52 protein-coding genes and 2 pseudogenes (1 of these 54 only partly in view) are annotated in these 55,839 nt (G+C 72.6%); 15 read left to right on the top strand and 39 right to left on the bottom strand.

Features of this window, described 5'->3' with window-relative positions; translation table 11 throughout:
• Positions 1–604 carry the 3' end of an NAD-binding protein gene (locus ACH4ZA_RS36010; protein ID WP_398433341.1) on the top strand. Its footprint begins 1,370 nt before the window's first position, so the window shows 604 of its 1,974 coding nt (coding positions 1,371–1,974); its start codon lies beyond the left edge, outside the window; it ends in the stop codon at positions 602–604.
• Between the two features lie 227 nt (positions 605–831).
• On the opposite strand, the gene ACH4ZA_RS36005 is transcribed toward ACH4ZA_RS36010, so the two are convergent.
• Positions 832–2,646, bottom strand: a complete 1,815-nt coding sequence (locus tag ACH4ZA_RS36005) for a prolyl oligopeptidase family serine peptidase (RefSeq protein WP_398433335.1) — start codon at positions 2,644–2,646, stop codon at positions 832–834.
• Positions 2,647–2,793: 147 nt separating this feature from the next.
• On the opposite strand from ACH4ZA_RS36005, the gene ACH4ZA_RS36000 reads away from it, so the two are divergent.
• Complete coding sequence (locus ACH4ZA_RS36000; RefSeq protein WP_398433334.1) at positions 2,794–3,603, top strand: SURF1 family protein; 810 nt, start codon at positions 2,794–2,796, stop codon at positions 3,601–3,603.
• Here the strand turns inward: ACH4ZA_RS36000 and ACH4ZA_RS35995 are convergent.
• From ACH4ZA_RS35995 to ACH4ZA_RS35980, 4 genes are all read right to left on the bottom strand, one after another.
• On the bottom strand, positions 3,573–4,610 hold the full coding sequence (locus ACH4ZA_RS35995) for a hypothetical protein (protein WP_398433333.1): 1,038 nt from the start codon (positions 4,608–4,610) through the stop codon (positions 3,573–3,575). The two genes, ACH4ZA_RS36000 and ACH4ZA_RS35995, sit on opposite strands and share 31 nt — an antisense overlap.
• Before the next feature lie 134 nt (positions 4,611–4,744).
• The gene (locus ACH4ZA_RS35990) at positions 4,745–5,428 is read right to left on the bottom strand and encodes a SigE family RNA polymerase sigma factor (RefSeq protein WP_398433332.1); all 684 of its coding nucleotides are present in this window, start codon (positions 5,426–5,428) and stop codon (positions 4,745–4,747) included.
• Between the two features lie 388 nt (positions 5,429–5,816).
• On the bottom strand, positions 5,817–6,875 hold the full coding sequence (locus ACH4ZA_RS35985; protein WP_319275990.1) for an aspartate-semialdehyde dehydrogenase: 1,059 nt from the start codon (positions 6,873–6,875) through the stop codon (positions 5,817–5,819).
• On the bottom strand, positions 6,875–8,152 hold the full coding sequence (locus tag ACH4ZA_RS35980) for an aspartate kinase (RefSeq protein WP_107442805.1): 1,278 nt from the start codon (positions 8,150–8,152) through the stop codon (positions 6,875–6,877). The genes ACH4ZA_RS35985 and ACH4ZA_RS35980 overlap by 1 nt, the downstream gene beginning before the upstream one ends.
• A 192-nt stretch (positions 8,153–8,344) precedes the next feature.
• On the opposite strand from ACH4ZA_RS35980, the gene ACH4ZA_RS35975 reads away from it, so the two are divergent.
• Positions 8,345–9,028, top strand: coding sequence for a response regulator transcription factor (locus ACH4ZA_RS35975; protein ID WP_319275730.1), 684 nt, complete (start codon positions 8,345–8,347; stop codon positions 9,026–9,028).
• Positions 9,025–10,377, top strand: coding sequence for a HAMP domain-containing sensor histidine kinase (locus ACH4ZA_RS35970; protein WP_319275732.1), 1,353 nt, complete (start codon positions 9,025–9,027; stop codon positions 10,375–10,377). The genes ACH4ZA_RS35975 and ACH4ZA_RS35970 overlap by 4 nt, the downstream gene beginning before the upstream one ends.
• A gap of 10 nt (positions 10,378–10,387) precedes the next feature.
• Here ACH4ZA_RS35970 and ACH4ZA_RS35965 read toward each other — a convergent pair whose 3' ends face one another.
• On the bottom strand, positions 10,388–10,885 hold the full coding sequence (locus ACH4ZA_RS35965) for an SgcJ/EcaC family oxidoreductase (protein WP_319275734.1): 498 nt from the start codon (positions 10,883–10,885) through the stop codon (positions 10,388–10,390).
• A 163-nt stretch (positions 10,886–11,048) separates the two neighbouring features.
• On the opposite strand from ACH4ZA_RS35965, the gene ACH4ZA_RS35960 reads away from it, so the two are divergent.
• On the top strand, positions 11,049–11,885 hold the full coding sequence (locus ACH4ZA_RS35960) for a PhzF family phenazine biosynthesis isomerase (RefSeq protein WP_319275735.1): 837 nt from the start codon (positions 11,049–11,051) through the stop codon (positions 11,883–11,885).
• Between the two features lie 39 nt (positions 11,886–11,924).
• On the opposite strand, the gene ACH4ZA_RS35955 is transcribed toward ACH4ZA_RS35960, so the two are convergent.
• The 3 genes from ACH4ZA_RS35955 to ACH4ZA_RS35945 all read right to left on the bottom strand — a co-directional run bounded on the left by ACH4ZA_RS35955 (position 11,925) and on the right by ACH4ZA_RS35945 (position 13,603).
• A complete protein-coding gene (locus ACH4ZA_RS35955) occupies positions 11,925–12,587 on the bottom strand; it encodes a DUF5063 domain-containing protein (protein ID WP_319275736.1) in 663 nt (220 codons plus the stop codon).
• The gene (gene recR / locus ACH4ZA_RS35950; RefSeq protein ID WP_319275738.1) at positions 12,580–13,179 is read right to left on the bottom strand and encodes a recombination mediator RecR; all 600 of its coding nucleotides are present in this window, start codon (positions 13,177–13,179) and stop codon (positions 12,580–12,582) included. Before recR ends, ACH4ZA_RS35955 begins: the two co-directional genes overlap by 8 nt.
• Positions 13,180–13,258: 79 nt before the next feature.
• Complete coding sequence (locus tag ACH4ZA_RS35945; RefSeq protein WP_319275991.1) at positions 13,259–13,603, bottom strand: YbaB/EbfC family nucleoid-associated protein; 345 nt, start codon at positions 13,601–13,603, stop codon at positions 13,259–13,261.
• A gap of 328 nt (positions 13,604–13,931) precedes the next feature.
• Between ACH4ZA_RS35945 and ACH4ZA_RS35940 the strand changes: the two genes are divergently transcribed.
• Positions 13,932–14,669 carry an SLATT domain-containing protein gene (locus ACH4ZA_RS35940; RefSeq protein WP_398433340.1) on the top strand — a complete coding sequence of 246 codons (738 nt, stop codon included), beginning with the start codon at positions 13,932–13,934 and terminating at the stop codon, positions 14,667–14,669.
• 72 nt (positions 14,670–14,741) lie between these two features.
• Here the strand turns inward: ACH4ZA_RS35940 and ACH4ZA_RS35935 are convergent, their stop codons facing one another.
• The 3 genes from ACH4ZA_RS35935 to ACH4ZA_RS35925 form a co-directional block, all read right to left on the bottom strand.
• The gene (locus ACH4ZA_RS35935; RefSeq protein ID WP_319275740.1) at positions 14,742–16,604 is read right to left on the bottom strand and encodes a protein kinase; all 1,863 of its coding nucleotides are present in this window, start codon (positions 16,602–16,604) and stop codon (positions 14,742–14,744) included.
• 93 nt (positions 16,605–16,697) lie between these two features.
• Complete coding sequence (locus ACH4ZA_RS35930; RefSeq protein WP_398433331.1) at positions 16,698–17,156, bottom strand: MarR family winged helix-turn-helix transcriptional regulator; 459 nt, start codon at positions 17,154–17,156, stop codon at positions 16,698–16,700.
• Entirely contained in the window at positions 17,153–17,764 is a 612-nt protein-coding gene (locus tag ACH4ZA_RS35925) for a DJ-1/PfpI family protein (RefSeq protein ID WP_319275744.1), read from the bottom strand. Before ACH4ZA_RS35925 ends, ACH4ZA_RS35930 begins: the two co-directional genes overlap by 4 nt.
• A 211-nt stretch (positions 17,765–17,975) precedes the next feature.
• Here ACH4ZA_RS35925 and ACH4ZA_RS35920 point away from each other — a divergent pair, with 211 nt between their 5' ends.
• The 4 genes from ACH4ZA_RS35920 to ACH4ZA_RS35905 all read left to right on the top strand — a co-directional run bounded on the left by ACH4ZA_RS35920 (position 17,976) and on the right by ACH4ZA_RS35905 (position 23,405).
• Entirely contained in the window at positions 17,976–19,331 is a 1,356-nt protein-coding gene (locus tag ACH4ZA_RS35920) for an aspartate aminotransferase family protein (protein WP_319275746.1), read from the top strand.
• A 188-nt stretch (positions 19,332–19,519) separates the two neighbouring features.
• Positions 19,520–20,221 (top strand): GntR family transcriptional regulator, encoded by a 702-nt coding sequence (locus ACH4ZA_RS35915; protein ID WP_319275748.1) that lies wholly within the window; start codon positions 19,520–19,522, stop codon positions 20,219–20,221.
• Positions 20,218–22,698, top strand: coding sequence for a glycosyltransferase (locus tag ACH4ZA_RS35910; protein ID WP_398433330.1), 2,481 nt, complete (start codon positions 20,218–20,220; stop codon positions 22,696–22,698). The genes ACH4ZA_RS35915 and ACH4ZA_RS35910 overlap by 4 nt, the downstream gene beginning before the upstream one ends.
• A gap of 56 nt (positions 22,699–22,754) precedes the next feature.
• On the top strand, positions 22,755–23,405 hold the full coding sequence (locus tag ACH4ZA_RS35905; protein WP_057577891.1) for a hypothetical protein: 651 nt from the start codon (positions 22,755–22,757) through the stop codon (positions 23,403–23,405).
• 13 nt (positions 23,406–23,418) lie between these two features.
• Here ACH4ZA_RS35905 and ACH4ZA_RS35900 read toward each other — a convergent pair whose 3' ends face one another.
• From ACH4ZA_RS35900 to ACH4ZA_RS35890, 3 genes are all read right to left on the bottom strand, one after another.
• Entirely contained in the window at positions 23,419–23,712 is a 294-nt protein-coding gene (locus ACH4ZA_RS35900) for a hypothetical protein (RefSeq protein ID WP_057577892.1), read from the bottom strand.
• A gap of 109 nt (positions 23,713–23,821) precedes the next feature.
• Positions 23,822–25,663 (bottom strand): 5'-nucleotidase C-terminal domain-containing protein, encoded by a 1,842-nt coding sequence (locus ACH4ZA_RS35895; RefSeq protein ID WP_319275752.1) that lies wholly within the window; start codon positions 25,661–25,663, stop codon positions 23,822–23,824.
• Between the two features lie 184 nt (positions 25,664–25,847).
• Positions 25,848–27,131, bottom strand: coding sequence for an adenylosuccinate synthase (locus ACH4ZA_RS35890; RefSeq protein WP_319275754.1), 1,284 nt, complete (start codon positions 27,129–27,131; stop codon positions 25,848–25,850).
• A 206-nt stretch (positions 27,132–27,337) separates the two neighbouring features.
• Here ACH4ZA_RS35890 and ACH4ZA_RS35885 point away from each other — a divergent pair, with 206 nt between their 5' ends.
• Complete coding sequence (locus ACH4ZA_RS35885; RefSeq protein WP_398433329.1) at positions 27,338–28,201, top strand: diacylglycerol kinase family protein; 864 nt, start codon at positions 27,338–27,340, stop codon at positions 28,199–28,201.
• Positions 28,202–28,371: 170 nt separating this feature from the next.
• Here the strand turns inward: ACH4ZA_RS35885 and ACH4ZA_RS35880 are convergent, their stop codons facing one another.
• A complete protein-coding gene (locus tag ACH4ZA_RS35880) occupies positions 28,372–28,869 on the bottom strand; it encodes a MarR family transcriptional regulator (RefSeq protein WP_319275758.1) in 498 nt (165 codons plus the stop codon).
• Positions 28,870–28,942: 73 nt separating this feature from the next.
• Here ACH4ZA_RS35880 and ACH4ZA_RS35875 point away from each other — a divergent pair, with 73 nt between their 5' ends.
• The 3 genes from ACH4ZA_RS35875 (at position 28,943) to ACH4ZA_RS35865 (ending at position 31,992) form a co-directional block, all read left to right on the top strand.
• Positions 28,943–29,836, top strand: coding sequence for an ATP-binding cassette domain-containing protein (locus ACH4ZA_RS35875; protein ID WP_398433328.1), 894 nt, complete (start codon positions 28,943–28,945; stop codon positions 29,834–29,836).
• Positions 29,833–31,416, top strand: a complete 1,584-nt coding sequence (locus ACH4ZA_RS35870; RefSeq protein WP_398433327.1) for an ABC transporter permease — start codon at positions 29,833–29,835, stop codon at positions 31,414–31,416. Before ACH4ZA_RS35875 ends, ACH4ZA_RS35870 begins: the two co-directional genes overlap by 4 nt.
• Positions 31,417–31,749: 333 nt before the next feature.
• Complete coding sequence (locus tag ACH4ZA_RS35865; RefSeq protein WP_398433326.1) at positions 31,750–31,992, top strand: hypothetical protein; 243 nt, start codon at positions 31,750–31,752, stop codon at positions 31,990–31,992.
• On the opposite strand, the gene ACH4ZA_RS35860 is transcribed toward ACH4ZA_RS35865, so the two are convergent.
• From ACH4ZA_RS35860 to ACH4ZA_RS35750, 23 genes and pseudogenes are all read right to left on the bottom strand, one after another.
• A complete protein-coding gene (locus ACH4ZA_RS35860) occupies positions 31,975–33,192 on the bottom strand; it encodes a cytochrome P450 (protein WP_398433325.1) in 1,218 nt (405 codons plus the stop codon). The genes ACH4ZA_RS35865 and ACH4ZA_RS35860 overlap by 18 nt on opposite strands.
• Before the next feature lie 111 nt (positions 33,193–33,303).
• Positions 33,304–33,972, bottom strand: coding sequence for a response regulator transcription factor (locus tag ACH4ZA_RS35855; protein ID WP_319275767.1), 669 nt, complete (start codon positions 33,970–33,972; stop codon positions 33,304–33,306).
• Positions 33,969–35,360, bottom strand: coding sequence for a sensor histidine kinase (locus ACH4ZA_RS35850; protein WP_398433324.1), 1,392 nt, complete (start codon positions 35,358–35,360; stop codon positions 33,969–33,971). Before ACH4ZA_RS35850 ends, ACH4ZA_RS35855 begins: the two co-directional genes overlap by 4 nt.
• 125 nt (positions 35,361–35,485) lie before the next feature.
• A pseudogene (locus ACH4ZA_RS35845) lies at positions 35,486–35,824 on the bottom strand (response regulator transcription factor); the annotation flags it as partial.
• A gap of 119 nt (positions 35,825–35,943) precedes the next feature.
• The gene (locus ACH4ZA_RS35840) at positions 35,944–37,161 is read right to left on the bottom strand and encodes an acyltransferase (RefSeq protein WP_398433323.1); all 1,218 of its coding nucleotides are present in this window, start codon (positions 37,159–37,161) and stop codon (positions 35,944–35,946) included.
• Positions 37,154–38,197 (bottom strand): alpha/beta hydrolase, encoded by a 1,044-nt coding sequence (locus ACH4ZA_RS35835; protein ID WP_398433322.1) that lies wholly within the window; start codon positions 38,195–38,197, stop codon positions 37,154–37,156. The genes ACH4ZA_RS35840 and ACH4ZA_RS35835 overlap by 8 nt, the downstream gene beginning before the upstream one ends.
• Before the next feature lie 280 nt (positions 38,198–38,477).
• Complete coding sequence (locus tag ACH4ZA_RS35830; RefSeq protein WP_398433321.1) at positions 38,478–39,386, bottom strand: alpha/beta hydrolase family protein; 909 nt, start codon at positions 39,384–39,386, stop codon at positions 38,478–38,480.
• Between the two features lie 238 nt (positions 39,387–39,624).
• Positions 39,625–40,809 carry a kynureninase gene (gene kynU, locus ACH4ZA_RS35825; RefSeq protein WP_319275776.1) on the bottom strand — a complete coding sequence of 395 codons (1,185 nt, stop codon included), beginning with the start codon at positions 40,807–40,809 and terminating at the stop codon, positions 39,625–39,627.
• The gene (locus ACH4ZA_RS35820) at positions 40,802–41,647 is read right to left on the bottom strand and encodes a tryptophan 2,3-dioxygenase family protein (protein WP_319275778.1); all 846 of its coding nucleotides are present in this window, start codon (positions 41,645–41,647) and stop codon (positions 40,802–40,804) included. Before ACH4ZA_RS35820 ends, kynU begins: the two co-directional genes overlap by 8 nt.
• Positions 41,648–41,818: 171 nt before the next feature.
• Entirely contained in the window at positions 41,819–42,232 is a 414-nt protein-coding gene (locus ACH4ZA_RS35815) for a DUF3151 domain-containing protein (protein ID WP_057577905.1), read from the bottom strand.
• A 176-nt stretch (positions 42,233–42,408) separates the two neighbouring features.
• Positions 42,409–43,890, bottom strand: coding sequence for an MFS transporter (locus tag ACH4ZA_RS35810; protein WP_319275780.1), 1,482 nt, complete (start codon positions 43,888–43,890; stop codon positions 42,409–42,411).
• Between the two features lie 100 nt (positions 43,891–43,990).
• A complete protein-coding gene (fbaA, locus tag ACH4ZA_RS35805) occupies positions 43,991–45,022 on the bottom strand; it encodes a class II fructose-bisphosphate aldolase (RefSeq protein ID WP_319275781.1) in 1,032 nt (343 codons plus the stop codon).
• A 150-nt stretch (positions 45,023–45,172) separates the two neighbouring features.
• A complete protein-coding gene (pyrE, locus tag ACH4ZA_RS35800) occupies positions 45,173–45,745 on the bottom strand; it encodes an orotate phosphoribosyltransferase (protein ID WP_319275783.1) in 573 nt (190 codons plus the stop codon).
• A gap of 10 nt (positions 45,746–45,755) precedes the next feature.
• Positions 45,756–46,553, bottom strand: coding sequence for an aldose 1-epimerase (locus ACH4ZA_RS35795; RefSeq protein WP_319275785.1), 798 nt, complete (start codon positions 46,551–46,553; stop codon positions 45,756–45,758).
• A gap of 92 nt (positions 46,554–46,645) precedes the next feature.
• Entirely contained in the window at positions 46,646–47,593 is a 948-nt protein-coding gene (locus tag ACH4ZA_RS35790) for an SRPBCC domain-containing protein (RefSeq protein WP_398433320.1), read from the bottom strand.
• A gap of 166 nt (positions 47,594–47,759) precedes the next feature.
• Positions 47,760–49,400 carry a polyamine aminopropyltransferase gene (locus ACH4ZA_RS35785; protein WP_398433319.1) on the bottom strand — a complete coding sequence of 547 codons (1,641 nt, stop codon included), beginning with the start codon at positions 49,398–49,400 and terminating at the stop codon, positions 47,760–47,762.
• 268 nt (positions 49,401–49,668) lie between these two features.
• Positions 49,669–50,205 carry a DUF2617 family protein gene (locus tag ACH4ZA_RS35780; protein ID WP_398433318.1) on the bottom strand — a complete coding sequence of 179 codons (537 nt, stop codon included), beginning with the start codon at positions 50,203–50,205 and terminating at the stop codon, positions 49,669–49,671.
• A gap of 376 nt (positions 50,206–50,581) precedes the next feature.
• A complete protein-coding gene (locus tag ACH4ZA_RS35775) occupies positions 50,582–50,908 on the bottom strand; it encodes a hypothetical protein (protein WP_398433317.1) in 327 nt (108 codons plus the stop codon).
• Between the two features lie 190 nt (positions 50,909–51,098).
• Positions 51,099–52,364, bottom strand: coding sequence for a tyrosine-type recombinase/integrase (locus ACH4ZA_RS35770; protein WP_398433316.1), 1,266 nt, complete (start codon positions 52,362–52,364; stop codon positions 51,099–51,101).
• On the bottom strand, positions 52,364–52,510 hold the full coding sequence (locus tag ACH4ZA_RS35765; RefSeq protein WP_398433339.1) for a helix-turn-helix transcriptional regulator: 147 nt from the start codon (positions 52,508–52,510) through the stop codon (positions 52,364–52,366). The genes ACH4ZA_RS35770 and ACH4ZA_RS35765 overlap by 1 nt, the downstream gene beginning before the upstream one ends.
• Positions 52,511–52,554: 44 nt before the next feature.
• Positions 52,555–53,952: pseudogene (gene repSA, locus ACH4ZA_RS35760) on the bottom strand (replication initiator protein RepSA).
• A gap of 26 nt (positions 53,953–53,978) precedes the next feature.
• The gene (locus ACH4ZA_RS35755) at positions 53,979–54,185 is read right to left on the bottom strand and encodes a hypothetical protein (RefSeq protein WP_398433315.1); all 207 of its coding nucleotides are present in this window, start codon (positions 54,183–54,185) and stop codon (positions 53,979–53,981) included.
• Positions 54,182–54,871 (bottom strand): helix-turn-helix domain-containing protein, encoded by a 690-nt coding sequence (locus ACH4ZA_RS35750; RefSeq protein ID WP_398433314.1) that lies wholly within the window; start codon positions 54,869–54,871, stop codon positions 54,182–54,184. Before ACH4ZA_RS35750 ends, ACH4ZA_RS35755 begins: the two co-directional genes overlap by 4 nt.
• Positions 54,872–55,119: 248 nt before the next feature.
• On the opposite strand from ACH4ZA_RS35750, the gene ACH4ZA_RS35745 reads away from it, so the two are divergent.
• Complete coding sequence (locus tag ACH4ZA_RS35745; protein WP_398433313.1) at positions 55,120–55,473, top strand: GntR family transcriptional regulator; 354 nt, start codon at positions 55,120–55,122, stop codon at positions 55,471–55,473.
• The last annotated feature ends 366 nt before the right edge of the window (positions 55,474–55,839 follow it).

Below are 55,839 nucleotides of genomic sequence, written 5' to 3'. Positions count from 1 at the left end.
GGACGTCACGCAGGAAGGGGTGCTGGAGGCGGCGAAGATCCACCGGGCGCACGCGCTGCTCGCGGTCACCAGCTCCGACACCACGAATCTGGAGGCGGCCCTGTACGCGCGGTCGTTGCGGCCCGAGCTGGGGGTGGTGCTGCGGCTGTACGACGACGACTTCGCGACCGCCGTGTACCGCACCCTGCGGGCCGCCCACCCGCAGGCGCTGACCCGCAGCCGGAGCGTGTCGCACCTCGCGGCGCCGTCGTTCGCGGGGGCCATGATGGGGCGGCAGATCCTGGGGGCGATCCCGGTGGAGCGGCGGGTGCTGCTGTTCGCCGCACTGGACGTGGCCGGACACGCGCAGCTGGAGGGCAGGACCGTCGGGGAGGCGTTCCGGCCGGGGTACTGGCGGGTGCTGGCGCTGGACTCCGGGCGGGGGCGGAGCGGGGCGGGCGTGGGTGAGGGCGGGGCCGGCGGCGGTGCGGGCGGGGCGTCGGGGCTGGTGTGGGATCTGCCGGACACGTATGTGCTGCGGGGGGTGGATCGGGTGGTGCTGGCTGCGACCCGGCGGGGGCTGGCGGAGTTGGTGCGGCGGCGGCGAGGGGGTTCGGGGGCGTAGGCCCACGGTCCCTTCTTCCTTCCGGTCGGCGGGGCCGGCTCCCCCCTGGGGGGTGTCGGCTCCGCCCGGGGTGTCGGCTCCGCCGACCGGGCTTCTCGCCCCCGCCGCCCCTTCCCGTCCCGTCCCGTCCCGTCCCGTCCTCGGGGGCTCCGCTCCCGGGCCCCCGCTCCTCAAACGCCGGAGGGGCTGAATTTCAGGCTCGGTTCAACGCCGGGGGCTGGGGGTGGTCAGCGTAGGTGTTTTTCGGCGAAATCCAGTTCCAGGCGTACCTGTTTGATGCGCTCGTCGACGACCAGGGAGCCGTGGCCGGCGTCGTAGCGGTACACCTCGTGCACCGCTCCGCGGGCCTTGAGGCGCTCGACGTAGTTGTCGATCTGGCGGATGGGGCAGCGGGGGTCGTTCACGCCGGCCGAGATGTAGACGGGGGCCCGCACCTTGTCGACGTACGTCAGCGGGGACGAGGCCTCGAAGCGTTCCGGGACCTCCTCCGGGGTGCCGCCGAGCAGCGTGCGGTCCATCGCCTTCAGGGCCTCCATCTCGTCGTGGTAGGCCGTGACGTAGTCGGCGACGGGGACGGCCGCGATGCCCACGGTCCACGCGTCCGGCTGGACGCCGAGACCCAGCAGGGTGAGGTAGCCGCCCCAGGACCCGCCGGTGAGGATCAGCCGGGAGGGGTCGGCCAGGCCCGAGCCCACCGCCCACTCCCGCACCGCCTCGATGTCCTCCAGCTCGATCAGGCCCACCCGGTGCTTCAGGGCGTCCGTCCAGGCCCGGCCGTATCCCGTGGAGCCGCGGTAGTTGATCCGCACGACCGCGTAGCCGTGGTCCACCCAGGCGGCCGGCGCGGCCGCGAAGGCGTCGCTGTCGTGCCAGGTCGGGCCGCCGTGGATGTCGAAGACGGTGGGCAGCGGGCCGTCGGCGCCCGCCGGCTGCTGCACCAGGGCGTGGATGCGGCCGCCGGGGCCCTCCACCCACACGTCTCGCACCGGGACCGAGCCCGGGGACTTCGTGCCGGGCGGGTCGAGGACCACGCCTCCGGCGGTCGAGCGGACGGCCGGCGGCTGCGCGGCCGACGACCACAGGTACTCCACGCTGCCGTCCGGCCGGGCGGTCGCCCCGGAGACGGTGCCGGGCGGGGTCGGGATCCGCTCCAGCCGCGCGCTCGCCAGGTCGTAGCGGAACAGCTCGCTGCGCGCCTCGAAGCTGTGGGCGACGAGCAGGCCCGACCCGTCGGGATACCACTCGGCGCTGACGTCACCCGGCAGGTCCAGGGCCAGGTCCGTCTGCGAACCGGTGGCCACGTCCCAGACCAGGGGCTCCCAGCGGCCGCGGCGCTGGTGGCCGATCAGCAGCCGGGTGTCGCCGTCGACCGGTGCGAAGCCCAGCACCTCCAGGCCCAGCTCCTCGGCGCCGCCCCGGGTGTCGTCCAGCTCGGCGACCGTGGTGCCGTCCGGGCGCAGGACGCGCAGCGCCGAGTGCATCGCGTCGCCGTGCTCGGTGTGCTCCAGGGCGATCAGCGAGCCGTCGTGGGAGAGGTCGCCCACGCCCGCCGACTCACGGTGGCGGTACAGCTCGAAGGGGGGCTCACCGACCCGTGCGACGTGGATCGTGGTGCCCTCCTCGTCCGTGGAGCGGCCGACGATCGCCGTGCGGCCGTCGCGGCCGAGGGCCAGGCCGGCCGGGTAGGAGGCGTCCAGGCCCGGTGCGGCCAGTTCGTCCTCGCCGCCCTCGAAGCGCTGACGGCGCCAGACGCCGAACTCGTCGCCGTCCTTGTCGTCGAACCACCAGATCCAGGCGCCGTCCGGGGAGAGCACGCCGTCCGTCGTGCCGTTGGCCCGGTTGGTCACCTGGCGCTGGTCGCCCGTGGCGCGGTCCCAGGCGTACAGCTCGTAGGTCCCGGTCGCGTTCGACACGAAAAGGGAGTGGTCGGGGGCGTCCTCGGCCCAGTCGGGCAGGGAGACGCGCGCGGCGCGGAACCGCTGCTCCCAGGCCGGCGTCTCCTCGTACGGCTCGGGTGCGTCGGACCCGTTGCTCTCAGTCATGGCCCCATATTGCCCCTCCGCGCAGGCAATGAGACGCCGCGGTCGTCACCGTGTGCACGACTTCCCACCGACTTCCCACCTGTTTTCCACCCCCGGGCCTCACCCCCGCCCGGCGGGGGGCCGCGTCCGCCCCGTACCGTGGACGGCGTGTACCGGTTCCTGCTGACGCCCCGCTGGTGGGGGATCAACCTCTTCGTGCTGCTGGCCATCCCCTTCTGCCTGTTCATGGGGTCGTGGCAGCTGAGCCGGTTCGAGTCGCGGGTGGACGGTCATCGCGAGGCGAAGGCGCAGGCCGCCTCGGCCCGTACGGAAGCGGCTCGTCCGCTGGCGGAGCTGCTTCCCGTGGACCAGGAGACCTCCGGCAGGCAGGTCACCGCCCGTGGACGCTACGGCGACCAGCTGCTCGTGCCGGGGCGGGAACTGGACGGCCGCGACGGCTTCTACGTGCTGACCCTGCTGCGCACGGACGCCGGAAAGGCGCTGCCCGTGGTGCGCGGCTGGCTGCCCGGCGCCGCCGACGCCGCGAAGGCCCCGGCCGCGCCCTCCGGCGAGGTCACCGTCACCGGCGCGCTGCAGGCCTCCGAGCAGCCCGGCGACAACGGGGTGAGCGCCCAAGGCGGCCTGCCGGCCGGGCAGACCGCCGCGATCAGCGCCGCGTCCCTGGTCAACCTGGTGCCGTACGACCTGTACGACGCCTGGATCACCCTCGACCGGGCCGACGCGCCGATGACGACGGTGCCGGTGGGCGCGGCCCCGAACAGCGGGCTCGACCTGAAGGCGTTCCAGAACCTGGGCTACACCGGCGAGTGGTTCGTCTTCGCCGGGTTCGTGGTCTTCATGTGGTTCCGGCTGCTGCGCCGCGAGGTGGAGTTCGCCCGGGACGCGGCTCTCGGGATCGTTGCCGAGGGCGTCGCCGCGCCGGCGGTTCAGGACGAGGCGAGCACGCCCGTCCGGTAGATCGTCCCGGTGCAGGCGTCCGGCACCGTCGCCTTGAGCGTCGGCGCACCGGCCCCGGTCGTGTAGGACACGACGACGCTGCCTTCGGCGGTGCCGGCCGTGCCGTCCTCGGAGAACAGCTGGGCCGAGGTGCCGGAGGTCGTCTCGCCGGGGGTGCCGGCCGGTTCGGAGGGGGTCGGCGACGGGGACGCCGTGCCGCCGCCGTCGCCGCCGCCGGAGCCGCCGGTGGTGGGGCAGGTCTCGGAGGGCGCCCAGGCGAACTTCACCTCGTAGGCGGAGCCGGGCGCGAGGGTGAGCTGCGGGACGTACAGGGAAGGGTCGGGCAGGGCGGCCGCCGCATCCCCCGAGGCGTGCTCCACCACGGAGATCTTCGCGGCGTCGGCGGCGCCCTGGACGTCGAACGACAGGGCGACGACGCCGCGGACGCTGCAGCCGGCGGCGGAGGAGTTCTGCACGCGGAAGGCGCCGTACACGATGCCCGCCGCGTCGGGGACGGCGACGGTGGGCGCGCCGCCCTCGAGCTGGGCCGGGGTGCAGGGGGGTGCGGTCACCGGGGCCGAGGAGGTGGGCCCTGCGCCGCTGGAGGCGGTTCCCGAGGACCCCTTGCCCTGGCCGGAGTCGGTGGCGCCGCCCTTGCCCTGTTCACCGGTGGCGCCGGAGGAGTCGCCGACCTTGCCCGAGGAGCCGCCGTCGGGGTTCTTCCCCTGATCGGCGCCCCCCTGCGCCTGTGAGGCCTGGCCGGCGATCGAAGGGTTGGCGTCGGAGCCGCCCGCGTTCGACACATGGAGCACGGCGGGGACGGCGGTGCCGAGGAAGAGGGCTGCGGCGGCCATGCCGACGGCCGCCTGGCGCTTGCGGGCCCGGCGGACGGGGACGGCTCGCCGCAGGTGGTCCAGGGCGCCGTCGCGCGGCTCCATCTCCTGGACGACGTCGTGGAGCATCCGGCGCAATGCCAGCTCGTCCGAGTCGAGCCCTTCGGGGCCCTGGTCGTCGAGGCGGTGGTTCACGGTTGAGTTCCCAGCGTGCGATGGCTTCGGCTCGTGTGTGCGCGGCGAGGTGGTCGGCTGCCGCCGCGCGGGGGGCTCGTCGCGCTCGTGACCGTCGTGGCCCCCGTGGGGTCCACGCTCTTCGGCTCCGCCGCTCACGCCGGCTCCTCCATGGCTATGCGCAGGGCGGCGATACCGCGCGAGCCGTACGCCTTGACCGAGCCGAGGGAGATGCCGAGGGTCTCGGCGACCTGCGCCTCCGTCATGTCGGCGAAGTAGCGCAGCACGAGGACCTCGCGCTGCCGGCGCTGCAGGCCCTTCATCGCCTTGATCAGCGAGTCGCGCTCCAGCTGGTCGTACGCGCCCTCCTCCGCGCTGGCCATGTCCGGCATCGGCTTGGACAGCAGCTTCAGGCCGAGGATGCGGCGGCGCAGCGCGGAGCGGGAGAGGTTGACGACGGTCTGGCGCAGGTAGGCGAGGGTCTTCTCGGGCTCGCGGACGCGTTTGCGTGCGGAGTGGACGCGGATGAAGGCCTCCTGGACGACGTCCTCGCAGGAGGCGGTGTCGTCGAGGAGGAGGGCGGCGAGACCGAGCAGCGAGCGGTAGTGCGCCCGGTAGGTCTCGGTGAGGTGGTCGACGGTGGTGCCGACGGCCGCCGCGCCTTCGGCCTCTTCCAGGCCGTCGCGCTGACCGGGGACGCGGGTGGGCCGCGCTGCGGGCATGGGCGCGATCACCGGCATGCCGCCGGCCGCGCCGGACGCACGCGGGCGGAGGACGCCGAGCGGCGGCCGCAGGGCCGCGGCGCGGGGCGCCACTGGGAGTTCGAGTACCTCTGCCACGCCAGTTGGACGCACGTCCCCCCTGAGGGGTTGTACGCGTTCGGCGTCACGTTCGCGTCGGCCAAGGTCACGCGTACCCGTCTCATGTGTCCCGCTCTTCCCCTGTGTCCCATAGGAACGGGCGTCCCCTCGCCCGGACCACGCGCCCCCGTGAGCGGCCACCGCGCCCGGGACGCTGTGATCGTTCACATGTCTGCGCACCCCTGAGGGTGACGGCAAAGACGCTCCCCGCCCTGCGCACGGTTGCGCAGAGCGGGGGGAAATCTTCGGATGCGCAAGGTGCCCGATACAAGTGGTTCGGACCGTCGACCGGCTCACATTGCTTGAAAGATCCTACAATTACGACCGGCTGCGATCGGCACCCGTGCCGCAGGCCGGCTCCGCCGCCTCAGGACAGCTCGGCCGCGAGCAGCTCCGCGATCTGGGCTGTGTTCAGCGCGGCCCCCTTGCGCAGGTTGTCGCCGCACACGAACAGCTCCAGCGCCGTCGGGTCGTCGAGGGCCCGCCGCACCCGGCCCACCCAGGTCGGGTCGGTGCCGACCACGTCGGCGGGGGTGGGGAACTCGCCCGCCGCCGGGTTGTCGAAGAGGACGACGCCGGGGGCCGTCGCGATGATCTCGCGGGCGCCCTCGACGGTGACCGCGTCCTGGAAGCGGGCGTGGACGGTGACGGAGTGCCCGGTGACGACCGGGACGCGGACGCAGGTCACGGCCACCGGCAGCTTGGGCAGGCCGAGGATCTTGCGGGTCTCGTCCCGCACCTTCATCTCCTCGGAGGACCAGCCGTCCGCGCGCAGCGACCCCGCCCACGGGACGACGTTCAGCGCCACCGGCTCCGGGAACGGCCCGGTGCGGTCGCCGACGGCCCGCCGCACGTCGCCGGGATGGGTTCCCAGCTCGGTGCCGGCGACCATGGCGATCTGCTCCCGCAGCGTCTCCACCCCGGCCCGGCCGGCCCCGCTGACCGCCTGGTACGAGGACACCACCAGCTCGCGCAGCCCGTACTCGGCGTGCAGCGCGCCCAGGGCGACGATCATCGACAGGGTGGTGCAGTTGGGGTTGGCGACGATCCCGCGCGGCCGGACCCGCACCGCGTGCGCGTTGACCTCGGGCACCACCAGCGGCACCTCCGGGTCCATGCGGAAGGCGCCGGAGTTGTCCACCACGACCGCGCCCCGGGCGGCGGCGACGGGCGCCCACTGCGCCGCGACGTCGTCGGGCACGTCGAACATGGCGACGTCGACCCCGTCGAAGACCTCCTCCGACAGGGCCAGCACCTCGACCTCCTCGCCGCGCACGGCCAGCTTGCGGCCGGCCGAGCGCGCCGAGGCGACGAGTCTGATCTCACCCCAGACGTCGGCCCGCTGGGACAGGATCCGCAGCATGACCGTGCCGACCGCCCCGGTCGCCCCCACGACCGCGAGCGTCGGTCGGCGCGTTGCCGAGATCAACGCCCGGTGCCCCCGTAGACGACGGCCTCGTCGCTGTCGGAGTCGAGCCCGAAGGCGCTGTGCACGGCGCGCACGGCCTCGTTGACGTCGTCGGCGCGGGTCACGACCGAGATGCGGATCTCGGACGTCGAGATGAGCTCGATGTTGACGCCCGCGTCGGACAGGGCCGTGAAGAAGTCCGCCGTGACACCCGGGTTGGTCTTCATGCCCGCGCCGACCAGGGAGATCTTGCCGATCTGGTCGTCGTAGCGCAGCGAGTCGAAGCCGATGCCGGACTTGTTCTTCTCCAGGGCGTCGATGGCCTTGCGGCCCTCGGCCTTGGGCAGCGTGAAGGAGATGTCCGTCAGCCCGGTGGAGGCCGCGGACACGTTCTGCACGATCATGTCGATGTTGATCTCGGCGTCGGAGATCGTGCGGAAGATCGCGGCGGCCTCGCCCGGCTTGTCCGGCACGCCGACGACCGTGACCTTGGCCTCGGAGGTGTCGTGCGCGACACCGGAGATGATGGCCTGCTCCACCGGCTTGTCCCCTTGCTCGATCGGTGCACTGCTGACCCACGTGCCCTCGTGCCCGCTGAAGGACGAGCGGACGTGGATCGGGATGTTGTAGCGGCGGGCGTACTCCACACAGCGGTGGAGCAGCACCTTGGAGCCGGAGGCCGCGAGCTCCAGCATGTCCTCGAAGGCGATCCAGTCGATCTTCCGCGCCTTCTTCACCACACGCGGGTCGGCGGTGAACACGCCGTCCACGTCGGTGTAGATCTCGCACACCTCGGCGTCGAGCGCGGCGGCGAGGGCGACGGCCGTGGTGTCGGACCCGCCGCGCCCGAGCGTGGTGATGTCCTTCTTGTCCTGGCTGACGCCCTGGAACCCGGCGACGATCGCGATGTTGCCCTCGTCCAGCGCGGTCCGGATACGGCCCGGCGTCACGTCGATGATCCGGGCCTTGTTGTGGACCGAGTCGGTGATGACGCCTGCCTGGCTGCCGGTGAACGACTGGGCGCTGTGCCCCAGGTTTTTGATCGCCATCGCCAGCAGGGCCATGGAGATCCGCTCTCCGGCGGTCAGCAGCATGTCGAATTCCCGGCCGCTGGGCATCGGTGACACCTGCTCGGCGAGATCGATCAGCTCGTCCGTCGTGTCGCCCATCGCGGAAACGACGACGACCACCTGGTGGCCGTTCTTCTTCGCTTCCACGATCCGCTTGGCGACGCGCTTGATGCCCTCGGCATCGGCTACGGAGGAGCCTCCGTACTTCTGCACGACAAGGCCCACGTGCGCTCCTCGCTCAGTTTGTCTCTTTCCGCACATACGCCCTTGTACTGCGGTCGGCTCAGTCTAACGAGCGCCCGAAATCCACCTCCGGGATACCGCATGGTGAGATGCCGGCCGGGCGCTGTGGAGGTCCCTGCCCACTCTCGCGCCGGTGATAGCTGTGAATTAAGTTTCAAGGACTAATGTGCGAGCGTGCACGTACTCCTGGTGGAAGACGACGAGCCGGTCGCCGAGTCGCTCCGACGCGGACTGAAGCGGTACGGCTTCGCGGTCGACTGGGTGAGCACCGGCGCCGCCGCCCTCGCCCACCCCGGTCCCTACGACGTGGTCCTGCTGGACCTGGGACTGCCCGACACCGACGGCCTCGACGTCTGCAAGGCGCTGCGCGAGCGCGGCGGAGTGCCGATCATCGTGATCAGCGCCCGCAGCGACGAGACGGACCGGGTGGTCGGCCTGGAGCTCGGCGCCGACGACTACGTGTCCAAGCCGTTCGGGGTGCGCGAGGTCATCGCCCGGATCCGCGCGGTGATGCGGCGCGTGCAGCCGCGCACCGCCGCCGGCGCCCCCGCCGACCGCTACGGTGGCCGCCTCACGATCGACCGCAAGGCGGCCCGCGTCCACGTGGACGGCGCGGAGATCCCGCTCGCGCCGAAGGAGTACGACCTGCTCGCCTTCCTCACCGAGGAGCCGGGCGCGCTGATGTCGCGGGAACAGATCATGGAAGCGGTCTGGGACGCGAACTGGTTCGGCCCGACGAAGACGCTGGACGTGCACGTGGCGGCGCTGCGGCGGAAGTTCGCCGGGGTGGTGGCCATCGCGGCGGTGCGCGGGGTCGGCTTCCGGCTGGAGATCGTCGAGGACGCCGAGTCCGCATGAACCGCCAGCTCATCCGCAGCTACATCCTGCTGGTCGCGGTCGCCATCCTGCTGTTCACGGTGCCGGTCGCCTTCACCCTCACCAAGCAGCTGCGCGACGACACCGAGCTGTCCGTCATGCGCGAGGCCAACACCATGGCGCTGCTGCTGGGCAACGGCGACCGCATCTCGTGCGGAGCGCTGACCGAGGTGGCCGAGGCGTACGGCGAGGGGACCCCCGGCGACGTCCAGGTGACCCCCACCCGCAGCTGCGCCCCGGACCTGCCGGCGCCCGCCCCGGGCGCGGCGCTGACCCGGGCCGTGCGGCACGACGAGCCGACGACCGACTGGGGCTCGGACTTCATCTGGGGCGACCGGCTGACGATCACCGTGCCCGCCCAGGGCGAGGCGGCCGTGCGGATCGTCTACTCCACCTCGGACATGACCCGGCGGCTGTGGAGCATCTGGGGCTTCCGCGCGGGGCTCGCCGTCCTCGTCCTCGGGGCGGCGGCCGCGATCGGCGCGTACGCCGCCCGCCGGATCACCGCACCGCTGCGCGCGCTCAACTCGATGGCGAGCAGGTTCAGCGACGGCGACCTCACCGCGCGCTCCCCGGTGACGGGACCGCCGGAGACCCAGACGCTGGCGCGCACCCTCAACCAGGGCGCGGAACGCCTGGACACCCTGGTCGCCTCGCAGCGCATCTTCGTCGCGGACGCCTCGCACCAGCTGCGGACCCCGCTCACGGCGCTGCGGCTGTCGCTGGACAACATCGCGGACGGGGTGGACGACGAGTTCGTCCGCGAGGACGTGGAGCAGGCCACGGCGGAGGTGGTCCGCATGAGCCGGCTGGTGAACGGCCTGCTGGTGCTGGCCCGCGCCGAGGCCAAGGTGACGGCGGCGGAGCCGCTGCCGTTGAAGGACATCGTGGCCGAACGGCTGACGGTGTGGAGACCGGCCGCCGACGAGCGCGGAGTGACCATCGCGCTCAGGGGGAGTGGTGTCGACGGCCGGCCGTCTGTGCTGGCCAGCCCCGGTCACCTGGACCAGGTGCTGGACAACGTGCTCTCGAACGCCCTGGAGGTGTCGCCGGACGGCGGGCGGATCACCGTCCGGCTGGAGTCCGTGGCGGGCGAAGTGGTCATGTCCGTGGAGGACGAGGGGCCCGGCATGTCGGACGTGGAGAAGTCCCGCGCCTTCGACCGCTTCTGGCGCGGTCAGGGCCTCACCGGGCGCTCCGGGTCGGGGCTCGGCCTCGCCGTCGTCAGACAGCTGGTGACGGACGACGGCGGGACGGTACGCCTCGAGGACGCTCCCGGGGGCGGTCTGCGGGTGTGCTTCACGCTCCGGGCGGCCCCGCGGGCGGGGTGATCCGGGGCGGTCAGCTCTCGGGCATCGCCGACGAGTGGTGGTTGACGATCAGCCACTTGCCGCCGCGCTTCTCGTACTCGTAGGTGTAGCGGGCCTCGACGACCTTCTTCTTGCCGGTGGCGGGGTCGGTGAGCGTGAACCGGTACACGCCGCTGTCGAGGGCGGAGTTGTTGTCGAGGACGTTGATGTGCGTCTCGATCTTCTTGCCGACCGGCTTGTTCCGGAGGAAGTGCTCCATGTAGTCCACGATGCCGGCGCGGTCCGTGCGGACCTTGTTGGAGAGGGTGGGCAGCAGGACCGCGTCCTTGGCGTAGCGGTCGGCCACGACCTCCGGGTCGCGGGTCTGCAGCGCGGCGTTCCAGCCGTCGAACAGGGCGGCGATCTGCTTCTTGCTGGGCTTCGAGGGCTTCCCGGGGCCGGCCGCACTGACGCCGACCGACACCGTGGCCGCGGTGACGACGGCGGTGGCGGTGACGAGGGCGGCGCGTATGCGGGTCTTGCGGGTCATCGCAACTCCTGTACGTCTTGCTGCTGTTGGGATGACTCAAGACTCGCGTCCGGCTGGTTAGGGCCCGTGCAGTCGCTGTACAGGGGACGTCCAAGACCCTCCCAATTCTCGGCCGGAGCCGGCGACCGGGACGGACCGTGGACGGCTGCGCTACGGTCCCCCCATGGAGGTTCTGCGCTATGTGGCGTTCAGCGCCGACCCGGCCGGGGGCAACCCCGCCGGCGTGGTGCTCGACGCCACCGGCATCGACGAGAAGACCATGCTGGCGACGGCGGCCGAAGTCGGCTACTCCGAGACGGCGTTCGCTGTGCCGTCCGACCAGGGCGGCCTGGCCGTGCGGTACTTCAGCCCGCTCGCCGAGGTGCCGTTCTGCGGCCACGCGACGATCGCCACGGCGGTCGCGCACGCCGAGCGGTACGGGACGGGCACGCTGGTCCTGCACACGGGCGTCGGGACGGTTCCCGTCACCACCGCCGTGGCCGACGACGGCAACACGGTGGCGACCCTCGTGAGCGTCACCCCGCACACCGAGCCCCTCGCCGACGACGACCTGACGGCACTGCTGTCGGCACTGCGCTGGTCCGCCGACGAGCTCGACCCGGCCCTGCCGCCCCGCGTGGCCTACGCCGGGGCCCGGCACCCCGTGGTCGCCGCGGCCGACCGCGGCCGGCTGGCCGACCTCGACTACGACATGCCCGCGCTGGCCGCCCTCATGGCCCGCCGGGACTGGACGACGGTCGACCTGGTGTGGCGGGAGTCCCCCACCGTGTTCCACGCCCGCAACCCGTTCCCGCCCGGCGGGGTCGTCGAGGACCCGGCAACGGGCGCGGCGGCCGCCGCCTTCGGCGGATACCTGCGGGAGCTCGGACTCGTCCCGCCGCCCGCGACGCTGACGATCCACCAGGGCGACGACATGGGCCGCCCGAGCACCCTCACGGTCTCCGTGCCCGCCGGACGGGACAGCGGGATCGGCGTCACGGGGACGGCCGTCCCCCTCTGACAGACCGTCCCGTCAGCCCCCGCGCGCTGGTGCCGGGGGCTACGGGCGGGGCCGCACGCCCAGCGGTCCGCCGATCTCCTGCGCCATCACACGGCCCGCCTCGAACTCCAGCGTCTCGTCGCCCAGCGGGGACTGGTCGGTGTCGAGGCCGTCCAGCTCCTCCAGGGGCTGGTCCAGCCGGATGTGGGCGAGGACCGAGTGCAGGGCGCGCAGCGTCGCCGACGCCGTGGAGCCCCAGTTGGAGAAGTAGGAGAACTGCCACCACCACAGGGCCTCGGTGACGCGGCCCGCGCGGTAGTGGACCATGCCGTGGCGCAGGTCTGCGATCACGTCGGCGAGGTCGTCGGAGATCCGGGCCGGCACGGGGGCCTTGCGGGGCTCGTAGGGGTCGAACACCTCGGAGTAGACGTCGACCGGGTCCAGCAGGCGGGCCAGGTTCTCACGGAGGTCGTCCACATCCGGCTCGAAGCCCGGGTCGGGCTCGTAACGCTCGTCGGGGAGGATGTCCTCGTGCGCGCCGAGACGGCCGCCGGCCAGCAGGAGCTGGGAGACCTCCAGGAGGAGGAAGGGCACCGCCGAGCCCGGTTCGTCGCCCTTGGCCACCTCGGTGACGGCCACCAGGAAACTCTCCACCTGGTCCGCGATCTGGACCGCGAAGTCGTCCGGGTTCGGGCCGGTCGCGTGCAGCGTGGCGTCAGACATCTAGGAGTCGTCTCCCCTCGAAGGCGCGGCCGAGGGTGACCTCGTCCGCGTATTCCAGGTCGCCACCCACCGGGAGGCCGCTGGCCAGGCGGGTGACCTTCAGGCCCATGGGCTTGATCATGCGGGCGAGGTACGTGGCGGTGGCCTCGCCCTCCAGGTTCGGGTCGGTGGCGAGGATCAGCTCCGTGACCGTGCCGTCGGCGAGCCGAGCGAGGAGTTCCCTTATCCTCAGATCGTCGGGGCCGATCCCCTCGATCGGGCTGATGGCGCCGCCCAGGACGTGGTACTTGCCGCGGAACTCGCGCGTGCGCTCGATCGCGACGACGTCCTTCGGCTCCTCCACGACGCAGATGCAGCTCGGGTCACGGCGCGGGTCACGGCAGATGCCGCACAGCTCCTCCTGCGCCACGTTGCCGCAGGTCGCGCAGAAGCGGACCTTCGCCTTGACCTCCAGGAGGGCGTGCGCGAGCCGGCGCACGTCCGTCGGCTCCGCCTGCAGGATGTGGAAGGCGATCCGCTGCGCGCTCTTGGGACCGACGCCGGGCAGCCGCCCCAGCTCGTCGATGAGGTCCTGGACCACGCCTTCGTACAACGGACTGCCGTCCTTCCTGGGGTTCCTTGCGGTACGTACGGTAGTCGGCCGGGGCCGGTCCGCGTAAGGCGGATGGGCTTCAGAAAGGCAGGCCCGGAATGCCGCTGCCGCCGCCCAGGCCCTGGGCCAGCGGGCCGAGCTTCTGCTGCTGCAGGGTCTGCGCGTTCTCGTTGGCCGCCTGGACGGCCGCGACGATCAGGTCGGCGAGGGTCTCGGTGTCCTCCGGGTCGACCGCCTTCGGGTCGATCCGCAGCCCGCGCAGCTCGCCGGAGCCGGTCACCGTGGCCTTCACCAGTCCGCCGCCCGCCTGCCCGTCGACCTCCGTGTTCGCCAGCTCCTCCTGGGCGCGGGCCAGGTCCTGCTGCATCTTCTGGGCCTGCTGGAGCAGCTGCTGCATGTTGGGCTGGCCACCACCGGGAATCACGATCAGCTCCTGTGTTCTGCGACTGTCGGGCATGCCTTCGAGCGGTTTGTTGTCGCTCGGCACGAGCCTACGTGGTCTGTGCGGGTGTCGCCCCAGCACTCTTTCGAGTGAGTTGTGCGGAAGTTCTATACCTGATCAAGGCCCACTTCCAGGCGTAAAAGAGGCGAAACCTTCCTCTTCGCCACCCATTGGGAGGTAGGAAAGGTCCGGCGCATCAGCATCGGGTATCACGCACGTCGCGGGCGTCACGCAACGTGAGCGGCCGCATCGGTCGATCGGTCGGATCAGTGGGGATCGGGAGGGAGTGCGGGTGGCTCAGCAGCCGGAGATGCAGCCCGAAGGACCGCCTCAGGACGGGCGGGGCGAGGGCGGCGCGGCCGGGCTGCGGCCGGGCGACCTGACCGGACGGACGTTTCCCCTGGGGGACTGGGGCGAGCCCGCCGAGCGGCTGGAGGAGCTGTACCGGTGGGTGGAGCGGGGGGCGCTGGAGACCGCCGCCTGGTACCTCGCCGACCGGGTGTGGAAACGACGGGCCGCCCGGGCCCTGCGCACCGGTGCGGCCGCCGGGGCGGTGTCCGGGGCCGCACTGCCGCTGCTGGACCTGACCCGGGTGACGGGCGGCGGCGCGCCCTGGGGGTATCTGGCGCTGCTGCTGGCGGTGGCGTGCCTGGCGGTGGACCGGTTCTTCGGGGTGACCTCGGGCTGGATGCGGGACGTGGCCACCGCGCAGGCCGTGCAGCGCAGGCTGCAGGTGCTTCAGTTCGACTGGGCCTCGGAGAGCGTCCGGGAGGTGCTGGGCCCGGCCGAGGGCACGGCGAGCGAGGCCGCGGAGCGGTGCCTTGCGGTGCTGCGCCGCTTCTCGGAGGACGTCACCGACCTGGTGCGCACGGAGACGGCCGACTGGATGGTGGAGTTCCGCACCGGGACCGCGCCCCTGGGCATCCAGACGGCGGTCGCCGTCGGCGGACGGGTGGACGCGGGCGGCGGCCCGGGCAGATTCCCCTCGCCGCCGGGAGCGAACGCCCGGCCGAACATGCCCCGCCAGCGCCCGCCGGAGCCCCGCTGACACCGGCGGAGCCCCGGCTGACCCCGGCAGCGCGTCGAGGGCTCCGCGCCCGCCGGGCGTCTCCTCTTCTTCTCAGCCGCCCGGCTGACCCGTGCCGCGGGTGTACGTCAGTTTCTCCCCGGTGCCGGTGTTGACCCGTTGCAGGCTGCCGTCGGGGAGGAGGGTGACCTCCGAGGCGGCGCCGGGGGTGCAGGAGGAGAGGGGCTTGCCCGTGGTGACCTTGGACGGGCCGATCCGCAGGGGGCCGTCGCCGCCGGGACGCCGGGCGAGGGTGGCGCTGAACTCGCAGTGGTAGGAGTCGCCGTCCGCGGCGAGGGCGAGCACCGTGTCCCCCACCCCGCCCTGCGAGATGGTCAGCCGGCGCTTGTTGGTGCCGGTCTCGTTCTTGATCGTGGCGGTCCAGTCGCCGAGGTAGGCCGACGGGATCTCGCCGTCCTGCGACGCGGACGGGGACGGGGACGCCGAGGGGGACGAGGAAGGGCCGGACGGCGAGGAGGAGTCCGCCGCGCGGGAGGCGGCCGGGCTGGGCGACGGGCCCGCGGCGCTGTCGTCGTCGCCGTTCATGAAGGCGTACACCGAGCCGCCGGCGGCGACCGCGACCACCAGGGCGACCAGGAGGAGCAGGACCGTCGTGCGGCGGCTGCGGCCCGGCGGGTCCTCGGGACCGGCGGGTTCGTCCGTCCCGTAGGGGGCGTACGGCGGGGCGCCGCCGGCGTCCGCCGCGTACGGGTTGTAGGGGGCCGGCACGCCCGGCGCCGGGTGGTGGCCGTACCCGGGGGCGGGGGGCGCGGCCTGCTGCGGATGCTGCGCGGGGAAGCCGTACGCCGGGTGGGCCGGGGCGGGGCCCGCGCCGGCCGGATGCGTCTGCTGCGGCACGCCGCCGGGACCCGCGACCAGGGTGGGCCGGGGGTCGGGCGCGAGCGCGTCGCCGCGCGGCCCGGAGTGCTGCGGGGCGGCCTCGAAGGCGGGGGCGGTGCTCCACCGGGCGGTGCTCGCCGTCGCGTCCGTGCCCTGCGGGTCCTCCACTTCCAGCAGCCGCACGGCGTGCCGGCCGAGCTGGGCGACCAGGGCGCCGGGCAGCCACGGGTCGCGGGAGCGGCCGTCGGAGACGGTGTCGTCGACGCCGGTGAGCTCCAGGACGCGGTCGAGGGAGGGACGGGCTCCCGGGTCCTTGCGCAGACAGCCGCGGACCAGGTCGGCGATGCCCTCGGGGACGCCCGCGAGGTCGGGCTCGTTCTCCGCGATGCGGAACATCAGGGCGGGCACGCCGCTGTCGGCGGAGCCGAAGGGCAGGGCGCCCGTGGCGGCGTAGGTGATGACGGAGCCGAGGCAGAAGACGTCGCTGGCGGGCGTGACCGGGGCGCCCCGCAGCTGTTCGGGGGCCATGAAGCCGGGCGAGCCGATCACCGCGCCGGTCTGGGTCAGCCGGCTGTCGCCGGTCGCGCCCTCCAGCGCCCGCGCGACGCCGAAGTCGATGACGCGCGGCCCCTCGATGGTGACCATCACGTTGGACGGTTTGAGGTCGCGGTGGACGATGCCGGCGGCGTGGATGTTGGTGAGCGCGTGCGCGAGCCCTGCGGCGAGGATGCGCACCGACCGTTCGGGCAGCGGTCCGTGGTCGTGGCTGACGACCTGCTGGAGGCTCGGTCCGGCGACATAGCCCGTGGCGACCCAGGGCACCGCGGCCTCGGTGTCGGCGTCGAGGACGGGCGCGGTCCAGAAACCGCCGACCCGCTGCGCGTTGCGCACCTCCTGCCGGAACCTCGCCCGGAACTCCTCGCGCGCCGCCAGCTCCGGCCGGACCAGCTTCACGGCGACGGTCCGCCCGCGGTCCGAGCGGGCGAGGTACACCTGCCCCATGCCGCCCGCGCCCAGCCGCGCGAGCAGCCGGTAACCGCCGATGCGCTGCGGGTCTCCAGGGCCCAGCTTCTCCATCGCAGCGCCGCCTTTCCCGCACATGTGTGATCGAGACATGTGCAATCCAGCCGAGAATAATCCGGCCGTTCGGGGAGTTGTGCGGTGCGATGTCTACGGTTGCGTAACGGGCTGCTCGAGTGCGTCCAGCACCTGGGCCAGGCGTTCCAGGACGTGCACGGCCTCGGCGAGCTCCGCCTCTCCGTACGCCTGTGCGAGCCGGTCGGCGAAGGCCGCGTGCCCCGGTCCGATGCGGGCGACCGCGGCCCGCCCCGCCTCGGTGGGGGCGAGCAGCTTGGCGCGGCGGTGGGCGGGGTTGGGGCGGTACTCGGCGAGCCCGTGCTCGACCAGCAGGTCGGCGATCCGCTGCACGCTCTGCCGGGTGATGCCCATCGCGCGCGCGATCCCGGCCACGGGCAGCGGGTCGCCGAGGACCGCGCCGAGCACCTGCCACCGTGCGGCGGAGAGCCCGGACGGGCCGGCCAGCTCCTCCGCGACGGCGAGGAACTGGCCGTTGAGCCGGAAGACCCCGAGGGCGCTGCGGCTCAGCAGCTCCTGGCGCTGCGCGCTCACCGGCCGGCCGTCGCGTTCTCCAGGACGGCGTGGGCCTGCGGGTCGGAGTCGTGGAACAGCCGGTACCAGGCGTCCAGCACCTCGCCCTCGTACACGCCGAGGAGACGCAGGATCTCGCGGGCGAAGGCGACCGGCTCGGTCGGGCCGGCCGTGACCAGCGCGCCGTCCGTCACCGCGTCCGCCTCGGTGTACCGGTGGCCGCCGCGGTAGCCGGTGGCGGCCAGATAGAAGGAGACCGCGCTGGTGTGGTCGCGCTCGTCGAGCAGGCCCTCGCGGGCGAGCCCGGCGGTGGCCCCGCAGATCGCGGCGACGGGGGTGCCGGCGGCGAGGAACTCCCGTGCCTTGCGGGCGAAGGGCGCGAGGTCGTCGGTGGTGTCCCAGAGGTCGGCGCCCGGGAGGATCAGCAGGGAGCTGTCCTCGGGCCGTACGTCGTCCAGCGCCAGGTCGGGCAGGACCCGCAGGCCTCCGATGCTGGCCACCGGGGTCGCCGCGGACGGGCCGACCGTGCGGATCAGGTGGCCGCCGCGGGCGAGGTACGCCGTCGCGAACCCCGTCTCCCAGTCGGCGAACGTGTCGTACACGGCGAGATGCACGGGCTTGCCGGTCATGGCTCCTCCTGAGGCTCGGCCCCTCGGCGATCCGAGGTACATGACAGTAGACTGTCATTTCGACAGTTTGCTGTCAATACATTTCCGGTGTCCACGTCCGCCCACCGCCCCCTCCGCTCCCCCACGCCCGACAACCTGTCGCGGAATCGCACCGCCGACGGAACAGGACGCCGATACCGCTTCCGCATCGCGGACATTTACGCTCACTGACATGACCCCTCAGACCGACCCCCGGGCCGGCGCCGCAGTCAAGGCCGCCGACCGCGCGCACGTCTTCCACTCCTGGTCCGCCCAGGAGCTCATCGACCCGCTCGCCGTGGCCGGCGCCGAGGGGTCGTACTTCTGGGACTACGACGGCAACCGGTACCTCGACCTCACCAGCGGGCTCGTCTACACGAACATCGGCTACCAGCACCCGAAGGTCGTCGCCGCGATACAGGAACAGGCCGCCCGCCTGACGACCTTCGCACCCGCCTTCGCGATCGAGGCCCGTTCCGAGGCGGCCCGGCTGATCGCCGAGCGCACCCCCGGCGACCTGGACAAGATCTTCTTCACCAACGGCGGGGCCGACGCGGTCGAGCACGCCGTGCGCATGGCCCGGCTGCACACCGGGCGCGCCAAGGTGCTCTCCGCCTACCGCTCCTACCACGGCGGCACCCAGCAGGCGGTGAACCTCACCGGCGACCCCCGCCGCTGGGCCTCCGACACCGCGACGGCCGGCGTCGTGCACTTCTGGGCGCCCTTCCCGTACCGCTCCCGCTTCTACGCCGAGACCGAGGAGCAGGAGACCGCGCGCGCCCTCGAGCACCTCGAGACGACGATCGCCTTCGAGGGACCGGCGACGATCGCCGCGATCATCCTCGAGACGATCCCGGGCACCGCCGGCATCATGGTCCCGCCGCCCGGCTACCTCGCCGGCGTCCGGGAGATCTGCGACCGGCACGGGATCGTCTTCATCCTCGACGAGGTCATGGCCGGGTTCGGGCGCACCGGCGAGTGGTTCGCGGCCGACCTCTTCGGCGTCGTGCCCGACCTGATGACCTTCGCCAAGGGCGTGAACTCCGGATACGTGCCGCTCGGCGGCGTCGCCATCTCCGGCGCCGTCGCGGACACCTTCGGCAAGCGGCCCTACCCGGGCGGTCTGACGTACTCCGGGCACCCGCTGGCCTGCGCGGCCGCCGTCGCCACGATCGAGGTCATGGCCGAGGAGGGCGTCGTCGAGAACGCGAAGCGCCTCGGCGCCTCCCTCGTCGAGCCCGGGCTGCGGGCGCTGGCCGAGCGGCACCCGAGCGTCGGCGAGGTGCGCGGGGTCGGCATGTTCTGGGCGGTCGAACTGGTGAAGAACCGCGAGACCCGCGAACCGCTGGTGCCCTACAACGCCGCAGGCGAGGCCAACGCGGCCATGGCCGCGTTCGGCGCGGCGGCCAGGAAGGCCGGCGTGTGGCCGTTCGTGAACATGAACCGCACGCACTTCGTGCCGCCGCTCAACGTCTCCGAGTCGGAGGTCAAGGAGGGCCTCGCCGCCCTCGACACGGCGCTCTCGGCGGCCGACGAGTTCACCGAGTAGGGCGACCGGACCCACGCCGCTCCGGCGCGACACCCGCGGGATTCCGGCTGGATACCGGCGGTATTCCGGCGAGATTCCGGCGGGATTCCCTCGAAGGGGCTTGATTTCGTCGAACGCGTAAGGTGGCGTGCTCGTACATAACGACGAGCACGCCACTTTTCCGCACCCGACGAGGAGACGCCTCGACCATGCCCGGCAGCACCGGCAACGGCGCGGTGACGCGCAGCACCCTGCGCCAGCAGATCGCCGACGCGCTTCGCGACGAGGTGCTGTCCGGACGGCTCCAGCCCGGGCAGGAGTTCACGGTGAAGGAGATCGCCGAGCAGTACGGCGTCTCCGCCACCCCCGTCCGCGAGGCCCTCGTCGACCTCTCGGCACAAGGTCTCCTCGACGCCGACCAGCACCGGGGCTTCCGGGTCCACGAGTTCTCCGTCGAGGACTACCGCGGCATGATCGAGGCGCGCAGCCTGATCATCGAGGGCATGTTCATCGCCCTCGACGGCGGCCGCCAGGACCAGCGCGACTTCGAGGAGCCGCGGACCGCGGCCGCCATCGCCGGGGTGCGCCGCCGCGGCGAGGAGGCGCAGCGCGCCGCCGCGGCGGGCGACCTCACCGTCCTCATCGGCTACGACCTGCGTTTCTGGCGCGAGCTGAGCGCCTTCTTCGGCAACCCCTACCTCGCCGACTTCCTGCACCGGCTGCGCGTGCAGTCCTGGGTGTGCACGGTGCAGCACCTGCGCCGGCTGAGCGATCTGCGCGGCTTCCTATGGTCCGGCCACACCGAACTCGTCGACGCCCTGTATCGCCGAGACACCGCCGCCGCCCGCAGGATGCTCGCCGCTTACAACGACGAGTCCATCACCCTGATCGAGCGGCTGGCCGCGGGATGAGCCGGGCGGACGCCCCTGCCGTGCACGCCCCCACCGCGCCGCCCACGGCCCCGGCCGTCGAGCTGTCCGTCGTCGTCCCCGCCTACAACGAGGAGCGCCGGCTCGGCCCCACCCTGGACGCGGTCAGCCGCCACCTGGACGCCCCCGGGAGCCCCTGGGGCAGCTGGGAGATCGTGGTCGCCGACGACGGCTCCACCGACGCCACCCGCGAACTCGTCACCGTCCGCCGCGACCCGCGCGTCCGGCTCGTCACCGGCTCCGGGACGGGCCGCCGGGGCAAGGGCCACGCCCTGCGGCTCGGCGTCGCCGCCAGCCGGGGCCGCCGGGTGCTGGTCACGGACGCCGACCTCGCCACCCCCGTCGAGGAGCTGGCCCGCCTGGAGAGGGCCCTCACCGACCCGCACGCGGCGGCGATCGGCTCGCGGGCCGTCCCCGGCGCGACCCTCGGCAGCCGCCAGCACCGGATGCGCGAACTCCTCGGCGCGGCCGGCAACCTGCTCATACGCCGGACGATGCTGCCCGGGACGCACGACACCCAGTGCGGGTTCAAGCTGTTCGACGGCGACAAGGCCCGCACCGCCTTCGCCGCCTCCCGCCTCGACGGCTGGGCCATCGACGTGGAGGTGCTGCGCCACTTCCGGCGGGCGGGCTGGCCGGTCGCCGAGGTGCCCGTGCACTGGTCGCACCAGCCCGGCTCGAAGGTCCGCCCGGCGGACTACCTCCGCTTCCTGCGCGACCTCGTCCGGCTGCGCCTCCCCGCGCCGAGACCCGCCGACGTCCTGGCCGCCGTCCTCTTCCTCGCGCTGGCCGTCACCCTCTTCTCCGGCCGCTTCTTCGACCCGGCGCACCGCTATCTGACCGACTCCCTCCAGGACCAGAACCAGTGGGAGTGGTTCTTCGCGGTCACCGCCGACAACGTCGCCCACCTGCGCAACCCCCTCTTCACCGACCTCCAGGGCTTCCCCGGCGGCGTGAACCTGATGGCCAACACGACGATGCCGGGCCTGTCGGTGCCGCTCACCCCCGTGACCCTGCTGTTCGGGCCCGCGGTCACGCTCAGCCTGGTGATGACGCTCGGCCTCGCCGCCACCGCCGTCGCCTGGTACCGGCTGATCCTGCGGCGGCTCGTGACGCAGCGGGCGGCCGCCTTCACCGGAGCCGCACTGGCCGCGTTCGCCCCGCCGATGGTCAGCCACGCCAACGCCCACCCGAACTTCCTCGTGCTCTTCATGATCCCGCCGATCATCGAGCGCGCCCTGCGGCTGACGACCGGCGAGCGGACCACCCGCGACGCGGTCGTCCTCGGCCTGATGGCCGCCTACCAGTTCTTCCTGGGCCAGGAGTCGCTGCTGCTCGCCGCCCTGGGCATGCTCCTGTTCGCCGTGGCCTACGGCGCCGTGCGCCCCGACGTGGCGCGCGCGGCGGCCCGCCCGCTGCTGAACGGACTCGCGATCGCCGCGGCCGTCTGTCTGACCCTCGTCCTGTACCCGCTGGCCTGGCAGTTCTCCGGCCCGCAGAGCTACACGGGCATCGACCACGGCTCCGCGCCCGGCGTCGCCAACTCCCCGCGCGCGCTCCTCTCGTTCGCCGGCCGCTCGCTGATAGCGGGCGACGCCGACCGCGCCGCCGCGCTCTCCCTCAACCCCACCGAGCAGAACGCCTTCTACGGCTGGCCCCTGGTCCTGCTCGCGTTCGCGATCACCGCGCTGCTCTGGCGACGGCCCGCGGTCAAGGCACTGGCCTGCACGGCGGTGGCCGCGGCGGTGCTGTCCCTCGGCCCGCACATCGCGGTGCCCCTCACCGGCGTCACCGTGCCCGGCCCCTGGGCCCTCCTGGCCCGCCTCCCGCTCTTCGAGTCGGTCATCGAGAGCCGGGTCGCGCTGGTCTGCGCCCCGGCGCTCGGCATGCTGCTCGCCCTGGCGGTCGACCGGCTGGCCCACGCCCGCCGGCTCGGCACGCAGTACGCGGCGCTGCTCGCCGTCTGCGTCGCGCTGCTCCCCCTCGTCCCGGCGCCGCTGAGGGCCGAGCCGCGCGCCGAGACGCCCGCCTTCTTCGCGGACGGCGCCTGGAAGGCCTACGTCCGGCCCGGCGAGACGCTGGTCCCCGTGCCGCTCGCCGAACCGGAGGACGCCGAGGCCCTGCACTGGCAGACGGCGACCGGCCTCGGCTTCCGGATGCCCGGCGGCTACTTCAACGGACCCTACGGAGACGGCGACCGCAGCGGCGTCTACGGCGTCCCGCTGCGCTTCACGGCGAGTCTGCTGAGCGACGTGCGCCGGACCGGCGTGGTCCCGGTCGTCGAAGCGCAGGCCCGCGCCGAGGCCCGCGAGGACTTCGCGTACTGGCGGGCGGGCGCGTTGGTGCTGGTCCCTCAGCGGCATGCGGACCGGCTGCGTGAGACGGTGGACCAACTGGTCGGCCGGCCGGGGAGGCGGGTGGCCGGAGTGTGGGTATGGGATTTGCACGAGGGGAGCTGACGCGTGCCGCACCGACTAGTCTTCCCTGACCGGTCAACGTACTGAAGGAGCTCTCTTTGGCCTGTGACCTGTGGCTGGTGCCGCTCGTCGACGTGTTGTGCCACACCCCCGACAACCCCTTCGCGGACGAACTCGCCCAGTACAACAAGGTGCTGGCGGAGGCAGGGCTCCCGCCGGTGCCGGTGTACCAGTACATGCCGGGCCTGTCCGGCGAGGTAGCCCCGGTCGCGGGCTTCGACTACGACGCCCTGCACTTCCTGCGCCGCGTCTACCTGCTCCAGGTGTGCCAGCTGCCGGTGACGCCGGTGGACGAGCTGGGCGGCGACTACGAGCAGCTGCTGGAGATGTTCCAGGCGACGGCCCAGCAGTCCCACCTGGTGTGGCACTACGACCACGCGGGCGCCTACGTCCCCGTGGACTTCCCGCAGCCGCTGTCGAACGACGAACTCCTCGCGGGCGGCGGCCCGCTGGGCTCCGCGCAGTCGCTGTTGCGGGAGCTGGAGTTCGTGGCCCCGTCCATCGGCATCGATCCGGCCAATCCCCCGGCGGCCCCCCAACCGCCCGCCGGTCCCACCGAGTTGGAGGAGCCGGCTGTTCCGGCGCCGTACGACCCCAGCCCCTTCGCCCGCGAGCGGCACGTCTGGCTCGGACTGCACGCGGCGGCGACGCGGAGTCTGGCGCAGGGGTCGATGATCGTCTTCAGTTGAGCCGGCCGGCCGGTCAGCGGCCGAGCTGGGACAGACCCCTCTCGACGTCCTCCGCGTTCATCACCGGGGTGTAGGTGACCTCTGCCCCGAGGTTGAGGAAGAAGGGCTCGCTGAGCACGGGCATCTGAGCGCTGTCCTGCATGTCGAAGAACACGTAGGCGGTTCGCTTGCCGTGATCGGTGGTGAAGTAGGCCGCCTCGGGCTTGATCTGCTCCATCGACTCCTGGATCAGCTTGCCCAGGGTCCCGCTGCGGATCGCCTCGTTCGCCTTCTCCGTGTCCATGCACGCCTTCAGCATCACGCGCATCGCAGTCACCTTCCTCTGGTCGGCACACACGGATGTCACCCTCAGAGTAGTCCTGTATGCGGCATTTCTCCCTCGATGCCCCAGGGGAGCGGCATGGACGGAGCACGCCCTAGAAGACCGCCTTCCCGGCCTGCGTCAACTTCCAGTCGGCGTCCGCGAAGCCGGCCGGGTCCAGAGTCCCCTTGGACGTCACGTAGTCGATCATCAGCTGCCGGATCTCGTTGGTGGAGCTGTAGGCGATGTCGGCGGCGGCGATGTGCGGGTAGCCGCTGCCGCCGTTGGCGCGGTAGTTGTTGACGGCGACGACGAAGACCTGGCCGTCGGCGACCGCGGCGCCCCGGTAGGTCAGGTTCCTGATCCGGGACCCCTCCGGCTGCGCGATGTCGATGTCGTACGAGACGCCTGCCGCCGTGTCGTACATGTAGTCCCAGAAGCCGTTGGCGTTGGTGAGGGTCGCGGTGTCGACCGGCGTGCCCGCCGGCACCTGGTGGTAGTACTTCGCCGCGTACTCGAGGTAGTCCCTGAGCTGGGCGCCGGTGAGCTTCTTGCCGTACAGGGTGTTGTCGTAGATGTAGAGCCCGGCGATGTCGCGGATGGTGACGTCGCCGGCCGGGATGTCGGCGGTGCGGCTGAAGGGCGCGGCCACGGAGATCACGGGCAGGGCGGCGTCGGCGCCCGACAGTCCGGCGGCCACCGTGCTCGTCTGGACCTCGTGGATGAAGTCCATGACGGGGACGTCCTTCCAGCAGGACTCCGCCGCCGAGAGGTCCGCCGTGCAGGTGCCGACCGGCGTGTTGACGTAACCGACGACGAGGTCGTGGTCGGCGCGGAGCAGTCTGCGGATCTCCGGGTCCTCGTCGACGCCCCTGGGGTCGAGGGTCTGTGCGGTCTTCCCGGTCACCTTCCACTGCCCGTGGCGCAGTTCGAGCTCGAAGTCGAAGACGCTGAGCCGGTAGCCCCAGCAGTACGGCTCGGAGAGCAGGACGTCCTCGCCGGTCTCCGCGTTCTTGACCGTGTACGACGGCACCTCGACGTGCGTGTGGCCGACCAGGATCGCGTCGATGCCGGGGACCTGCTCGGCGACGAGGTTGGAGGCGTTCTCGACGTAGGGGAGCGCGTCGCCGTAGGAGGTGGAGCCGTCGAGGCCCGAGTGGTCGGTCAGGAAGACGACGTCGCAGCCCAGGGCGCGCAGCCGCGGCACGTACTTCTTCGCCTGCTCCACCAGCCCGGGGAACACCATCCGGCCGCTGACGTTGTCCTTGTCCCACAGGGCGATGCCGGGGTTGGTCAGGCCCAGGATGCCGACCTTGATGTCGGGGGCGCCGGGGACGCAGATCTTCTTCACCGTGTACGGGGCGAAGGCCGGCCGCAGCGTCTTCGCGTCGAGGGCGTTCGCGCCGAGCAGCGGGAAGCGGCACTGCTTCTCGAACCGGCGCAGCACGTCGATGCCGTAGTTGAACTCGTGGTTGCCGAGCGCGGCGGCGTCGTAGCGCATGTGGTTCATGGCTACGGCCATGGGGTGCTCGGGCCCCTTCCTGCCGTGGGTCCCGGTGATCGGGTCGACGCGCGCGAAGTAGTAGGCCAGCGAGGTGCCCTGGATGATGTCGCCGGCGTCGACCAGGAGGACGCGCCCCTCCCCCTTGGCCTGCCGCTGCTGCTTCACGAGCGTGGCGACCCGTGCGACGCCGACCGAGTTGCCCTTGCCGTCCGTGTACGCGGCGTCCGTGTAGTAGTCCCAGTCGAAGACGTGACTGTGCAGATCGGTGGTGCCGAGGATGGAGAAGGACCAGGTGCGCGGCGTCTTCCCGGGGGCATGACCGTCGCCGCCGGTGGAGGCCTCGGCGGTGCCGGAACCGACCGCGCCGGCCACGGCCACGGCCGCTCCGGTGACGGCGGACTTCCGTACGAACTCGCGGCGGTTCATGGGGTCGTTCGTCGGGTTGAGGGGCATTCGGGGCTCCTGGAACTGGTGGGGAAGGAGGGCAACTACCCGCGTAGATGCTTGCTTCCGCCAGTTACGGGCGTAACCGCGAACAGGCCATGGGCCGGTCAAGGATGTCCAAGACCGGCCCAAGCCGACGCACCGCCGACGACGCACCGCCGCCACGTACCGCCGACGACGGCTCCCGCCGCGACTAGAGGAACGAGTTGATCTCGATCGTCTCGTCCCGGCCCGGACCCACGCCGACCGCGGAGATCGGGGCGCCGGACATCTCCTCCAGCGCCTTCACGTACGCCTGGGCGTTCTTCGGCAGGTCGGTGAACGACTTCGCCTTGGTGATGTCCTCGGACCAGCCGGGCAGCGTCTCGTAGATCGGCTTCGCGTGGTGGAAGTCGCTCTGCGAGTAGGGCAGTTCCTCGACCCGCTTGCCGTCGATCTCGTACGCCACGCAGACCGGGATCTGCTCCCAGCCGGTCAGGACGTCGAGCTTGGTCAGGAAGAAGTCCGTCAGGCCGTTCACGCGGGTCGCGTAGCGGGCGATGACCGCGTCGAACCAGCCGCAGCGGCGGTCGCGGCCGGTGGTCACGCCCCGCTCGCCGCCGATGCGGCGCAGCGCCTCGCCGTCCTCGTCGAGGAGCTCGGTCGGGAAGGGGCCCGCACCGACGCGGGTCGTGTAGGCCTTGAGGATGCCGATGACCCGGCTGATCTTCGTCGGGCCCACGCCGGCGCCGGTGCAGGCGCCGCCCGCGGTCGGGTTGGACGAGGTGACGAAGGGGTACGTGCCGTGGTCGATGTCGAGGAGCGTGCCCTGACCGCCCTCGAACAGGACGACCTTGTCCTCCTCCAGCGCCTGGTTGAGGACGAGCACCGTGTCGGTGACGTACGGAGCGAGCTTCTCCGCGTAACCGAGCAGTTCCTCGACGACCTGGTCGACGGCGATCGCACGACGGTTGTACAGCTTGGTCAGCAGCTGGTTCTTGGCGTCGAGCGCCGCCTCGACCTTCTGCATCAGGATCGACTCGTCGTACAGGTCCTGGACCCGGATGCCGACCCGGTTGATCTTGTCGGCATAAGTCGGACCGATGCCCCGGCCGGTGGTGCCGATCTTGCGCTTTCCGAGGAAGCGTTCGGTCACCTTGTCGACAGTCACGTTGTACGGAGTGATGATGTGCGCGTTGCCGCTGATCAGCAGCTTCGACGTGTCGACGCCGCGCTCGTTCAGACCGCTCAGCTCGGAGAGCAGGACCGACGGGTCGACGACGACACCGTTACCGATGACCGGCGTACAGCCGGGAGACAGGATTCCGGAAGGGAGCAGGTGGAGTGCGTACTTCTGGTCGCCCACGACGACCGTGTGGCCGGCGTTGTTGCCACCCTGGTAACGCACCACATAGTCCACCGAGCCACCGAGCAGGTCGGTGGCCTTTCCCTTGCCTTCGTCACCCCACTGAGCACCGAGCAGCACAAGTGCGGGCACGCGCGTACACCCCTTCCGGGTGGGGCATGTCCAAGGTCAGGGGCGTACGCGGTGGATCGTTCCACCGCGTTCACCGCGAGCGCCGCGACCGTCGTTGGTCGCCCGTTGTCGGACCCGGATGCCCCGGAATAGACGAAGCCCCTGGCGCAATAGCGCAAGGGGCTCTTGCACAAAGATGCTACCCGAGGAAGCGAGGCAGGACCGAGGTGGCGACTTTCGCGACGTCCGATCAGCTGCTGGTGATCATCGATCCGGTCTCCCGGCGCGCGGACGGGGAGTCCGTGCGGATCGCGAAAGACGTGCTCAGCGCGGGTGCGGCCAGCACGAAGGTGTGTGTGCCGGAGGATCCGGAGGAATTCGCCCGGGCGCTGGCCCGGCGGGGCTCGCGGCGGCCGGTGGTCATCGGCGACGACCGCGCGCTGACCCGGGCGGTGGCCCTGCTGCACCGGCAGCGGGCTCTGGCCGAATGCGTGCTGTCGGTGGTGCCGGTGGGCGGCTCCCTGAGCCTCGCGCACGCCCTGGGGGTGCCCACCAGCCCGGTCGCGGCGGCGCGGGCCGTCCTGGAGGGGTCCGAGCGGCGGCTGGACCTGCTGGTCGACGACAGCGACGGGGTGGTGCTGGGAGCGCTGCGGATCCCCGCGCCGCCGACGGGCGGCGGCATCCTGCCGGCGGACCCCTCGGGGCGTCCCTGGCTGCAGTCGCTGGTCCGCACGCTCGTCCCCATCCGGCCCTCCAGGCCTTCCCGGCCCTCCAGGCCGGTCGCCGCCCCGTTCCCGCCCGGCCCGGCGCGGCTGCGGGTCGAGGTCGACGGCACGACCCTGGTCGACCTGGACCAGCCGGTGGAGGCGGTCTCGGTGACGCCCGGCGTCTCGGGATCGGCCGAGGTGGTCGTGCGGCCCTCGTCGGTGGGCGCGGAGGCGGCCGTGCTGCAGGCGTACGGGCGGACGGTGACCGTCTCGGGGGCCGACTTCCGCTACCGGGCGGACGCCGCGGTCGCCGGCCCGGTACGGCGGCGGACGTGGACCGTGCGGGCGGGAGCACTGGCGCTGACCCTGCCGGCGACGCAGTGAGCCGGACGACGCAGGACGCAGGTCGCAGGAGGCAGGGGGCAGGACGCAGGTCGCAGGTCGCAGGAGGCAGGAAGCAGGAAGCAGGAAGCAGGAAGCAGGAAGCAGGACGAACGGCGGCCCGCAGGCCCCGGGAGACTTGACGGGGCCCGGGGCCTGCGGGGAGGGGATTCTCAGCCGTCGCCGAAGAGCTGTGCGCGGTGCAGCCGCCAGCGCTCCATCATGGCGGCGATCTCGGTGTCGACGAACTCGAAGAAGGCGAGCGTCTCGGACATCCGGCGGCCCGCGGCGCTGTCGGCGCCCAGGCTCTCGACGCCTTCGCGCAGGGACCCCTCCCACCGCTTGAGCACGGACTCGCGATTGGTCAGCGCCTCATACCACTGGTTGCTGTGCACGCGGTAGCGCTCGCGCCGTGAGCCGGGCTCGCGCTCGCGGGAGACCATGTGCTGCTGGGCCAGATAACGCACCGCGCCGGACACGGCGGCGGGGCTGATCCTCAGTTGTCCGCCGAGTTCGGCGGAGGTCATCGCGCCCTCGTCGCAGGAGAGGAGCGCGGCGAAGACCCGGGCGGGCATGCGCTGCATCCCGGCCTCGACGAGCTGCGCGGCGAAGGACTCGACGAACCGGGACACGGCCTCGTCGTCCCGCCCCGCCGCATCTGTTTCGGTCATGCCCCCATCCTATCGACGGTTCACGCACTTCCTTAACTTCACAAATTTCTGAAGGTAGCGTACGTTCGGCATCATGACGAAGGCCATCACGGTGTCCGGACTGCACAAGTCCTTCGGCCGCACCCACGCGCTCGACGGGCTCGACCTGGAGGTCGAGGCCGGTGAGGTGCACGGCTTCCTCGGGCCGAACGGCGCCGGCAAGTCCACCGCCATCCGCGTCCTGCTGGGCCTGCTGCGCGCCGACTCGGGCGCCGCGCAGATCCTCGGCCGCGACCCGTGGAAGGACGCCGTCGAGGCGCACCGGCGCATCGCCTACGTGCCCGGCGACGTCACCCTGTGGCGCAACCTCTCCGGCGGCGAGGTCATCGACCTGTACGGACGACTGCGCGGCGGCGGCCTCGACACGGCCCGCCGCACCGAGCTCATCGACCGCTTCGAGCTGGACCCCACCAAGAAGGGCCGCACCTACTCGAAGGGCAACCGCCAGAAGGTCGCCCTGGTCGCCGCGTTCGCCTCGGACGTCGACCTCCTCATCCTGGACGAGCCGACGTCCGGCCTGGACCCCCTGATGGAGGAGGTCTTCCAGCGCTGCGTGACGGAGGAACGCGACCGGGGCCGGACGATCCTGCTGTCCTCCCACATCCTCAGCGAGGTCGAGGAGCTGTGCGACCGCGTCAGCATCATCCGCAAGGGCCGCACCGTGGAGACCGGCTCCCTGGCCGACCTGCGCCATCTGACCCGCACCAGCGTGACCGCCGAACTGGCCGACGCCCCGAACGGATTGGCGCACCTGCCGGGGGTGCACGGCCTCGAGGTGCACGGCAGACGGGTCCGCCTCCAGGTCGACACCGACCGACTCGACGCCGTGCTGCGGTCGTTGAGCGCGTCGGGCGTGCGGTCGCTGACGTCGACGCCGCCGACGTTGGAGGAACTGTTCCTGCGGCACTACCAGGAGACGGCACAGTGACGGCCTTCGTCGCACCCCAACTCACCGGCACCGGAGCGCTGCTGCGTTTCGCGCTGCGCCGCGACCGGCTGCTGATCCCGGTCTGGATCGCCGTGAACACGCTGATGGTGCTGTCCATGCCCGCCGGCCTCGAGGGCCTGTACGACACCCCGGCCGCCCGGGCCGACCTGCTGCGGCAGATGGACGCCAACTCCTCCCTCCGGGCGCTGATCGGCCCCGTCTTCGACGACTCCGTCGGCGCGCTGACGGCCTGGCGGGTCGGCGTGTACGCGGCTGCCCTCGCCGCGGTGACGAGCCTGCTGGTCGTCGTGCGGCACACCCGCGACGAGGAGGAGAGCGGCCGTCAGGAGCTGATCGCCTCCGGCATGGTCGGGCGGCGCGCCTCCCTGACGGCGGCCCTGCTCGCGGCGGCCGTCGCCAACGCCGCCCTGGGTCTGCTGGTCGCGGCGGGCCTCGCGGCTCACGGCGCGGCCGGTGCCGTCGCGTTCGGCCTCGGCCTGGCCGGGGCGGGCATGCTGTTCGCGACGACGGCGGCGATCGTCGCCCAGCTGACGCAGAGCGCACGGCTGGCGCGCGGGCTGACGGCGGCGGTCCTCGGCGCGGCCTTCGTCCTGCGGGCGGCGGGCGACTCGGCCGAGGCCGACGGCTCGTCCGCGCTGACCTGGCTCTCGCCGCTCGGCTGGCTGGAGAACCTGCGGGCGTTCGCGGACGAACGGTGGTGGGTGCTGGGCCTGTTCGCGGCGGCCGTCCTCGCCCAGGGCGCGCTCGCGTACGGTCTGGCCGGCCGCCGGGACGTCGGCATGAGCTTCCTGCCGACCCTCCCCGGGCCGCCCGTCGGACGGCTCGGCAGCGCCTTCGCCCTGGCCTGGCGGCTGCAGCGGGGCGGGGTGCTGGGCTGGAGCATCGGATTCCTCCTCGCCGGCGTCGTCTACGGCGGCCTGACCGAGGGCGCCGCCGACCTGGTCGGCGACAACGACAAGGCCCGCGAGATCATCGAGCGGATGGGCGGGCAGTCGGGGCTGACGGACGCGTTCCTCGCCTCCATGATCGGCATGCTCGGGCTGATCGCGTCCCTCTTCGTCGTCGCGTCCGTGCTCCGGCTGCACGGCGAGGAGACGTCGGGGCGGGCGGAACCCGTGCTCGCGAACGCGGTCGGACGGCTGCGGTGGGCGTCCGGCCATCTGGCGATCGCCTTCGGCGGCGCGGCCCTCATCATGCTCCTCGCCGGCCTCGGCTTCGCCGCCGGCTACGGCAGGCAGACCCTCCCGGTCCTGGGCGCCTGCCTGGTGCAGCTGCCCGCGGTGTGGGCGGTCGGCGCCCTGACCCTCGTCCTGTACGGATGGGCTCCGCGACTGGCCCCGGCGGGCTGGGGCGTGGCCGCCGCGATCCTTCTCCTCGGCTGGATCGGCCCGGCCCTGAACGCGCCGTCGGCGGTCCTGGACCTCTCGCCCTTCGCCCACCTGCCGAAGCTGCCCGGCGGCCGCATGGAATGGGGGCCGGTGCTGCTCCTGCTGCTGTCGACGCCGGTCCTGTCCGCCGCCGGCCTCGCGGGACTGCGACGGCGGGACCTGACGACGTGACCGTCCGCCACGACGGCGGCTGCCGTCGTGGCGGGGGGAGCGCGGTGGCGGAATCGTGGCCGGGGCCGGGCCCGGGCGGTGGCGGTGACCGGGGGACGGCGGCTGCGACCGGGGCGGTGACCGGGGGCTGTGACCAGGGGGTGGCGGGGCTGGTTGTGGCCGGGCGTGGCCGGGCGAGTGGCTGTGACCGGGGGCAATGGCCGGGGGGCGGTGACCGGGGTGCGGGCTTTGCCGCCGGTCGCGGCGCCGGTCGGCGGCGAACCGGACGGGAGCCTGTGGCGTCCCCCGTGTATGGGGCGAAGAGCGGTGGGATGCGGCGGATGCGTGATCTCGATGGCGAGCGCGCTGACCGCCGTCTCCCTGTGGCTCTCCTCCGACCGCACGCGGACCCACCTGGGCCGCGGTTTCGAGCAGCAGGGCATGGACCTCGGCGTGCTGTTCACCGAGCTCCCGCTGGTGTTCCTCGCGGGAGCCGCCCTGCCGGTCCTCGCCCACGCGGCGGTCGCCGGCCTGCTGCCCGACCGGCCCGACCGGCGCGACCGCCGCGACGGCGGCGGGTCAGAGGGTGACCGATAGGCCCTCCAGGCCCCGGATGACGAAGTTCGGCTTGCGTCGCGGCTCCGCCGCCAGGGCCAGCGTCGGAGCCCGTTCCAACAGGGCCCTCATCGACGCGGCGAGCTCGATGCGGGCCAACGGCGCGCCGATGCAGTAGTGGATGCCCGCGCTGAAGGAGATGTGCGGATTGTCCGCCCGGGTGAGGTCGAGCCGGCCAGGGTCGGCGAACACCGCGGGATCGTGGTTCGCCGACCCGAAAAGCATGGCGATCTCGGCTCCCCGCGGCACGGTGACCCCGTCGATCTCGATGTCGTCGAGAACCCACCGCTCGAACAACTGCAGCGGGGTGTCGTACCGCATCAGCTCCTCGACGGCGGACGGCACCAGCGAATGGTCGGCGCGCAGGGCGGCCAGCTGGTCCGGGTTGCGGAACAGCGCCCACCACCCGTTGACGGTGGCGTTGACCGTCGCCTCGTGGCCGGCGTTCAGCAGCAGCACCGCCGTCGAGATCATCTCCTGCTCGGTGAGCCGGTCGCCCTCGTCGTGCGCCGCGATGAGCCCGGAGATCAGATCGTCGCCAGGTTCCTTGCGCCGCTCGGCGATCAGCTCGCGCAGATAGGCGGTGAACTCGACGGAGGCCCGCACGGCCTTCGCCGCGGTCTCCTGCGACGGGTTCAGCTCGTACATCCCGCAGATGTCCGCCGACCAGGGCCGCAGCGGCCCCCGGTCCGTCTCCGGGATGCCCAGCATCTCGGCGATCACGGCCACCGGCAGCGGCTCGGCGACGTCACTCAGCAGATCGCCGCCGCCCGCCCGCGCCAGCGCGTCCACCAGCTCGCCGGCCAGCTTGCGCACGTACGGCTCGAGCCGCTCCACCGTGCGCGGGGTGAACGCCTTCGACACCAGCCGACGGATCCGGGTGTGGTCCGGCGGTTCCAGGTCGAGCATCCCGTGGTCGTTCAGCGTGTGGAACGGCTCCTGCTCGGCGGGCGGCGCGGTGCGCCCGAACTCCTCGTGCGTGAACCGGTGCTGGTACGTGCGCCCGAGCCGCCGGTCCCGCAGCAGGGCCGACACGTCCGCGTGCCCCGGTACGAGCCACTGACCGGTGGGCTCGTACCGGATCACCCGCCCGCGCTCCCGCAGCTCGGCGTAGGCCGGGTACGGGTCCGCCACGAATGCGGGGTCCCAGGGGTCGAACGCGAGGTCGTCAGCTGCTGCCATGCACGGACGCTAGCCCGTGGACCGGCGTCCTGACCAGGGGGTCCTGCCACGCGCCGCTCTGCACGGCACGATCACCACGCCGAGCCCGGGTGCCCGGACGGCCCGGGGGCACTAGCCCGGGGTCACCAGTCTTGCCTCGTAGGCGAACACCGCCGCCTGGGTGCGGTCCCGCAGGCCCAGCTTCACCAGGATCCTGCTCACATGCGTCTTGATGGTCGACTCCGCCACCACCAGCCGCTCGGCGATCTCCGAGTTCGACAGGCCCTGGGCGATGAGGACCAGCACCTCCGTCTCCCGTTCGGTGAGGTCGCCGTAGGACGCCTGGACGGCCGCGCGGACGGACCCGGGGGTGTCCGAGAGCTTGGAGAACTCCGTGATCAGACGCCTGGTGACGGACGGGGCGAGCAGTGCCTCGCCGGCCGCCACCACCCGCACGCCGTCCGCCAGCTGGCGGGCCGAGGCGTCCTTCAGCAGGAAGCCGGAGGCTCCCGCACGCAGCGCCTGGTAGACGTACTCGTCCAGGTCGAAGGTGGTCAGGACGAGGACCTTCGCCGTGCCGTCCGCGGCGACGATCTCCCGTGTCGCCTCGATGCCGTTCAGCTCCGGCATGCGGATGTCCATCAGGACCACGTCGGGAGCCAGCTCGCGGACCCGGTGCACCGCCTCCCGGCCGTTCACCGCCTCGCCCACCACCTCGATGTCCGGCATCGCGTTCAGCAGGACCGAGAAGCCCTCGCGGACCATCATCTGGTCGTCGGCGATCAGAACCCGGATCGTCATGCCCCACCCTCCCCCGGAGAGGGCGCGGCGCAGGAGCGCTCCGTGGACGGCGGCACCGGCAGGAACACCGTCACCTCGTACCCTCCCTCGCGCGTCGCCTCGGCCGTCATCTCGCCGTTCAGCATCGTGACCCGCTCCCGCATGCCGGTGATGCCGTGGCCGGCGCCGGGCGAGGGCTTGATCAGGGCCGGGTGGGGCGGAGGGCCGTTGACGATCCGCAGCCCGAGCCCGCCCAGAACGTACCCGACCTCCACCCGGGCGCTCGCGCCGGGCGCGTGGCGGAGCGTGTTGCTCAGCGCCTCCTGGACGATCCGGTACGCCGACAGCTCCACCCCCTGCGGCAGCTCGCGCACCGCCCCCGTGACCCCCTTCTCCACGTCCAGGCCGGTCTCCCGCACGTTGGTGATCAGCGCGTCCAGCTCGGCGAGGGTGGGCTGCGGGGCGTCCGGGACGTCGTAGTCCTCGGCGCGGACCACGCCCAGCACCCGGCGCAGCTCGGTGAGCGCGGCCACCGCGTTCTCCCGGATGGTCGCGAAGGCCTTCTCCAGCTCCGGCGGCGGGTTCTCCACCCGGTAGGGGGCGGCCTCCGCCTGGATGGCGACCACCGACATGTGGTGGGCGACCACGTCGTGCAGCTCACGGGCGATCGTGGTGCGCTCCTCCAGGAGGGTGCGCCTGGACCGCTCGTGCGCGGTCACCGTCTGCTGGGCCGTGACCTCCTGCCGGGCCTGCCGCTGGATGTGCCACACGGTGACGGCGAGCAGCAGGATCGCGGAGAAGACCAGCATGGACGCGGTGTTCGTGACCTTGTGGCTCCAGCCGAAGACGGTCTCGGCGACGAAGCCGTAGACGGCCGTGAGAAGCCACATCCAGGCCGCCGTGCGCGGCCGGGTGCGTATCGCCACGACCGTGAGGACGACCAGGTGGGTGACGTAACTGCCGGGCAGCCACGGCCAGTTCCCGTACGTCGTGCCGAACACGGCGACCGCCGAGGTCGAGGCCATCGACAGCCAGAAAGCGCCGACCGGCCTTACCAGCGTCATCAGCGCCGGCGCCAGGACGAGCAGACCGGTCAGCAATCCCAGCAGGCCGCCGCCGCTGTCCGTGAAGGCGATCAGGGCCGACAGCGCGCCGGCCGCCGCGACCACCGTGTGCCGCGACCAGGCCGCGTACTCGCGCTTGCGGCCCTTCCAGTTGCGGGCGAGCCGGCCGGCCTCCTCCTTGCGGGGCAGCGGGCGGTAGGCGAAGGCGTCGTCGAACAGGTCCCGCCGCAGGCCGCGCAGGGCGTCCATCGCCGCCCGGAACTCCGGGCTGCGCGGCCGGTAGGCCTCGAACGACTCGTCCGGGTCGCCGGGGGGCGTGTTGTGCGTCTGCGTCGTGTCGGTCACGAGGAAAACGGTAGGCGCAGCGAGGGGGCACGGTCGTCACCAGTGAGAGGGGTTCCGGCGGATCCCTCTCAGGTACTACGGGTCCGAAGGCCCGCCGCCACCGTGCCCCCGGGTGCGGGGCGAACTCAGTACCCGGAGGGTCTGACCAGCCCCGACTCGTAGGCGAAGACCGCCGCCTGGGTGCGGTCGCGCAGCCCCGGTTTCACCAGGATGCGGCCCCCGTGCGTCTTCACGGTCTGCTCGGCGACGACGAGGTGCTGCGCGATCTCGGCGTTCGACAGGCCCTGCGCGATGAGGGCGAGCACCTCCGTCTCGCGTTCCGTGAGATCACCGACCCGCTCCTTCAGGGGAGCTCGCGGCCGGTCGTCGAGGCGGGAGAACTCGGCGATCAGCTTGCGGGTGATGACCGGCGCGAGGAGGCCGGCCGCCACCACCCGGACCGCCTCGGCCAGCTGGTCGGCGGAGGGGTGTCCGGGGCGGCGCCGGCGCCGGACGCGCCGAGGCGAGCGCCGACGGCGACACGCCACGGCGGCCGGCACGGACCGGCGCCCTGTCGCTCCCCTTGCCGTTCACGGGCCCAACCCTAGGCACTGCGGGTCTCCTTCGGTTCCGGTCGGTCGAAGCGGTGGTGGACGCGGACCACCGTGGAGCGGCGGCCGCGGGAACGTCGAGACCCTTGTTCCAAGCCGTGGAAGGCCGCCCGGCACACCGCCAGCGCCAGCGCGAAGACCGGCAGCCACAGCAGGCGGGCCGCGACCCAGTCCAGCCCGTCGGGAACGGTGTGCAGACCGGGCAGACGGCCCGCCGTCAGTGCCGTCGCGGTCGTCGCCATCATGGCCGTCTGGTGCCAGAGGAACACCGTCATCGCGGAGAGGTTGACCAGGGCCACCGCCGCCCAGGCAAGGGGCCGGCGCATGGCCCGCCGGAGGCTGCCGCGCAGCAGCAGCGCCAGCCCGCACTGGGCGAGGCCGAAGGCGACCGCGGCCAGCGACGGCGGGTCGAGGTTGGACACCGCCGCGCCGGGCACGCCCACCATCGACGCCGGATAGCCGGCCCACAGCACGAGCGCCGCCGTGCCCACCGCACCCCCGACGAACAGCGTCCAGCCCGCGCGGGGGCGCTCCAGCTCGCCCCGGGTCCACGCCGCGCCGAGGGAGTACGGCACCAGCCAGCCCGCGGCGAGGTTCACCCAGCCGAGCCACGCCGGGCCGCCCAGGCTGAAGCGCAACAGGTCCACGTGGAGGACGACCGCCAGCGGCCACAGCGGGTTGAGCCGGGTCAGCAGCGGGGTCGCCGCCGTCAGCACGGCGTAGACCAGCAGGAACCACAGCGGCGACAGCGCCAGCTTGACCACGGTGTGCACGGTGACGAAGGACGCCCCGCCCAGCAGGAGGCCGGCCGCCGCCACCGTCCACACCGCCGCCACCGCGGTGACGGGGACGAACAGGCGGCCCAGCCGGGCCCTCAGCCACGTGCCGTGACCCTCGCCGCGGGCCCGCGCCGAGGCGAGGCTCCTGGTGGCCACATGGCCGCCCACCATGAAGAACACGGCGAGCGTCTGGAACGTCCACGACACCGGGGCCAGCCACGGCATGGCGGTCAGCGGGCTGGCGGCGCGCAGGGAGCCGCCGTCGGCGACGAGCGCCGTGACCAGCCAGTGGCCGAGGACGACTCCGAGGATGGCGAGGGCCCGCAGCGCGTCCACGGCCCGGTCGCGCTGCGGGGGCGTCGCGTCGTCGATGCGGGCGGCGGCGCGACGCAGCGCGGGCCGGGTCCGCGGCTTCCTCCGGGTGTCAGGCACGGGTCACCTCCGAGGTCGCGCCGAGGACGATCCGGGCGATGTTGCCCAGCGAGACCGAGCCCGGCCTGAAGTAGTCGCTGTGGCCGCCTGGGCCGGCCGCGAAGACGCGGGCTCCGAACGACGGGGACAGCGGGTCGGTTCCGAACCCGACGGTCAAGCCGAACAGGTCGGCGCTGACGTGCGGGACGTCCGCCACCCAGTCGTCGCCGCCGCGGGCCGCCCAGATCCGCGCCCGGGTGTGCAGGTCCGCGACCGAGGCCGCGCCCGTGCCGGGGCTGCCGAGCAGCACGACGTCGCTCACGTCCAGGCGGGACGCGGCGCGGCCGCACACGACCGTGCCGTACGAGTGACACAGAAGGGTGACGCGGGCGGCCGGGCCGGTGACGGCGGCCAGCCCGGTCAGGAACGCCCGGAGGAGGGGGGCCGCCTCCTCGGCGCGGTCGGGGGTGACAACGGTGGCGCTGATCGTGCCGGGGGTCGTGTAGCCGAGCCAGGCCACCACCGCCGTGCGCTCCCCGGCATCGGCCCCGGAGCCGGCCCCGGACCCGGGTCGGCCGGCGCGCCCCGCCTGCTCGGTGAGGCGGTCGTGCAGAGTGGCCGCCTGGGCGTGGAAACGTTCGTAGGTGTCCAGGGAGGTGTCGGAGCCCGGCACCAGGACGGCGACGCGGTCGGCGTGCGCGAGGTCCCCGAACACCTCGACCGCCCGGCCGAGTCCGCGGCCGTCGAAGGAGAGCAGTGTGCGGGACGGGGCGGCCAGCGCCCGGTCGGCGGCCGCACGGTGACGGTCGCCGTGGTCGGCGGCCATCCGGGACGCCAGCTCGGCGTTGGCCCGGTGGGCGGCGTAGGTCCGCTCCAGCGTCGCCGCCGTCACCGCGGGGAGGACGGCGGGGGCCGGGGCCGGGATGCTCGGCCGGGCCGCGGCCGCGGTGAGGGGGACGACCACGGCGGCGGTGACGAGCACGGCCAGCAGGGCTCGGACCCAGCGCCGCCCCCAGGCCGCTCCGCCAGATTCGTCCGCTCCGCCCGGCGCAGCCATGCCGCTCCGGGCCGTCGCTCCGCCCGGCGCGGTCATGCCGCTCCGGGCCCTCGGCCCGTCCCGGTGTCCTGCGCGCCGCCGTCCGCCCGCACCCAGCTCCGCCATCCCGTCCCTCCCCCGCCGTGCGCCCGGTCATCGGGCCCTGCAGGAGGGGAAGTTACGGATCGAGGCGGGTCGTTCGCGTCCCACCGGGGAGCTGTCTTGCGAGGTAGCTCTCAGGTACTACGGGTACGACACCTACGGGTACACGCCGCCGCACGGCGCGCGGTAACTCGCTTGCTCACCAAGCGAGTTGGGCGATCTCCTCCGCAACCACCGCGCACGCGTCCGCCGCCGGGTCGATCAGCGGGAAGTGACCGACGTCCTCGAGAAGCGTCAGGCCCACCACCTCGCCGGCCTTGGCCGCCGCGTCCGCGTAGGCCTCGGCGACCGCCTGCGGGACGACCTCGTCGGCACGGCCCTGCACCAGCGTGGTCGCGACGCCCGTGGGCAGCAGGAGCGCGGGGTCGGCGTACGGTCGCCGGTCCTCGAAGTGCTCGTCGCCACCGAGGAGTTGACGGGCCGCCCCGCCGCACACGTCCAGCTTCCCGGCCACCGCGAAGTCCGCGATCGGGGCCAGGGCGACGACGCCCCGCAGCGAGGTCGGGTCACCGGTGCGCCAGGGCGCGTCGGCGGGCAGCAGATGCCGCGCCGCCGCCCACAGCGCGAGATGGCCGCCGGCCGAGTGGCCGGTCAGCACCGTGCGGCGCGCGTCGGCCTGCGGCACGGCCGTCCGTGCGAGAGCGGGCAGCGCGTCTAGGGCGGCGGCCACGTCGTCGAAGGTGTCGGGCCAGCGGCCGGCGACGGCGGCAGCCCCGCCCACGGACCCGACGGCACTCGCGCCCGGCTCCGAACTCCCGTCCCCGCGCCGGTACTCGACGTTGGCCACCGCGAATCCGCGCCGCGCCAGATAGCCCGCGAACGGCGTGATGTGACGCCGGTCGTAGGGCGCCCGCCAGGCCCCGCCGTGCAGCACGACGACGAGCGGAGCCGGACCGCCCGGGCCGGCCTCCGCACGCGGGACGTAGAAGTCGATCACCTGGTCGGGGTGGTCGCCGTACGCGGCGGTGACGTCGGGCTCGACGGGCGGATGCGCGAAGGCCGACGCCTCCTCGGCGGCGGCCCGGGCTGCGACAACGTCGTCCGGCATGCTCCAACCTCTCAGCGGCGAAGAAGATTTGGCGGACCAGGAGTGAATTCGGCCGTTGGCCGGGACGGTATCAGGCCCGTGACGTGCGCGGACACACGGATGTCACGCACGGTGAGAGGTAAACGGTTCTGCTGTTCCGTCACCCCGGCGGGCCCGCCCGCCGGGAAACCCCCTGGGCGTACCCCTAGGTACGCCCAGGGGACCCGGCCGGTTCAGCCGACCGGGTCACTCCGCCAGGTCAGCCCAGCTCCCGCGCCAGCGTCCGCGCCGCCCGCTCCACGTCCGCGAACCCGACGTACAGCGGGGTGAACCCGAACCGGAGCACGTCCGGGCTGCGGAAGTCGCCGACGACCCCGCGCTCGATGAGCCGCTTCATGACGTCCCCGGCGTCCTCGCAGCGCAGCGCCACCTGGCTGCCGCGCTCCTCGTGACGCACCGGAGTCAGCGTTTGGACCCGTCCCTCGGGGACGTAGGCGGCGACGCACTCCAGGAAGAAGTCCGTCAGCGCCAGCGACTTGGCGCGCACCGCCGAGATCGACACGCCGTCCCACACCTCGAGGGCCGCCTCCAGCGCCAGCATCGACAGGATGTCGGGAGTGCCGACACGCCCGCGCGCGGCGCCCGACGCCGGCTCGTACGCCTCCCGCATCCCGAAGGGCTCGGCGTGCGAGTTCCAGCCGGGCAGCGGGGAGTCGAAACGGTCCTGGAGACCGTGGCGGACGTACAGGTAGGCCGGCGAACCGGGGCCGCCGTTCAGGTACTTGTAGGTGCAGCCGACCGCGAGGTCCACACCGTGCTCGTCGAGGCCGACCGGCAGGGCGCCCGCGCTGTGGCACAGGTCCCACACCGAGACCGCGCCCGCCGCGCGCACGGCGGCGGTGAGCGAGGGCAGGTCGTGCAGCCGGCCCGTGCGGTAGTCGACGTGGTTGAGCAGCACGGCGGCCGTGCGCCCGGACAACGCCTGCGGGACGTCCTCCGGGTGCAGCGCGCGCAGCGTGCGGCCGGTCAGCCGGGCCGCCGACGCGGCGATGTAGCCGTCGGTGGGGAAGGTGGCGGCGTCGACGAGGATCTCGTCGCGGGCGTCGTCCACCAGGCGCACCGCGCCCACCAGTGCCTTGAGGACGTTGACGCTCGTCGAGTCGCCGACCACGATCTGCCCGGCCGCAGCCCCCACCAGCGGGGCGATCCGGTCGCCGATCCGCTCGGGCGCCGTCCACCAGCCGCTCTCGTCCCAGGAACGTATCCTCAGCGCGCCCCACTGGCGGCGCACGACGTCCTCGACGCGGCCGGGGACGGACCGCGGGAGCGCGCCCAGCGAGTTGCCGTCCAGGTAGACGCCGTCGTCGAGCACGAACTGGGCCCGCTTGAAGGCCAGTTCGTCGCCCGAGTCCAGCTGCTGTGCGGTGCTTGCGAGGTCAGACATGGGACCTCGCCGTCCACAGCTCGGGGAAGACGTTCTTCTGCGCGCGCTTCTCCAGCCAGGCCACCCCGGCCGAACCGCCGGTGCCCGCCTTGGCGCCCATCGCGCGCCGGGTGGCGACGAGGTGGTCGTTGCGCCAGCGCCACACCAGCTCGGCGACGTCGGTCAGCGCCTCGCCCAGCCGGGCGACCTCGTCGGACTCGTCGCCCGCGTACACGGCCGTCCACACCGCCTCGACCTCCGCCGAGGGCTCGTAGCGCCGGGAGACGTCGCGCTCCAGGACGGAGGCGGGGATCGCGTGGCCGCGACGGGCCAGCAGCCGCAGCACCTCGTCGTACAGGCTCGGCTCGTGCAGCGCCTTCTCCAGCTCGGCGTGCACGCGCGGCGCGGCGCGGTGCGGGACCAGCATGGACGCGGACTTGTCGCCGAGCAGGAACTCCATGCGGCGGTACATCGCGGACTGGAATCCGGAGCCCTCGCCGAGCGCCGAGCGGTAGGAGTTGAACTGCGCGGGGGTCAGCTGGGCGAGCGGCCGCCAGGACGCGTTCAGCGCCTCCAGCTCACGGACCGAACGCTTCAGCGCGTCGACCGCCACCGGCACCCGGTCCTCGCGGAGCGCCTGCGCGGCGGTCTCCCACTCGTGGACGATGACCGTGAACCACAGCTCCATCACCTGGGTCGTGACCAGGAAGACCATCTCTCCGGGATCGTCGGAGAGGGTGTGCTGGAGGTGGGTGAGCACGTCCGCCTTGACGTAGTCCTCGTACGGCGTCGTACCGGCGAAGTCGAGATGCGGGGTCTCGGGCTCCGAAGCCTCGTAGGGCTGAGCCTGCTGGGACATCGCTGTCTCCTGTTGTACTCCGGGTAGCGGTCCGCCCCTGCCGTTACCGACACGGGGGCCCCGGTCCCCACGGCCACATAGTGCGCAATGGCATCCCGAAAACGCAAGGCCCGTCCGGTCACACCGGACGGGCCCACGCTCGAACACACGGACGAAAACGCAGATGGACGGCTATCCGAGGGTCTGGGCGGCCGTCGGGGAGGAGTCCTTGAGGAACTGCGAGCAGCGCTCGTACTCCTCCTGCTCGCCGATCGCCTGGGCCGCACGGGCGAGGGCGTGCAGGGCACGCAGGAAGCCGCGGTTCGGCTCGTGCTCCCAGGGCACCGGCCCGTGCCCCTTCCATCCGCTGCGGCGCAGACTGTCGAGGCCGCGGTGGTACCCCGTACGGGCGTACGCGTACGACTCCACCACACTGCCCCGCTCGAACGCGTCGTCGGCGAGCCGGGCCCAGGCCAGCGAGGACGTCGGGTACTTCGCGGCGACGTCGGCGGGCGCCGTCCCGTTCGCGAGGAGCTCGCGCGGCTCGGGGTCGTCGGGCAGGTGGGTCGGGGGCGGGCCCCCGAGGAGGTTCTCGTGAATCGACATGGCTCCAGTCTCCTCCACTCCCCGCCACACGCCAGACGCCCCTGCGCCGGACCGGATTCCCCGTTGCGCCGACCGGATTCCCCGCTGCACCGGCGGTGACCCCCGGTGCAGTGCACCGGACCGGATTCCCGCACCGGGCCGTACCGGTGTCCCCTACCGGGCCGTACCGGTGTCCCCTACCCGAGTCGCTTGCGCGAGCGCTGCCCCTCCAGCGGCGGGGCCAGGACGCTGCCGTGCGTCCTGCACTCCGGCCTGCGGCAGTCCGGCGGCGGCCGCCGCACCGTGAGGAACGCCGTCAGCGAGCCCGCCGCCAGCGCCGCCGCGCAGATCACCATCGCCTGCCCGAACGCCGCGTCGAAGGCGTCCGCCGAGCGGTACGTCTCCGGCCCCATGCCCGTCAGCAGGGGCAGCGCGGCGACCGCGACCAGGCCCGCCGCCCGTGCCGCCGCGTTGTTGACGCCGCTGGCCAGACCGGCCCTGCCGACGTCCACCGACGCCAGCACGGTCGCGGTGAGCGGGGCGACCAGCGTCACCATGCCCATGCCCAGGACGAGCACCGCGGGCAGCACGTCCGCCACATAGGAGGCGTCCGGCCCGACCCGCAGCATCAGCAGCATCCCGGCCGCGCACAGCAGCGGCCCGACGGTGAGCGGCAGGCGCGGCCCGATCCGCTCGGCCAGCTCGCCGGAGCGCGCGGACAGCAGCAGCATCAGCACGGTCGTCGGCAGGAGTGCCGTGCCGGCGCCGAGCGCGGACCAGCCGACCACCGTCTGCAGCTGGACCGCCGAGAGGAAGAAGAAGCCGCCGAAGGCCGCGTACACGCACAGCGTGACCAGGTTGACGGCGGTGAACTGGCGGGACGCGAAGACGTCCGTCGGCATCATCGGGTCCGGCCGCCGCCGCTCCACGACGACGAAGGCCGCCCCGGCCGCCACCCCGGCGACCGCCGCCGCCACGACCGCCGCCGAACCGCCCGGGGCCGAACCGCCCGGGGCTTCGATCAGCGCGTACGTCACCAGCGCGAGGGCGAGCGCCCCGAGCACCGCGCCGAGGACGTCGAACCGGCCGTGCGCGGACCGGTCCCGCGACTCGGGAACGTGCCGCAGCGCCACCGGCACGCACACCGCGGCCAGCGGCAGGTTCAGCAGGAACGCCCACCGCCAGCCCGGACCGTCCACCAGCCAGCCGCCGAGGAACGGCCCGACGGCCGCGCCGACGCCCCCGAACCCGGACCACAGCCCCACCGCCCGCCCCCGGTCGTCGGCGTGGAAGGAGGCCTGGATGAGCGCGAGGGAGCCCGGGGTGAGGAGGGCCCCGCCGACGCCCTGGAGCGCCCGCGCGGCCACCAGCACGCCCGCGCTCGGGGCCAGCCCGCACAGCAGCGAGGCGGCGGCGAACCAGACCACGCCCACCACGAACACCTTGCGCCGCCCGTAGCGGTCGCCGAGGGAGCCGCCGAGCAGGATCAGCCCGGCCAGCGTCACCATGTACGCGTTGACGGTCCACTGCAGGGACGCGAGATCGGCGTCCAGGTCGCGGCCGATGCGCGGCAGCGCCACGTTGACCACGGTCGAGTCGAGCAGGGCCATGCTGGAGCCGAGCACCGTGGTGAGCAGGATCCACCTGCCGCGGGGTGAGGCCAGCCGGACGTCGGGCATGCCCCCAGGTATACAGCGGGCCCGGCGTGTCGCACAGGATGCTGACACGCCGGGCCCGGTGCGGCGCCGGTCCGCACGGCCCCGAAGGGACCGCAGGGGGTTACTTGATCTTCTGGCCCGCGGAGCGCAGGTGCTGCGTGGCCTCGACGACGCGCGCGGCCATGCCCGCCTCGGCCAGCTTGCCCCAGGTGCGCGGGTCGTAGGTCTTCTTGGAGCCGACCTCGCCGTCGACCTTCAGGACGCCGTCGTAGTTCCGGAACATGTGGTCGGCGACCGGACGCGTGAAGGCGTACTGCGTGTCCGTGTCGAGGTTCATCTTGACGACGCCGTTGTCCAGCGCGGTCGCGATCTCCTCCGCGGTGGAGCCGGACCCGCCGTGGAAGACGAAGTCGAACGGCTGCGAGCCGGCCGGCTTGCCGTACTTCGCGGCGACGCCCTCGTTCAGCTCCTTGAGCAGGTCGGGGCGGAGCACGACGTTGCCCGGCTTGTACACGCCGTGGACGTTGCCGAAGGACGCGGCCAGCAGGTAGCGGCCCTTCTCGCCCAGACCGAGCGCCTCGACGGTGCGCACCGCGTCGTCGACCGTCGTGTACAGGGAGTCGTTGATCTCGTGCGAGACGCCGTCCTCCTCGCCGCCGGTCGGGGTGATCTCCACCTCGAGGATGATCTTCGCGGCGGCGGCGCGGGCGAGCAGCTCCTGCGCGATCTCCAGGTTGTCGGCGAGGGTCTCGGCGGAGCCGTCCCACATGTGCGACTGGAACAGCGGGTTGCGGCCCGCCTTCACCCGCTCCTCGGAGACCGCGAGCAGCGGACGGACGTACCCGTCGAGCTTGTCCTTCGGGCAGTGGTCCGTGTGCAGGGCGACGGTGACCGGGTACTTGTCGGCGACGATGTGCGCGAACTCGGCGAGGGCCACGGAGCCCGTCACCATGTCCTTGCTGTACTGGCCGCCCAGGAACTCGGCGCCACCCGTGGAGATCTGGATGATGCCGTCGCTCTCCGCCTCGGCGAAGCCGCGCAGCGCCGCGTGGAGGGTCTGGGTCGAGGTGACGTTGATGGCCGGGTAGGCGAACTTGCCTGCCTTCGCCCGGTCGAGCATCTCGTTGTAGACCTCGGGGGTTGCGATGGGCATCTGTCCGCTCCTTGACTGTGCGGTTGGCGATCTGCGTACTACGGCCCTGACCTAGACCTGGGGGTTCGACGTCGTCGTCGGCCCCATCTTTCCAGACCTGCGCGAATGGTCCAGGCCCTGTCCACAGGGCGGGTCAGTCCACAGGGCGGGTCAGTCCAGGCCGAGCTCGTCCTTCGAGAAGGCGAACAGGTACGGCACGCCCGCGCCCGCGCGGATCTTCTCGTCCGCTCCGGTCGCCCGGTCCACGATGGTCGCCACCGCCACCACCTCGGCGCCCGCCTCGCGCACCGCCTCCACGGCGGTCAGCGGCGAGCCGCCGGTCGTGGACGTGTCCTCGACGACCAGGACCCGGCGGCCCTTGATCTCCGGTCCCTCGACGCGCCGCTGGAGCCCGTGCGCCTTCGCCGCCTTGCGCACGACGAAGGCGTCCAGCCTGCGGCCGCGGGCGGCGGCCGCGTGCAGCATGGCGCCGGCCACCGGGTCGGCGCCCATGGTCAGACCGCCCACCGCGTCGAAGTCGAGGTCGGCGGTGAGGTCGAGCAGCACCTGCCCGACCAGCGGGGCGGCCTCCCCGTCGAGGGTGACGCGGCGGAGGTCGACGTAGTAGTCCGCCTCCAGCCCCGACGACAGGGTGACCCTGCCGTGCACCACGGCCTTGTCCTTGATCAGCTCCAGCAGCGCGCCGCGTGCGTCGGGCGGCGTTGTTCCGTTGACGTCCGTCATGCCCCTCAGCTTAGAGCCGCGACCAGGACCAGGTCGTCGCGGCCTCGAGCGGCTCCAGGGGCGTGACCAGGCGCGGGAGGGTGTTCAGTCCGTTCGGCGGCCCGGTCTGCGGCTCCACGCACACCGCCGCCTCCTGCTCGTCGTAGACGACGACCCACTTCTCGGGGCTGGTCACCTTCAGCTCCAGCTGTCCGGGCCAGGTGAGGGTGACGTCGACGCCGCCGGGCATGCCGAAGCAGTCGTCCCAGGGCCCCGGCTTCGGCTCGACGCGCTCGCCGGTCGGCAGATGGTCGTCGCCGCGCTGCTCCTGCCAGGCCGGGTCGAAGGCGACCCGCACGTCCTGGGCGTCCTGGCCGCCCAGGTTGCGGTTGAACCAGGGGTGCCACCCGATCTGCGCCGGGAACGAGGAGTCGTACGTCTCCACGGCCATCCGGATCGTCAGCGCGTCCTCGGCCAGCGCGATCACCTGGGTGACCAGGCCGGGGTAGGGCCAGGGCGCCACCAGTTCGTACGTCAGCACGACCTCGTCCGCCGTGCGCCGGGCGACCTTCCAGGCGCCGTCACGGGCGGTGCCGTGGATGGCGTTCGGCTCGGCGTTGAGCGGCATCCGGTGGACGGTCGCGCCGTTGCGGAAGTATCCGTCGCGGATCCGGCCGCACCAGGGGACCATCGGGAAACAGCCGAACCGCTCGCCCTGCCGCAGCAGTTCGAGTCCTCCGACGCGCAGGCCCCCGACCCGGCCGCCGTTGCCCGGCTGCACGGTAGCCTCCGCGTCGCCCGCGGTCAGCGTGATCTCTTCGTCACTCACGGGACCGACCCTACTGGGGCGGTCGGGGGCACCCGAGGAGCAGGGCCCGCGGACCGGCCCGCACCGCCCCCCGGCCCGCACCGGCCCGGTTCCTACCCGCGTCGGCGCAGCGCCCTGCCGACCACGATCGCCGACGCCACGACCAGCGCTGCCGCCGGGGCCGCCCACCGCAACGCGCTGTTCGGCATGACGGTCTGCGGGGCGGGCACCGGCGCGTAGCGCCCGCGCGGCGGAGCGTGGTCGACCTCCTCGGCGCTGCGGCCGATCATCGTGCGGCGCGCGTGCGCGGCCTCGGCGGGCGGCTGCGCGGGGCCCGTGAGGTCCTCGATCTCCGAGGGCAGCGCCGCCGTCTCGAAGAGGTCCGCGGGGACGTCGGGCTCGTCGGCGTCTTCCGCGGCAGCGAGGGGGTCGTCGACGTCGTCCACAGCCACGGCCTCCGGATCGCCGACGTCGCCGGGCGCACCGGCATCCCTTGCGCCGGCGTCCCGCGCGTCGGCGGGGGTTTCCGTGTCGGCGTCGGCATCCGCGCCCATGTCGGCATCGTGCACGGCGTCGGACAGGGCGGCTGCCGGGCCGGCGGCGTCGGCGGGCGTCCCGGCTTCGGGCTGCCCGTCCGGTGCGGCCGCCGCCGCGAGGTTCGCCGCGAAACGGCCGAGCAGCCGGGCCACCGCCGAGTCGACCGCCTCGGCGGGCAGTTCCCTGACGCGGCCGTCCGCCGAGGCCGTTCCCTCGAAAAGGAGCGTGGTGCCCGCGTCGGTCTCCCGCAGCCGCAGGGCGAGGCCCAGCTTGACCGACCCGCTGCCGCGAGCCTCCGTCCCTTCGCCCTCCACGGCGTAGCCGCCGTTCTCGCGCGGCGAGACGCGTGCCGTCCCCCGGTAGGTGATGGTGTGGCCGGCGATCCGCACCTTCAGCCGGCCCGCGACGGGCTCGGTCCCCGCGTCCTGCTGGAGCCCGGGAACCGCACGGGCCACCTGCGCGGGATCGGCGAGGGCCGCCCTCAGTCGCTCGGCCGGAACCGGAACGAACACCTCTTGCTCCATAAGTCCCGAGCCTACCCACGCGGGACCGGAACGCACCCGGCGAAACCGCGATTCGGCCTCCCCCGGGACCGGGCGGTGCCAAGCCCCCGGCAGGCCGTGCCGCCGACGCGGCTGACACAGCTGACGCGATTGACGCGGCCCACGCGGCTGACGCATCGGTCCCGCGTCAGTACCGCGGATGCACCAGCGTCGAGGCGGGCATTCCGGACACCCGGTGCGCCTCGGCCGCCCGGGCGTCCGCGACCAGGGCCGCCTGGGTCAGCGTGCGCGGGGGGCGTTCGCGCGCGTCGAGGCGCATCGGCGGGCGGGCGTCCGCGGCGGCCAGCACGAAGCCCCAGTCGCGGGGGGCCCGGGAGGCGTCGCCGGCGATGCGGTCGGGGCCGCTGGTACGGCCGGCGCCACGGCCGTCCACCCGGTAGGGGGCGGTGTGCAGGCCGGCCGCGCGCAGCGTCGCCTCGACCGTCCAGAACACCCGCGGCCGGCCCGCCACCGGTCCGGCGTGCACGACGAGGCGGCCGCCGGGGGCCAGCACACGGCGGGCGAGACCGTAGAACTCCTGGGAGTAGAGCTTGGTGCTCGCCGTGATGCCGGGGTCGGGCAGATCCGCGACGACCACGTCGTACGTCGCCGGAGGGGCCTCGCGCAGCCACTGGAAGGCGTCCCCGGCGGCCACCCGGACGCGCGGATCTCCGAAGGCGTGGTCGTTGAGGCGCGACAGGGCGCGGTCGGTGCGGGCCAGCCGGATCAGACCGGGGTCGGGCGCGACGACGTCGACGCGGCGCACGCCGGGACGGCCGAGGGCCTCGCGGGCGGCCAGGCCGTCGCCGCCGCCCAGGATCAGCACGTGCGCGTGCGGACCGCTCAACGCCGGCTGGACGAGGGCCTCGTGATACCTGCGCTCGTCACGGCCCGCGAAGCGCAGGCGCCCGTCCAGATAGAGGTCGAGGGGACGGCCGTCGGCGCCGCCGGTCAGCACGATCTCCTGGACGTCCGTCTGCACCGCCGCCCGCACGCCGCCCCCGTAGACCGCCTGCCGCGCCGCCCGTTCGAAGTCGTCGACGAGGACGGCGGCGGAGGCGAGGACGGCGAGGACGGCGATGTAGGCGACGAGCAGGAGGCAGCGGGCCCGGCACGTCAGGTCGCGCCGGAACAGGCCCAGCACCAGGGCGGCCCCGGCGACCACGTTGACCGCGCCCACCAGCAGGGAGCTCGTCAACTGGCCGAGGAACGGCAGCAGCAGGAACGGGAAGGCGAGGCCGCCCACCAGCGCGCCCACGTAGTCCGCGGCGAAGAGGTCCGCCACCGCGCCGCCCGCGTCCTGCCGCCGGATGCGCTGGATCAGCTCCATGAGGAGCGGCGCCTCGGCCCCGATGAGCAGGCCGATGGCGAGGGAGAACGCCACGAGGAGAATGCGGGAGCCGTCGGCCCACAGACCGCCCCAGCCGCCCGTCCAGGCGAACACCGCGTACAGCGCCATCGCACTGCACCCGCCGACCAGGGCGAGAGCCGCCTCCAGGGCGCCGAAGCCCGCCGCGGCGAACCGGCGCAGCCGTTTGGCGACGAGGGAGCCCAGTCCCATCGCGAACACCATGACCGACAGCACGACGGAGGTCTGGGTGACGGAGTCCCCCATCAAGTAGGAGGCCAAGGCGACGAGTTCGAGTTCGTAGACGAGACCGCAGGCCGCGCAGACGAAGACGCACGCGAGGACCAGCAGCCGCCCGGTGCCCGGCCGGACGGGGAGCCGCGCGGGACCCCGCCAGGGCGGCGGCGCGACGGGCGGAGCCGGTGCGTACGGTTCGATCACGACTGCGACGTTACGTCACGGCATGGGCACCCTTCGTCACCCACACGTGTGAAACTCGGGGCGTCCGGACGGTCACACGTTTGAGTCACCGTCAGGCGCGCCGCCGTCAGGTCGGGCCGCCGTCCCGTCCCGCCGCCCTCGGCCCCCAGAGCTCGCGCCGCCCGCGCACCGCACGCCGCCCGCCCCCACCCCACCGGCCGTCCACGGCTCACCGGCCCTCGCCCCACAGATCCACGCCCCACAGATCCACGGCTCACCGGTCCGCGGCTCACCCGCCGGACGGCATCTCGCTGCCCACCGGCACGCGCACGCCCACCCGTGTTCTCGTCGCGACCAGCTGCCTGTCCTGTGGGTACGCGTGCCAGGTGCGCCAATGGACATGACCCTCGTGACGCTGGGCGAGCAGGGCGGTGAAAGCGTGCGGACTGCCGGGGAAGACGCCCACCAGACCGTGCGGATGCTCGGAGACGAGCGCCAGAAGCTCCTGGGCGCGGCCCGCGAACCGGTCCGGCGAGAGCTCCTCGACGCGCGCCGCGAACTCGTACTCCCAGCCGCCGACCCGCTTGGCGACGCCCAGCGGGAGCGGGGTGCTGCTGCCGGGGATGCAGGCCACCGTCTCCGAGCAACTGGCCTGGTCCTCCTCGAGCAGCACCTGGTGCGACGCACCGAGCAGTCTCAACTGAAGCTTGGCGCCGTTCAGTTCGAGGTCGAGGGTGGCGAGGGCGGGCAGCGGTTCACGCCCCAGGGCCCAGGCGAGATCGGCCGCGCGCGTGTCGGTGTAGGAGGTGTTCAGGGTCGTGAGCATGGATCGGCTCCGCGGAGACGCAAAAGAAAAGGAGGAAAGGTCCGGCGCACCCCGGTCGACACCGGGAACCGCCCCGGCCAGCCCGGTCTGGGGAGGTCGTCCGCTCGGGACGCCGAGGGCGTGAGGGGCTGAGTCGGTGTTTTAGAGGGAATCATGAAGTGTGGTGCCGCCACAGCGTTTTTACCCAAGTTCGTGGGGTTTCCATCCCTCGGGGGGCTCCACAGCTCAACTGTTCAACCAGGGCGTACCCCCAGGCGGGCCGGGCACATGCCGTTCGCGCCCGCCCCGGGCACATGGTGTGACCGCGGAGCCCGTGGTCGGCCGGGCCCCGCGGTCCGGATGCGGCTCCCCCCGCGGGGAGCTCAGCTGCCCCGTGTCAGCTGCCTCCGCCGCATCCGCCGCCCCCGCCGCCCCCGCCGCAGGACGAGCTGCCGCCACAGGACGAGCTGCCGCCGCAGGACGAGGAGGAGCCGCCGCACGAGTGCCCCCCGTGATGCCCGCCGTGGTGCCCGCCGGAGCTGCCGGAGGCGCTGCTCCCGTCGGCCGCGCCGGCCGCCCACCAGCTGCCCGAGCTGCTGGAGGAGCCGCTGCCGAGCGACCTTCCGCCGCGGTAGGACCGCGCGGAGCCGCGACTGCGCGCGTTGGCCGCCAAGGCCACCACGAAACCGATGACGATCACCGCCAGGACGATGCCGAAGAACATGGCGTCACCCTCCTTTCCTGTCCCCCGAAGCGGCCCCCCGTGGGCGCCTCGCGCGGCGTCCGAGCGCCGCGTGAACGGGGGATGCCCGCCCCGGCAGACGGCCAAAGCGGAGTTGAGGAACTTCAGAGGGTTCTCCCGAGAAGACGGCCCCTGACCTGCGCAGAGGGGCAGGTCAGGGGCCGCCTGATGCCTACTGGGCCGTCTGTGGGCCGTGATCTTCCTGAGAGATGCGCCGAAACACGGAGTCGATGGCGCGACGGGCACGCTCGCGGCTGTCGGGCATCAGGTGGGCGTACACCCGCAGCGTCAGCCCCGGGTCGGCGTGCCCCATGTACTCACTGACGGCCTTGATGTTCTCGCCCGCGTCCAACAGCGCGGAGGCGTAGAAGTGCCGCAGGGCGTGCATACCGTGCTCACGCGCCGATTCGTACTTCCCGTTCTCATCCGTTTCCGGGCGGATGAGGCCCGCGACCGCGAGAGCGGGCTTCCACTCCTTGCCGTTGAAGTTGCTCCGCCACACCATGCCCCCTTGCTCCGCCGTGAAGATCAGCCGGGCGGACACCTTCGGGCCCTCCGGCACGTCCCAGGGCAACGTGATCTCCACCGGCTTGCAGGCATCCATGTGCGCCCGGAGAGCTTCCGCCAACGAGTCGGGCAATGGCACATCCCGCTTCTTGCCGCCCTTGGGGAGAGCGAACACCGGGTGCCCTTCCACGTGCTTGATCTGCCGGACCACGTGAAGCGTGCGCCCGTCGGCGTCGATGGCGTCCTCAGCCAGTCCGAACACCTCGCCCTGCCGTAGACCGCATCCGGCGCCGACGTCGACCATCGCTCGGTACCGCTCCGGAAGGGCCGCTCGAACGGCGAACACCTGGGCGGGCGTCCATGGGACTACGGGATGCGGGTCAGGCTTGGGCCGCCGGACGGTCCGGGCGCTGCACGGGTTGCGCGACAGCAGTGCATCATCGACAGCGGCTGACAGGACCGACTGAACGTCCGCGAAGATGTTCCGGATGTAGGAAGATCCCACGCCGGGCTTCGCATCCAGCGCGGCGAGGAGATCCCTGATGTGCTCAGGCCTGAAGGTCCCGATCGGCCGAGAGCCAAGCACCGGGTAGACGTGCAACCGTAAGCGCCGGCCGAGCTCCTTCCTGGCCATCGGGCTGGACGTCTTGCTGTCCAACCACTTCTCGGCGTACTGCCGGAACGTGATCTGCACGGACTTGGGGTCGGTGTACTGACCGCGTGTCATGTCCGTCTCGATGGCACTGAGCCACTTCTCAGCGATGCGCTTCTTGCCGTCGGGGAAGCTCTTGGACTTCTCGGTGCCGTCGGGACCGACGTAGCGGGCTCGGTAGCGCAGGCCCGTGCCGTAGCGCTCGGACTTGACCTTGACCGGCTTGCCGTCGGTGCCGGGCTCGGTCTTGTACCAGCGGTCTTGAATGTGTCCGGCCATCAGGCAGCCCCTTCCATCAGGGAGGCAACCCAGGCGCGGACGTCTTCCGGGTCGAAACGCAGGTGCCGGCCGACGCGGAAGCCACGCGGCCCGATGCCCTTTCGACGCCACTGGTAGACGGTCTCGACACTCGGCAGACGGAACATGACGACGAGGTCTTCCGGGGTCAGGTACTGATCAGGCAGGCCGCTCACGCGGACACCTCCCAGTCGTCCAGGTCTGGCATGTCGGCCAGCGCTTCACGTGCGATCTCTCGGTTCAGTCGGATGTCCTTCGCGATCGTTTCGGCGAGCCAGGATTACCCGGGGGTGTGGCCCTGTCCGGCGTAGGTCCAGTGGGCGAGCACGAGCGTGGAGCCCTCCGAGTCGTCGAGGTCTTCGGAGAGCCCGCGTTCACGGCGTTCCTGTCGGGCGCGGTAGTCGGCGCGCACCTGGCGCAGCGCGCCGAGGGTGGTGGAGTAGCGGCGGGATTTGGTGGAGAAGTGGCCGCGGAAGCCGAGCATGTGAGCCCAGCGCCACAGCAGCCGGTCCGGGTAGGCGTCATCGAGCACACGGCACGCCTCGATGAGCCGTCGTGTGTGGTCGGGCAGTGGCAGCTTGTCCAGCTCCGAGAGCTCCCCGATGCGGTGGTCGACGGTGCCGGTGGTCTCGGCCGCTTTGGTGGCGTACTTGGCGACGTAGGAGGCCACGGCCTGTTCGGTCAGCTCCTCGTGCCCCAGAGCGCCGATGGGCTGCACATCGACCTGGGACCCCCAGCGCAGGACGCGGGCCGGGAAGTCACCGGCCGCTGGCACGGACACCGAGACCCGTCCGGCAGCGGCGCGGATCGCATCGTCCAGCAGCGCGACCGTGGCCCATGCCGGCGGAGCCGAGTCGGGACCGGCTGGGCCGTCGAGGCGCACCACGGCGTGGAAGTGCACGGCCCCGCGCTTCTGGAATTCGGCGACCTTGCCGAAGGAGACCCGGCAGACCTCTTTCATGGCCGATTGGGTCAGGCCCGCGCGGGCGGCGATCTCGCGGCGCAGGTAGATGGTGAAGCGACGCCACAGGTCCCCGGCGAAGTTGTTGAACAGCACCGACCCGGCGTAGTCGTAGCGTTCCGGATCGAGCGCCGCGCCCAGGGCGGGGGCGTCGTCGCCGTGTCGGGCGCCACACCGGCAGCGGCCGGAGTCGGGCCGGTTGTGGACCGGACCGAACGAGGGCGCGGTGAGGGTGGCGAAGACGCGGGGGTGATCCCGCACCGTGGCGGGGACGTCCTTGCGTTCGTCGCCGGTGATCCCGGCCCGGATCAGGTGGTAGGTGTCGCCCGCGTAGGTCCAGGCGCAGGCCGGGCAGCGCGAGGCCCGCCGGTTGCCGCAGGCGACGCGGAGCATTCCGCCGGGCTCGTTCTCGGTGCTGTAGGAGTACAGGACGTCGCCGGTCTTGGCGTCACGCGTGATGGTCTGGCCCGCGAGGCGGATCGGATTCGTGCATCCGCCGGTACGGCGGATCTGTTCCTGCCAGCGGTCGAAGCCCGGCGAGTTGGCCACCCGGAGCATGTCCGCGAGGGTCAGGGGGTCGACCCCGACCGAGGCAGCCAGCGGGGCCACCTCAGCCGGGGAGACGGGGAAGTCCGTCACGCGGCCACCTCCAGCCGCTCCGGGGCCGGGGTGTAGCCGAAGTGCCGGTCACGGGGGCAGATCAGGTCACCGTCGTGGGTCAGGATGCGCAGTCCGTCGACAGGGACGCGGGTCCAGGCCGGGGCGTGCGCGCCGCAGCCGGGGCAGGCGGTCGGTCGGGCCGGAAGGTCCAGGAGGTCGAAGCAAGAGGCTAAGACGCTCATGCCGCCACCGCCCGCAGGTGGGAGGCCGCGCGTGCCGGGGTGGCGGTCGCGAAGAGGTGATCGAGCGTGGCGAGGTAGCCGCCGACCATCGGAGCCGCACCTAGGCGGCGCAGGTGAAGCACCGGGGCCAGAGCCGGGGTGAGCCCGTCGATCGGCGTGGTGACCAGCAGGTCGTCATCGGCGCGCATCACGTCGGCGCGCAGACCGGGATGAGTGGACAACCGCAGGCCGGGGACCGTCAGCAGCGAGGGGAACACGTCGCCCAGTCCGGTGACCGGCCCGGCAGGGTCCTCCGGGGTGACGATGCGGACCCGGACACCAGCAGCGGACTTGTCGGCCAGCAGCGTGGGCAGGTCCCACACCGCATCGGCCAGGAACAGCAGGTTGGCCACCGCCAGGTCGATGACCGTGGTCGCACCGGCCAGCGTGGAACGCCACATGCCGTAGGGGACAGTGCTGCGCATCGGGTAGCAGGCAACGACCTCATCCTGCGCGGTCGGCGCGGAGCGGTGCCGGTCGGCCAACTTGGGCCACAGGTGGTAGGCGTCCGCACCCAGGAGCGTGGCAGCGGCTTCGGCGTTGCGAGCGTGCGGCGTCCGGTCCGAGTTCAACCAGCGGTCGACCGACTTCGGGTCGATGCCGAGGTGATCGGCCAGGCCCTGGATGGTCACGTTCGCAGCGACCATGGCACCACGAAGCCGCTCGTTCCCGGTAGTGGCGTGCGATGCGCTCAGCGTTGCGGGCATCATGGAAGTTCCCTTCGAGGGACGAAGGAGGACGGCGACTTGCTTGGCGGTAGGGCGTCGTCCTCCAGGCTTAGACAGGGCGACCTGTCTAACTTATCTTGTGTTACCTAGATTAGTTGGAACAGGGCTGCACGCAAGGCCTAGGGGCAGATTTCTTTAGGTCACTTAGGTAACCTGGGGATGTGACAGTGAGCCAGGACGACCCTCGCAGCGCCTATGAGCAGGTAGCGGATGACCTTCGGAGGCGGATTGCCTCGGGAGGCCTCAAGGCCGGCCAAAGGCTCGACGGCAACGCCAAGATGGCTGAGCGCTACGGCGTTGCCGCGATGACGATCCGGCACGCGCTTGACGTTCTTCGGCGCGAGGGCCTCATCGTCAGTCAGCAGGGGCGCGGGACGTTCGTGGCCAGTGACCCGGCGGACTCAGGTGCCTCTGTACCGAGCGGCGGAATGACCGACGAGCTGGGCGAGATCAAGGCTGCGTTGGACCTGATCAACTCGCGGCTTGACCGGCTTGAGGATCAGGTTCGCGAGCGTCCTTGACCGAGGAGGACAACCGATCAACGCGCTGAGCGGCTTCGGCGAGCTTCCTCCTGATCTCGTGCAGCTCGACTAATAACCGTGCCCTGTCCGCAACCCTCACGGCGGCCATGCCCCCTTCTGACGTGGTGATTAGCTCAGCTTCATACTGGCCGCGAGACGCCTGATCTCTGCCGAGTGCGAGTGCCTGTCCGTCGACCTCAGATCGTCAACGAGGTTGCGAGCGATCGGCCTATTGCGCACGTGCTGAGGAGCAACCGTGTCGGCCCGCAGGATTGAGCAGTGTGCATCGTGAAGTTGCTGGTCACGGGTCTGGTATGCGTAGGGTTCGGGATGCTCGGACTGGTCGCGGGCGGATGACTTCCGTGT

The sequence above is a fragment of the Streptomyces sp. NPDC020597 genome (assembly GCF_044335095.1).
Taxonomy (GTDB): domain Bacteria; phylum Actinomycetota; class Actinomycetes; order Streptomycetales; family Streptomycetaceae; genus Streptomyces.
The sequence above is the reverse complement of the archived record's forward strand: the minus strand, read 5'-3'. Positions and strand labels throughout refer to the sequence as shown.

Excerpts from the sequence above, each read along its gene's own strand:
- ACH4ZA_RS36005 (WP_398433335.1), bottom strand. The coding sequence starts at position 2,646 with ATGACTGAGAGCAACGGGTCCGACGCACCCGAGCCGTACGAGGAGACG.
- ACH4ZA_RS35970 (WP_319275732.1), top strand. The coding sequence starts at position 9,025 with ATGAACCGCCAGCTCATCCGCAGCTACATCCTGCTGGTCGCGGTCGCC.
- ACH4ZA_RS35965 (WP_319275734.1), bottom strand. The coding sequence starts at position 10,885 with ATGACCCGCAAGACCCGCATACGCGCCGCCCTCGTCACCGCCACCGCC.
- ACH4ZA_RS35960 (WP_319275735.1), top strand. The coding sequence starts at position 11,049 with ATGGAGGTTCTGCGCTATGTGGCGTTCAGCGCCGACCCGGCCGGGGGC.
- ACH4ZA_RS35955 (WP_319275736.1), bottom strand. The coding sequence starts at position 12,587 with ATGTCTGACGCCACGCTGCACGCGACCGGCCCGAACCCGGACGACTTC.
- ACH4ZA_RS35940 (WP_398433340.1), top strand. The coding sequence starts at position 13,932 with ATGCAGCCCGAAGGACCGCCTCAGGACGGGCGGGGCGAGGGCGGCGCG.
- ACH4ZA_RS35935 (WP_319275740.1), bottom strand. The coding sequence starts at position 16,604 with ATGGAGAAGCTGGGCCCTGGAGACCCGCAGCGCATCGGCGGTTACCGG.
- ACH4ZA_RS35925 (WP_319275744.1), bottom strand. The coding sequence starts at position 17,764 with ATGACCGGCAAGCCCGTGCATCTCGCCGTGTACGACACGTTCGCCGAC.
- ACH4ZA_RS35920 (WP_319275746.1), top strand. The coding sequence starts at position 17,976 with ATGACCCCTCAGACCGACCCCCGGGCCGGCGCCGCAGTCAAGGCCGCC.
- ACH4ZA_RS35915 (WP_319275748.1), top strand. The coding sequence starts at position 19,520 with ATGCCCGGCAGCACCGGCAACGGCGCGGTGACGCGCAGCACCCTGCGC.
- ACH4ZA_RS35910 (WP_398433330.1), top strand. The coding sequence starts at position 20,218 with ATGAGCCGGGCGGACGCCCCTGCCGTGCACGCCCCCACCGCGCCGCCC.
- ACH4ZA_RS35900 (WP_057577892.1), bottom strand. The coding sequence starts at position 23,712 with ATGCGCGTGATGCTGAAGGCGTGCATGGACACGGAGAAGGCGAACGAG.
- ACH4ZA_RS35895 (WP_319275752.1), bottom strand. The coding sequence starts at position 25,663 with ATGCCCCTCAACCCGACGAACGACCCCATGAACCGCCGCGAGTTCGTA.
- ACH4ZA_RS35880 (WP_319275758.1), bottom strand. The coding sequence starts at position 28,869 with ATGACCGAAACAGATGCGGCGGGGCGGGACGACGAGGCCGTGTCCCGG.
- ACH4ZA_RS35875 (WP_398433328.1), top strand. The coding sequence starts at position 28,943 with ATGACGAAGGCCATCACGGTGTCCGGACTGCACAAGTCCTTCGGCCGC.
- ACH4ZA_RS35865 (WP_398433326.1), top strand. The coding sequence starts at position 31,750 with ATGGCGAGCGCGCTGACCGCCGTCTCCCTGTGGCTCTCCTCCGACCGC.
- ACH4ZA_RS35860 (WP_398433325.1), bottom strand. The coding sequence starts at position 33,192 with ATGGCAGCAGCTGACGACCTCGCGTTCGACCCCTGGGACCCCGCATTC.
- ACH4ZA_RS35855 (WP_319275767.1), bottom strand. The coding sequence starts at position 33,972 with ATGACGATCCGGGTTCTGATCGCCGACGACCAGATGATGGTCCGCGAG.
- ACH4ZA_RS35835 (WP_398433322.1), bottom strand. The coding sequence starts at position 38,197 with ATGGCTGCGCCGGGCGGAGCGGACGAATCTGGCGGAGCGGCCTGGGGG.
- ACH4ZA_RS35830 (WP_398433321.1), bottom strand. The coding sequence starts at position 39,386 with ATGCCGGACGACGTTGTCGCAGCCCGGGCCGCCGCCGAGGAGGCGTCG.
- kynU (WP_319275776.1), bottom strand. The coding sequence starts at position 40,809 with ATGTCTGACCTCGCAAGCACCGCACAGCAGCTGGACTCGGGCGACGAA.
- ACH4ZA_RS35820 (WP_319275778.1), bottom strand. The coding sequence starts at position 41,647 with ATGTCCCAGCAGGCTCAGCCCTACGAGGCTTCGGAGCCCGAGACCCCG.
- ACH4ZA_RS35815 (WP_057577905.1), bottom strand. The coding sequence starts at position 42,232 with ATGTCGATTCACGAGAACCTCCTCGGGGGCCCGCCCCCGACCCACCTG.
- ACH4ZA_RS35810 (WP_319275780.1), bottom strand. The coding sequence starts at position 43,890 with ATGCCCGACGTCCGGCTGGCCTCACCCCGCGGCAGGTGGATCCTGCTC.
- fbaA (WP_319275781.1), bottom strand. The coding sequence starts at position 45,022 with ATGCCCATCGCAACCCCCGAGGTCTACAACGAGATGCTCGACCGGGCG.
- pyrE (WP_319275783.1), bottom strand. The coding sequence starts at position 45,745 with ATGACGGACGTCAACGGAACAACGCCGCCCGACGCACGCGGCGCGCTG.
- ACH4ZA_RS35790 (WP_398433320.1), bottom strand. The coding sequence starts at position 47,593 with ATGGAGCAAGAGGTGTTCGTTCCGGTTCCGGCCGAGCGACTGAGGGCG.
- ACH4ZA_RS35780 (WP_398433318.1), bottom strand. The coding sequence starts at position 50,205 with ATGCTCACGACCCTGAACACCTCCTACACCGACACGCGCGCGGCCGAT.
- ACH4ZA_RS35775 (WP_398433317.1), bottom strand. The coding sequence starts at position 50,908 with ATGTTCTTCGGCATCGTCCTGGCGGTGATCGTCATCGGTTTCGTGGTG.
- ACH4ZA_RS35770 (WP_398433316.1), bottom strand. The coding sequence starts at position 52,364 with ATGGCCGGACACATTCAAGACCGCTGGTACAAGACCGAGCCCGGCACC.
- ACH4ZA_RS35765 (WP_398433339.1), bottom strand. The coding sequence starts at position 52,510 with ATGTTCCGTCTGCCGAGTGTCGAGACCGTCTACCAGTGGCGTCGAAAG.
- ACH4ZA_RS35755 (WP_398433315.1), bottom strand. The coding sequence starts at position 54,185 with ATGAGCGTCTTAGCCTCTTGCTTCGACCTCCTGGACCTTCCGGCCCGA.
- ACH4ZA_RS35750 (WP_398433314.1), bottom strand. The coding sequence starts at position 54,871 with ATGGTCGCTGCGAACGTGACCATCCAGGGCCTGGCCGATCACCTCGGC.